The sequence below is a fragment of the Streptomyces sp. NPDC048650 genome (genome assembly GCF_043199095.1).
Lineage (GTDB): Bacteria > Actinomycetota > Actinomycetes > Streptomycetales > Streptomycetaceae > Streptomyces.
In genome coordinates this window covers 55,603-110,416 of sequence record NZ_JBICVM010000020.1, presented here as the reverse complement: position 1 = coordinate 110,416, position 54,814 = coordinate 55,603, and the positions used below count along the sequence as shown (strand labels likewise).

At 72.7% G+C, this 54,814-nt stretch carries 53 protein-coding genes, 1 pseudogene and 1 riboswitch (2 of these 55 running past the window's edge); of the genes and pseudogenes, 26 read left to right on the top strand and 28 right to left on the bottom strand.

Annotation, left to right across the window (positions count from 1 at the left end; all coding sequences use genetic code 11):
- Positions 1-731 carry the 5' portion of a GAF domain-containing sensor histidine kinase gene (locus tag ACGFML_RS35285; RefSeq protein ID WP_393549758.1) on the bottom strand. The gene continues 427 nt to the left of window position 1, outside the view, so the window shows 731 of its 1,158 coding nt (coding positions 1-731); the start codon lies at positions 729-731; the stop codon falls past the left edge of the window.
- A gap of 338 nt (positions 732-1,069) precedes the next feature.
- Between ACGFML_RS35285 and ACGFML_RS35280 the strand changes: the two are divergent.
- The 3 genes and pseudogenes from ACGFML_RS35280 to ACGFML_RS35270 all read left to right on the top strand — a co-directional run.
- Positions 1,070-1,587, top strand: a pseudogene (locus ACGFML_RS35280) (S-adenosylmethionine:tRNA ribosyltransferase-isomerase); the annotation flags it as partial.
- Between the two features lie 31 nt (positions 1,588-1,618).
- Positions 1,619-2,326, top strand: a complete 708-nt coding sequence (locus tag ACGFML_RS35275; protein WP_393549776.1) for a nitroreductase family protein — start codon at positions 1,619-1,621, stop codon at positions 2,324-2,326.
- A gap of 314 nt (positions 2,327-2,640) precedes the next feature.
- Positions 2,641-3,384 (top strand): transglycosylase SLT domain-containing protein, encoded by a 744-nt coding sequence (locus ACGFML_RS35270; protein WP_393549757.1) that lies wholly within the window; start codon positions 2,641-2,643, stop codon positions 3,382-3,384.
- A 111-nt stretch (positions 3,385-3,495) separates the two neighbouring features.
- Here the strand turns inward: ACGFML_RS35270 and ACGFML_RS35265 are convergent, their stop codons facing one another.
- On the bottom strand, positions 3,496-6,054 hold the full coding sequence (locus ACGFML_RS35265; RefSeq protein ID WP_393549756.1) for an FHA domain-containing protein: 2,559 nt from the start codon (positions 6,052-6,054) through the stop codon (positions 3,496-3,498).
- A 437-nt stretch (positions 6,055-6,491) separates the two neighbouring features.
- Between ACGFML_RS35265 and serB the strand changes: the two genes are divergently transcribed.
- Positions 6,492-7,739, top strand: a complete 1,248-nt coding sequence (gene serB / locus ACGFML_RS35260; RefSeq protein WP_393549755.1) for a phosphoserine phosphatase SerB — start codon at positions 6,492-6,494, stop codon at positions 7,737-7,739.
- A 130-nt stretch (positions 7,740-7,869) separates the two neighbouring features.
- On the opposite strand, the gene ACGFML_RS35255 is transcribed toward serB, so the two are convergent.
- The 4 genes from ACGFML_RS35255 to ACGFML_RS35240 all read right to left on the bottom strand — a co-directional run bounded on the left by ACGFML_RS35255 (position 7,870) and on the right by ACGFML_RS35240 (position 10,362).
- Entirely contained in the window at positions 7,870-8,388 is a 519-nt protein-coding gene (locus ACGFML_RS35255) for a SixA phosphatase family protein (RefSeq protein WP_393549754.1), read from the bottom strand.
- A 94-nt stretch (positions 8,389-8,482) separates the two neighbouring features.
- Complete coding sequence (locus tag ACGFML_RS35250; protein ID WP_393549753.1) at positions 8,483-8,689, bottom strand: hypothetical protein; 207 nt, start codon at positions 8,687-8,689, stop codon at positions 8,483-8,485.
- 196 nt (positions 8,690-8,885) lie between these two features.
- Positions 8,886-9,002 carry an SGM_5486 family transporter-associated protein gene (locus ACGFML_RS35245; protein WP_393549752.1) on the bottom strand — a complete coding sequence of 39 codons (117 nt, stop codon included), beginning with the start codon at positions 9,000-9,002 and terminating at the stop codon, positions 8,886-8,888.
- A 16-nt stretch (positions 9,003-9,018) separates the two neighbouring features.
- Positions 9,019-10,362, bottom strand: a complete 1,344-nt coding sequence (locus ACGFML_RS35240) for a CynX/NimT family MFS transporter (RefSeq protein ID WP_393549751.1) — start codon at positions 10,360-10,362, stop codon at positions 9,019-9,021.
- Between the two features lie 154 nt (positions 10,363-10,516).
- On the opposite strand from ACGFML_RS35240, the gene ACGFML_RS35235 reads away from it, so the two are divergent.
- A complete protein-coding gene (locus ACGFML_RS35235) occupies positions 10,517-11,200 on the top strand; it encodes a FadR/GntR family transcriptional regulator (RefSeq protein WP_393549750.1) in 684 nt (227 codons plus the stop codon).
- Between the two features lie 319 nt (positions 11,201-11,519).
- Here ACGFML_RS35235 and fabI read toward each other — a convergent pair whose 3' ends face one another.
- Together fabI and fabG are read right to left on the bottom strand one after the other, a co-directional pair.
- Positions 11,520-12,290 carry an enoyl-ACP reductase FabI gene (gene fabI, locus ACGFML_RS35230; RefSeq protein WP_393549749.1) on the bottom strand — a complete coding sequence of 257 codons (771 nt, stop codon included), beginning with the start codon at positions 12,288-12,290 and terminating at the stop codon, positions 11,520-11,522.
- 5 nt (positions 12,291-12,295) lie between these two features.
- Positions 12,296-13,000 carry a 3-oxoacyl-[acyl-carrier-protein] reductase gene (gene fabG / locus ACGFML_RS35225; protein ID WP_393549748.1) on the bottom strand — a complete coding sequence of 235 codons (705 nt, stop codon included), beginning with the start codon at positions 12,998-13,000 and terminating at the stop codon, positions 12,296-12,298.
- Positions 13,001-13,137: 137 nt separating this feature from the next.
- Here fabG and ACGFML_RS35220 point away from each other — a divergent pair, with 137 nt between their 5' ends.
- From ACGFML_RS35220 to tyrS, 3 genes are all read left to right on the top strand, one after another.
- Complete coding sequence (locus ACGFML_RS35220; RefSeq protein ID WP_393549747.1) at positions 13,138-14,694, top strand: TldD/PmbA family protein; 1,557 nt, start codon at positions 13,138-13,140, stop codon at positions 14,692-14,694.
- Positions 14,691-16,121: a metallopeptidase TldD-related protein gene (locus ACGFML_RS35215; protein WP_393549746.1), complete on the top strand. Its 1,431-nt coding sequence runs from the start codon at positions 14,691-14,693 to the stop codon at positions 16,119-16,121. Before ACGFML_RS35220 ends, ACGFML_RS35215 begins: the two co-directional genes overlap by 4 nt.
- 127 nt (positions 16,122-16,248) lie before the next feature.
- Entirely contained in the window at positions 16,249-17,652 is a 1,404-nt protein-coding gene (tyrS, locus tag ACGFML_RS35210) for a tyrosine--tRNA ligase (protein ID WP_393549745.1), read from the top strand.
- Between the two features lie 68 nt (positions 17,653-17,720).
- Here tyrS and ACGFML_RS35205 read toward each other — a convergent pair whose 3' ends face one another.
- Positions 17,721-17,999: a GlsB/YeaQ/YmgE family stress response membrane protein gene (locus tag ACGFML_RS35205; protein ID WP_393549744.1), complete on the bottom strand. Its 279-nt coding sequence runs from the start codon at positions 17,997-17,999 to the stop codon at positions 17,721-17,723.
- 232 nt (positions 18,000-18,231) lie between these two features.
- Here ACGFML_RS35205 and ACGFML_RS35200 point away from each other — a divergent pair, with 232 nt between their 5' ends.
- The gene (locus ACGFML_RS35200; RefSeq protein WP_393549743.1) at positions 18,232-18,621 is read left to right on the top strand and encodes a DUF3099 domain-containing protein; all 390 of its coding nucleotides are present in this window, start codon (positions 18,232-18,234) and stop codon (positions 18,619-18,621) included.
- 197 nt (positions 18,622-18,818) lie between these two features.
- Positions 18,819-19,070, top strand: coding sequence for a hypothetical protein (locus ACGFML_RS35195; RefSeq protein ID WP_393549742.1), 252 nt, complete (start codon positions 18,819-18,821; stop codon positions 19,068-19,070).
- A gap of 10 nt (positions 19,071-19,080) precedes the next feature.
- Here ACGFML_RS35195 and moaA read toward each other — a convergent pair whose 3' ends face one another.
- From moaA to ACGFML_RS35180, 3 genes are all read right to left on the bottom strand, one after another.
- On the bottom strand, positions 19,081-20,070 hold the full coding sequence (gene moaA, locus ACGFML_RS35190) for a GTP 3',8-cyclase MoaA (protein WP_393549741.1): 990 nt from the start codon (positions 20,068-20,070) through the stop codon (positions 19,081-19,083).
- Positions 20,071-20,248: 178 nt separating this feature from the next.
- Positions 20,249-21,871 (bottom strand): cation acetate symporter, encoded by a 1,623-nt coding sequence (locus ACGFML_RS35185; RefSeq protein ID WP_393549740.1) that lies wholly within the window; start codon positions 21,869-21,871, stop codon positions 20,249-20,251.
- Complete coding sequence (locus tag ACGFML_RS35180; protein ID WP_393549739.1) at positions 21,868-22,233, bottom strand: DUF485 domain-containing protein; 366 nt, start codon at positions 22,231-22,233, stop codon at positions 21,868-21,870. The genes ACGFML_RS35185 and ACGFML_RS35180 overlap by 4 nt, the downstream gene beginning before the upstream one ends.
- Before the next feature lie 188 nt (positions 22,234-22,421).
- Between ACGFML_RS35180 and ACGFML_RS35175 the strand changes: the two genes are divergently transcribed.
- Together ACGFML_RS35175 and ACGFML_RS35170 are read left to right on the top strand one after the other, a co-directional pair.
- A complete protein-coding gene (locus ACGFML_RS35175) occupies positions 22,422-22,616 on the top strand; it encodes a hypothetical protein (protein ID WP_393549738.1) in 195 nt (64 codons plus the stop codon).
- A gap of 180 nt (positions 22,617-22,796) precedes the next feature.
- Positions 22,797-24,302 carry a S8 family serine peptidase gene (locus tag ACGFML_RS35170; protein ID WP_393549737.1) on the top strand — a complete coding sequence of 502 codons (1,506 nt, stop codon included), beginning with the start codon at positions 22,797-22,799 and terminating at the stop codon, positions 24,300-24,302.
- A gap of 42 nt (positions 24,303-24,344) precedes the next feature.
- On the opposite strand, the gene ACGFML_RS35165 is transcribed toward ACGFML_RS35170, so the two are convergent.
- Positions 24,345-25,043 (bottom strand): lysoplasmalogenase, encoded by a 699-nt coding sequence (locus tag ACGFML_RS35165; protein WP_393549736.1) that lies wholly within the window; start codon positions 25,041-25,043, stop codon positions 24,345-24,347.
- The gene (locus tag ACGFML_RS35160) at positions 25,040-25,942 is read right to left on the bottom strand and encodes a sterol desaturase family protein (protein WP_393549735.1); all 903 of its coding nucleotides are present in this window, start codon (positions 25,940-25,942) and stop codon (positions 25,040-25,042) included. The genes ACGFML_RS35165 and ACGFML_RS35160 overlap by 4 nt, the downstream gene beginning before the upstream one ends.
- 188 nt (positions 25,943-26,130) lie before the next feature.
- On the opposite strand from ACGFML_RS35160, the gene ACGFML_RS35155 reads away from it, so the two are divergent.
- The 5 genes from ACGFML_RS35155 (at position 26,131) to ACGFML_RS35135 (ending at position 31,017) form a co-directional block, all read left to right on the top strand.
- Positions 26,131-27,174, top strand: coding sequence for a DEDDh family exonuclease (locus ACGFML_RS35155; RefSeq protein WP_393549734.1), 1,044 nt, complete (start codon positions 26,131-26,133; stop codon positions 27,172-27,174).
- A gap of 63 nt (positions 27,175-27,237) precedes the next feature.
- The gene (locus ACGFML_RS35150; protein WP_393549733.1) at positions 27,238-27,471 is read left to right on the top strand and encodes a hypothetical protein; all 234 of its coding nucleotides are present in this window, start codon (positions 27,238-27,240) and stop codon (positions 27,469-27,471) included.
- An 87-nt stretch (positions 27,472-27,558) separates the two neighbouring features.
- Complete coding sequence (locus ACGFML_RS35145) at positions 27,559-28,437, top strand: SURF1 family protein (RefSeq protein ID WP_393549732.1); 879 nt, start codon at positions 27,559-27,561, stop codon at positions 28,435-28,437.
- 29 nt (positions 28,438-28,466) lie between these two features.
- Complete coding sequence (locus ACGFML_RS35140; protein WP_393549731.1) at positions 28,467-30,257, top strand: glycoside hydrolase family 15 protein; 1,791 nt, start codon at positions 28,467-28,469, stop codon at positions 30,255-30,257.
- 4 nt (positions 30,258-30,261) lie between these two features.
- Entirely contained in the window at positions 30,262-31,017 is a 756-nt protein-coding gene (locus ACGFML_RS35135; RefSeq protein ID WP_393549730.1) for an SDR family oxidoreductase, read from the top strand.
- Positions 31,018-31,133: 116 nt separating this feature from the next.
- Here ACGFML_RS35135 and amaP read toward each other — a convergent pair whose 3' ends face one another.
- The 5 genes from amaP to ACGFML_RS35110 are packed head-to-tail and all read right to left on the bottom strand — an operon-like array spanning position 31,134 to position 33,519.
- Positions 31,134-31,739 carry an alkaline shock response membrane anchor protein AmaP gene (gene amaP / locus ACGFML_RS35130; protein ID WP_393549729.1) on the bottom strand — a complete coding sequence of 202 codons (606 nt, stop codon included), beginning with the start codon at positions 31,737-31,739 and terminating at the stop codon, positions 31,134-31,136.
- 7 nt (positions 31,740-31,746) lie between these two features.
- On the bottom strand, positions 31,747-32,415 hold the full coding sequence (locus ACGFML_RS35125) for a DUF6286 domain-containing protein (protein ID WP_393549728.1): 669 nt from the start codon (positions 32,413-32,415) through the stop codon (positions 31,747-31,749).
- Positions 32,412-32,804 carry a hypothetical protein gene (locus tag ACGFML_RS35120; RefSeq protein WP_393549727.1) on the bottom strand — a complete coding sequence of 131 codons (393 nt, stop codon included), beginning with the start codon at positions 32,802-32,804 and terminating at the stop codon, positions 32,412-32,414. The genes ACGFML_RS35125 and ACGFML_RS35120 overlap by 4 nt, the downstream gene beginning before the upstream one ends.
- A 6-nt stretch (positions 32,805-32,810) precedes the next feature.
- The gene (locus ACGFML_RS35115; RefSeq protein WP_393549726.1) at positions 32,811-33,008 is read right to left on the bottom strand and encodes a hypothetical protein; all 198 of its coding nucleotides are present in this window, start codon (positions 33,006-33,008) and stop codon (positions 32,811-32,813) included.
- A 52-nt stretch (positions 33,009-33,060) separates the two neighbouring features.
- On the bottom strand, positions 33,061-33,519 hold the full coding sequence (locus ACGFML_RS35110; RefSeq protein ID WP_393549725.1) for an Asp23/Gls24 family envelope stress response protein: 459 nt from the start codon (positions 33,517-33,519) through the stop codon (positions 33,061-33,063).
- Between the two features lie 195 nt (positions 33,520-33,714).
- Between ACGFML_RS35110 and ACGFML_RS35105 the strand changes: the two genes are divergently transcribed.
- Entirely contained in the window at positions 33,715-34,464 is a 750-nt protein-coding gene (locus tag ACGFML_RS35105) for a hypothetical protein (protein WP_393549724.1), read from the top strand.
- Positions 34,465-34,513: 49 nt separating this feature from the next.
- Here the strand turns inward: ACGFML_RS35105 and ACGFML_RS35100 are convergent, their stop codons facing one another.
- The 3 genes from ACGFML_RS35100 to ACGFML_RS35090 all read right to left on the bottom strand — a co-directional run bounded on the left by ACGFML_RS35100 (position 34,514) and on the right by ACGFML_RS35090 (position 37,619).
- Positions 34,514-35,293, bottom strand: coding sequence for an enoyl-CoA hydratase/isomerase family protein (locus tag ACGFML_RS35100; protein WP_393549723.1), 780 nt, complete (start codon positions 35,291-35,293; stop codon positions 34,514-34,516).
- Between the two features lie 115 nt (positions 35,294-35,408).
- Positions 35,409-35,630: a helix-turn-helix domain-containing protein gene (locus tag ACGFML_RS35095; RefSeq protein ID WP_006606369.1), complete on the bottom strand. Its 222-nt coding sequence runs from the start codon at positions 35,628-35,630 to the stop codon at positions 35,409-35,411.
- 390 nt (positions 35,631-36,020) lie between these two features.
- Complete coding sequence (locus tag ACGFML_RS35090; protein ID WP_393549722.1) at positions 36,021-37,619, bottom strand: ABC-F family ATP-binding cassette domain-containing protein; 1,599 nt, start codon at positions 37,617-37,619, stop codon at positions 36,021-36,023.
- Positions 37,620-37,868: 249 nt separating this feature from the next.
- On the opposite strand from ACGFML_RS35090, the gene ACGFML_RS35085 reads away from it, so the two are divergent.
- Complete coding sequence (locus ACGFML_RS35085) at positions 37,869-38,282, top strand: VOC family protein (RefSeq protein ID WP_393549721.1); 414 nt, start codon at positions 37,869-37,871, stop codon at positions 38,280-38,282.
- A 25-nt stretch (positions 38,283-38,307) separates the two neighbouring features.
- Here the strand turns inward: ACGFML_RS35085 and ACGFML_RS35080 are convergent, their stop codons facing one another.
- The 3 genes from ACGFML_RS35080 to ACGFML_RS35070 all read right to left on the bottom strand — a co-directional run bounded on the left by ACGFML_RS35080 (position 38,308) and on the right by ACGFML_RS35070 (position 41,789).
- Positions 38,308-39,756 carry a hypothetical protein gene (locus ACGFML_RS35080; RefSeq protein WP_393549720.1) on the bottom strand — a complete coding sequence of 483 codons (1,449 nt, stop codon included), beginning with the start codon at positions 39,754-39,756 and terminating at the stop codon, positions 38,308-38,310.
- 141 nt (positions 39,757-39,897) lie between these two features.
- On the bottom strand, positions 39,898-41,025 hold the full coding sequence (locus ACGFML_RS35075) for an alpha/beta hydrolase (protein WP_393549719.1): 1,128 nt from the start codon (positions 41,023-41,025) through the stop codon (positions 39,898-39,900).
- A gap of 107 nt (positions 41,026-41,132) precedes the next feature.
- A complete protein-coding gene (locus tag ACGFML_RS35070; protein WP_393549775.1) occupies positions 41,133-41,789 on the bottom strand; it encodes a class II aldolase/adducin family protein in 657 nt (218 codons plus the stop codon).
- Between the two features lie 573 nt (positions 41,790-42,362).
- On the opposite strand from ACGFML_RS35070, the gene ACGFML_RS35065 reads away from it, so the two are divergent.
- Complete coding sequence (locus ACGFML_RS35065) at positions 42,363-43,649, top strand: anion permease (RefSeq protein ID WP_393549718.1); 1,287 nt, start codon at positions 42,363-42,365, stop codon at positions 43,647-43,649.
- Positions 43,650-43,679: 30 nt separating this feature from the next.
- Complete coding sequence (locus ACGFML_RS35060) at positions 43,680-43,916, top strand: hypothetical protein (RefSeq protein ID WP_393549717.1); 237 nt, start codon at positions 43,680-43,682, stop codon at positions 43,914-43,916.
- A 42-nt stretch (positions 43,917-43,958) separates the two neighbouring features.
- Here the strand turns inward: ACGFML_RS35060 and ACGFML_RS35055 are convergent, their stop codons facing one another.
- Genes ACGFML_RS35055 through ACGFML_RS35045 form a run of 3 tightly spaced genes read right to left on the bottom strand, consistent with a single transcriptional unit; the run spans position 43,959 to position 48,425 of the window.
- Entirely contained in the window at positions 43,959-45,356 is a 1,398-nt protein-coding gene (locus ACGFML_RS35055) for an extracellular solute-binding protein (protein WP_393549716.1), read from the bottom strand.
- The gene (locus ACGFML_RS35050) at positions 45,353-48,010 is read right to left on the bottom strand and encodes a caspase family protein (RefSeq protein WP_393549715.1); all 2,658 of its coding nucleotides are present in this window, start codon (positions 48,008-48,010) and stop codon (positions 45,353-45,355) included. Before ACGFML_RS35050 ends, ACGFML_RS35055 begins: the two co-directional genes overlap by 4 nt.
- 4 nt (positions 48,011-48,014) lie before the next feature.
- On the bottom strand, positions 48,015-48,425 hold the full coding sequence (locus tag ACGFML_RS35045; RefSeq protein WP_393549714.1) for a hypothetical protein: 411 nt from the start codon (positions 48,423-48,425) through the stop codon (positions 48,015-48,017).
- A 206-nt stretch (positions 48,426-48,631) separates the two neighbouring features.
- A riboswitch (cobalamin riboswitch) is annotated at positions 48,632-48,787 on the top strand.
- 129 nt (positions 48,788-48,916) lie between these two features.
- Between ACGFML_RS35045 and ACGFML_RS35040 the strand changes: the two genes are divergently transcribed.
- The 5 genes in view from ACGFML_RS35040 to ACGFML_RS35020 are tightly spaced (at most 25 nt apart) and all read left to right on the top strand, a layout consistent with a single transcriptional unit that may run on beyond the window.
- Positions 48,917-49,876 (top strand): cobalamin biosynthesis protein, encoded by a 960-nt coding sequence (locus tag ACGFML_RS35040; protein WP_393549713.1) that lies wholly within the window; start codon positions 48,917-48,919, stop codon positions 49,874-49,876.
- 8 nt (positions 49,877-49,884) lie between these two features.
- Complete coding sequence (locus ACGFML_RS35035; protein ID WP_393549774.1) at positions 49,885-51,486, top strand: cobyric acid synthase; 1,602 nt, start codon at positions 49,885-49,887, stop codon at positions 51,484-51,486.
- The gene (locus tag ACGFML_RS35030; protein ID WP_393549712.1) at positions 51,486-53,600 is read left to right on the top strand and encodes a putative cobaltochelatase; all 2,115 of its coding nucleotides are present in this window, start codon (positions 51,486-51,488) and stop codon (positions 53,598-53,600) included. Before ACGFML_RS35035 ends, ACGFML_RS35030 begins: the two co-directional genes overlap by 1 nt.
- Positions 53,600-54,196 carry a cob(I)yrinic acid a,c-diamide adenosyltransferase gene (gene cobO / locus ACGFML_RS35025; protein ID WP_393549711.1) on the top strand — a complete coding sequence of 199 codons (597 nt, stop codon included), beginning with the start codon at positions 53,600-53,602 and terminating at the stop codon, positions 54,194-54,196. The genes ACGFML_RS35030 and cobO overlap by 1 nt, the downstream gene beginning before the upstream one ends.
- Positions 54,197-54,221: 25 nt before the next feature.
- On the top strand, positions 54,222-54,814 hold the 5' end (the start) of the coding sequence (locus ACGFML_RS35020; RefSeq protein WP_393549710.1) for a cobyrinate a,c-diamide synthase. Its footprint extends 802 nt past the window's final position; only the first 593 of its 1,395 coding nucleotides appear in the window; the start codon lies at positions 54,222-54,224; the stop codon falls past the right edge of the window.

The window sequence follows — 54,814 nt, the reverse complement described above, 5'->3', positions numbered from 1 at the left end:
GCGCGCAGTTCGTCGGCCGCCTCCGCGGCCAGCGCGGCGACCTGGTGGAGCTCGTCCTTGGCGCGGGCCGGGTCGCGGTCGACCAGGGCGGTGGCGGCCTGGGCCGTCAGCCGCAGGGAGAAGAGCTTCTGGGCGACCGCGTCGTGCAGTTCGTGGGCGAGCCGGGCGCGCTCCCCCGCGATGGTCAGCTCCCGGCTGCGCTCGTAGAGGCGGGCGTTGGTCAGGGCGATGGCGGCGTGCTGGGCGAGTATGCCGAGCAGGCGCTCGTCGTCCTCGGTGAAGCCGCAGCCGTCCCCGCGCGCGAGAGGGGACTCGGGGCAGCGCTTGTTGGCGAGGAAGAGGGCACCGAGGATCTCGTCGCCGTCGGCGACCGGGAGGCCGAGGAAGTCGGACATGTCCGGGTGGGCCGCGGGCCAGCCGCCGAAGCGGGGGTCCTCGCGTACGTCGGCGAGCCGCTCGGGGGTGGCGTTGTGCAGCATCGCGGCGAGGATGCCGTGCTGACGGGGCAGCGGGCCGATGGCCTTCCACTGCTCAGCGCTGACGCCGTCCACCACGAACTGGGCGAAGCCACCATGATCGTCCGGCACTCCCAGGGCGGCGTATTCGGCGTCCAACAGCTCGCGGGCCGAGGCGACGATCGTCTTGAGGACGTCGCGCACCTCGAGGTGTCTGCTCATCGCCAGGATCGCCGTACTCACCGCGGGGATCCCGGCCCCCGGACCGTTGCTCATGGCTTCACCGTACCGGCGGGCCGACCGGCCCGTATCGGTCCGGCGGCGCCCTGGGCTCCGCCTGTGGGACTAGGCCCAACGCCCCGACCGTGGCCCGCCGGAGGCCCGACGGTCTCCCGGCCGCCGCGTTCCCGCCGTGAGGCCGAGGGACGGGACCGTCTTCCGGCCCGGAAACAGAGGGGACGCGATGATGCCGGTGGCGATCATGCCGGTGGCGACATTACGGGAGCGGCAATGCCCGGGGGTGTGGCGGACGGCGGGCACCGGGCGGAGCGCGGCTGACCCTGCGGGCGCCGTGGATCCCGGGAGCGCGCGGCCGTGGTGGGGCCGGAGGGCGGGCGGCACCGCGGCCCAGCGCGGAGATGCCGAGTGCGGCCCGTGCCGTTCACGGCGGACCGGGTGACCCGGCCGGTCGGCGCGGGGGTGCAGTTCGCGCCGATCTCGCTGCACACGAGGGTGGCGTCGGTGGAGGCGTTCGAGCCGCCGTACCCGGAGCGGTTCGCGGTGGCGGCCGCGACGGCGTGGCTGGTGAACGCGGCGCGGGCGCGACGCCGCGGCGCGTCGGCGGCCGGATCGGTGGCGGTCGGCACCACCGCCGTGCGGGCCCTGGAGTCGGCCTCCGGGACGGACGGGCGGGTGCGGGCCCCTCGGCCGGACGGATCCGGCGGTCATCCCGGAGCGCGGCGTGCGGGCGGCGGACGGGCTGCTCACCGGGCTGCACGCGCCGCACGCCTCGCATCTGCTGATGCTGCGGGCGGTGGCGGCGGGTGCGGCGCCGGAGCGGGCGTACGCGGCGGCGGTGGAGCGGCGCTCTCGGTGGCACGAATTCGGTGACCTGCATCTGCTGCTGCCGCGCCGAGTTCCAGACTCGGTGCATGTCGCACTCGATGAGCAGGTCACAGGAGGCCGGGAGCTGGGCGCCGGTCCACGGGGAGCCCTATCGCCCGGTGCCGTACCGGCCCGAGCGGATGCCCGCCGAGGAGTCGCTGGCGCGGGCCGCCGAGCTGCGGGAGCGGATGGGGCGGCGGCGGACCGTCCGGCGATTCGCCGCCGACCCGGTGCCGGAACAGGTGGTGAAGGACGCGATCGCCTGTGCGGCGACCGCGCCGTCCGGGGCGCATCAGCAGCCGTGGACCTTCGTCCTCGTCAAGGACCCGGAGGTCCGGCGCAGGATCAGGGCGGCGGCGGAGGAAGAGGAACGGGTCTCGTACTCGGGGCGGCTGGGCGAGGAGTGGCTGGCGGCGCTGCGGCCGCTGGGCACCGACGAGGTCAAGTCGCATCTGACGGACGCGCCGCAGCTGATCGTCGTCTTCCAGCAGCGGTACTGGCTGGGTGCGGACGGCACCAAGCGCAAGCACTACTACGTGGACGAGTCGGTGGGCATCGCGGTCGGCATGCTGCTGTCGGTGCTGCACCTGTCGGGGCTGGCGGCCCTGGTGCACACCCCGAGTCCGATGGGCTTTCTCCGGGAGGTACTGGGGCGGCCGGCCAACGAAAAGGCCTTCGCGGTGATTCCCGTGGGGTATCCGGCACCGGAATGCGAAGTGCCCGATTTGACCCGAAAAACGCTAAAACAAGTTATGCTGGAAGTCTGATCGCCACAGGCTGTGCTTTTGCAATTACCACTGGCGAGATAAACCCCTCCGAAATGTGACGCCGCGCATAGGACGCAGGTCACTTACGAGCCGGGTTAGTGGCGCCATAAAGACGGTGTGAGCTGGGCATCGACCGTCTCGGATGCATTCCGTGCACCCCTGGTTCCACTATCCCTGGTCGTACGTCACACCATTGCCGGGCGAATTTCCGGCCGCTAAGAATGGCTCCCGTCGCTAGGCGCCGTGCTCAGAACTCGGCGTATTCCGCCGCTGACGGCCCTTGCGACGTCCCCCATTGAGAGGTCAGCCCAGCCATGCCCAACGCCATTCCTGGATTCACCCGCCTTACCCGGACCCACAAGCTTTCCGCGGCCGGTGTCGCCGCGGCCGGTGCCGCAGCCCTGGTTTTCGCGATCGTCCCGGGTGCCGACGCAGAGCAGGGCACGAACGCGCCGCAGGCCGCCGCCGCGAACATCGACGTCAAGCCGGTCGCCTTCAGCGAGGTCGCCTCCGCGGCGAAGACCCAGCAGGCCACCGTCGCCAAGCAGGCCACCGACACCGCAACCGAGGCCAAGGCCGAGGCCGCCGCCGCGAAGAAGGCCGCCGCCGAGAAGGCCGCCAAGGCCAAGGCCGCCGCCGCCGCTGCGAAGGAGCACCAGGCGAAGGAGGCGTCGAGCCGGTCCGCCGTGCGTGCCGCCGCCCCGAAGCCCGCCCCGAAGCCGGCCGCCAAGGTCTACCCGAACAACCTGGACGGCTGGATCCGCGAGTCGCTGGACATCCTGTCCAAGAAGGGCATCCCCGGCTCGTACGACGGCATCCACCGGAACATCATCCGGGAGTCGTCCGGCAACCCGAAGGCCATCAACCTCTGGGACATCAACGCCCAGAACGGCATCCCGTCCAAGGGTCTGCTGCAGGTCATCGACCCGACCTTCAAGCAGTACCACGTGGCCGGCACGTCCTGGGACAGCTACGACCCGGTCGCCAACATCACCGCCGCCTGCAACTACGCGGCCGCCAAGTACGGCTCGATGGACAACGTGAACTCGGCCTACTGAGCCGCCGGTTCCCGTGCGGACAACGCCGAGGGGCGGCACCCGGTCTCGGGTGCCGCCCCTCGGCGTGTGCCGTTGCCGGCGGCCTTCGCGCTCCGGGCGCACGGCCTCCGGCTACTTGCGCATGACCTCCGGCTCGTGTCGGCGCAGCAGTCGGGCGACGGCGAAGGCGAGCGAGACGCCCAGCGCGATCATGATGATCATGTCCATGACGTAGACGCCGGTCTGGTGCTTCCACAGCGGGTCGGGGTTGCCCAGCTCCCACGGCAGCAGCGTGTTCATGTCGGCGGTCGCGCCCATCGCGGCGACGGCCCAGCGCGACGGCATCAGCCAGGCGACCTGGGCGACGCCCGGGGTGTCGAACAGCTGGAAGAGCACGCCGGTGAAGACCACCTGGACGATGGCGAACATGACCAGCAGCGGCATGGTCTTCTCGGCGGTCTTGACCAGCGCGGAGATGATCAGGCCGAACATCATCGAGGTGAAGCCGAGCGCGATGATCGCCAGCGCCATCTCGATGGCCGGGGCCTTGGGCACGATCAGGCCCTCGTCGGGCATGTTGCGGGTCCAGAAGCCGATCGCCGAAATGATCACGCCCTGGAAGGCGGTGACCACGCCGAGCACGATCACCTTGGACATCAGATACGCCGACCGCGACAGGCCGGTGGCCCGTTCGCGCTCGTAGATGACCCGCTCCTTGATCAGCTCACGTACGGAGTTGGCGGCGCCGGAGAAGCACATGCCGACCGCGAGGATCAGCATGATCGTGCTGGCGTCGCGGTTGGTCCGGCCCTTCTGCAGCGGCCCGTACCCCAGGCCGTAGTCGCTGGGGATCAGCATCGAGACCACGCCGAGCACCGCCGGCAGGATCACCATCAGGCCCAGGAAGCCGCGGTCGGAGGCGAGCACCGAGACATAGCGCCGCATCAGGGTCCACAGCTGCGAGCCCCAGCTCTGGGACTTCTGCATCCGGGCGGGCGGCGCCTGGACGTTCACGGACTGCGGGGCGACGGCGTCGATGTCCGCCGCGTACATCTGGAAGTGCGGGGAGCCGCGCCAGCGCCCCATCCAGTCGTAGTCGCGGTAGTTCTCGAAGGCCGAGAAGACGTCCGCCCAGGTGTCGTACTGGAAGAAGTTCAGCGCCTCCTCGGGCGGGCCGAAGTAGGCCACGCCGCCGCCCGGCGCCATCACCAGCAGCTTGTCGCAGATGCCGAGTTCGGCCACCGAGTGGGTGACGACCAGGACGGTACGGCCGTCGTCGGCCAGGCCGCGCAGCAGCTGCATGACGTCGCGGTCCATGCCCGGGTCGAGCCCGGAGGTCGGCTCGTCCAGGAAGATCAGCGACGGCTTGGTCAGCAGCTCCAGGGCCACCGACACACGCTTGCGCTGACCGCCGGAGAGGGAGGTGACCCTCTTCTCCCTGTGCACGTGCAGCTTGAGCTCGTGCAGGACCTCGTCTATCCGGGCCTCGCGCTCGGCCTCCGCGGTGTCACCGGGGAAGCGCAGCTTGGCCGCATAGCGCAGCGCCTTCTGGACGGTCAGCTCCTTGTGCAGGATGTCGTCCTGCGGGACCAGACCGATGCGCTGACGCAGCTCGGCGAACTGCTTGTAGAGGTTCCGGTTGTCGTAGAGGACATCGCCCTCGTTGGCGGGGCGGTAGCCGGTGAGCGCCTTGAGCAGCGTCGACTTGCCGGAGCCGGACGGGCCGATGACGGCGATCAGCGACTTCTCCGGGACGCCGAAGGAGACGTCCTTGAGAATCTGCTTGCCGCCGTCGACGGTGACGGTCAGGTGGCGGGCCGAGAAGGAGACCTCGCCGGTGTCGACGAACTCCTCCAGCCGGTCACCGACCAGCCGGAACGTGGAGTGGCCGACGCCGATGATGTCGTTCGGGCCGACGGGGGCCTTGCCGGACTTGGGGACCGGCTGGCCGTTGATGTACGTGCCGTTGTGGCTGCCGAGGTCGTGGATCTCGAAGCGGCCGTCGGGAGTGGCCCGGAACTCGGCGTGGTGGCGGGAGACCTGGAGGTCGGAGACGACCAGTTCGTTCTCCAGCGCACGGCCGATGCGCATCACCCGCCCGCTGTCGAGGCGGTGGAAGGTGGTCGGGCTGCGGTCGCCCTGGGCCTGGGGAACCGGCCCGCCGGCCTTCTGCGCGGGGCGCTCCTGGGGGGCGGAGTGCTGCGGGGGAACGGCCTGCTGGGGCGGGACGTACGGCTGCTGCTGAGCCTGCGGCGGCGCCTGCCAGCCCTGCTGGGCGGGCGGCTGCTGCTGGGCGGGCGGGCGGGGCGCGGGCGGGGCCTGCCAGCCCTGCTGCGGTGCCATGGCCGGCGCCGACTGTCCGCTGAAGGCGTCCGCGGCCGGTGCCGCGGCGGCCGAGAGGCTCATCCGCGGCCCGTCGGTCGCGTTGCCCAGGTGCACGGCCGAGCCGGGGCCGATCTCCATCTGGTGGATCCGCTGGCCCTGGACGTAGGTGCCGTTCGTGCTGCCCTGGTCTTCGATGATCCAGCTGCGTCCGGCCCACCGTACGGTGGCGTGCCGCCAGGAGACCCTGGCGTCGTCGAGCACCATGTCGCCCTGCGGATCACGGCCCACGTTGTAGGACCGGGACGGGTCGAGCGTCCAGGTCCTTCCGTTCAATTCGAGTACGAGTTCAGGCACTCCATGCCCCATTACATAGTCCCCCGAGTGACACCCTGGACGGGAAGTCAGGGATGGCGAATCATCGTGAGGAACTATTTCAGGCCCGGCCCGCCTACGGAAAACCGGGAGGGGGCCGAGCAACACCGTCCTCGCCGCCGTGGCCGTCGATGCCTCCCCCGGGGCCGGAAGGGCCCGCAGTTGCCCGGAGATCGCCGTATTGCGCGTGTTCCGGACGACTCTGCGCAGCGCCCGTGGGGCGAAATCACCCCATCAGAAGGGGAGTTGGTGCCGCGGTTCACCCTTCCGGGGCACCCGCGCGGGGTGCGGCGGACACGAGTGCATAACGATCGGACCCGCCCCGGGGCCTGGGCGCGCCTCGGTGCGGGTGCGGCAGTCGGGCGGACGTGCGGTCCGAAGCACGGACACCTGTACGGCCCCGCTCGGCCGCCGGTTACCGTAAGAGCACCATGAGCGCACCGCAGATCCCACCTGCCACCGCCGTACCGGGCGATGACCTACCGACCCTCCTCGTGAAGATCTTCGGGAAGGACCGGCCCGGCATCACCGCAGGTCTCTTCGACACCCTCGCCGCCTACTCCGTCGATGTCGTCGACATCGAGCAGGTGGTGACCCGGGGCCGCATCACGCTGTGTGCGCTGGTCACCGCCCCCTCCCCCGGCCAGAGCACCACCGGTTCGACCGAGGGTGACCTGCGGGCGACCGTGCACAGCTGGGCCGAGTCGCTGCACCTCCAGGCCGAGATCATCTCCGGGCGGGGCGACAACCGTCCGCGCGGCACCGGCCGCTCCCACGTGACCGTGCTGGGCCACCCGCTCACCGCGGAGTCGACGGCCGCCATCGCCGCCGCCATAACGTCCTCGGGCGGCAACATCGACCGGATCTTCCGCCTCGCCAAGTATCCGGTGACCGCCGTCGAATTCGCGGTGTCCGGTGCGGCGACCGAAGCGCTGCGCTCGGTGCTGGCCCCCGAGGCCGCGAAGCTGGGCGTGGATGTCGCGGTGGCCGCGGCGGGTCTGCAGCGCCGGGCTCGGCGGCTGGTCGTGATGGATGTGGACTCCACGCTCATCCAGGACGAGGTCATCGAGCTGTTCGCGGCGCACGCCGGCTGCGAGGCCGAGGTCGCCGAGGTGACCGCCGCGGCGATGCGCGGCGAGCTGGACTTCGAGCAGTCGCTGCACGCGCGGGTCGAGCTGCTCGCCGGGCTGGACGCCGCCGTGGTCGAGACCGTGCGCAAGGAGGTACGGCTCACCCCCGGCGCCCGCACCCTCGTGCGGACCCTCAAGCGGCTGGGCTATCAAGTCGGCGTCGTGTCGGGCGGTTTCACGCAGGTCACCGATGCGCTCAAGGAGGAGTTGGGGCTGGACTTCGCCTCGGCCAACACCCTGGAGATCGTGGACGGCAGGTTCACCGGCAAGGTGACCGGCGCCATCGTGGACCGGGCCGGGAAGGCGCGGCTGCTGCGCAGCTTCGCGCAGCAGGCCGGGGTGCCGCTGGACCAGACCGTCGCGATCGGCGACGGCGCCAATGACCTGGACATGCTCAATACGGCCGGCCTCGGGGTCGCCTTCAACGCCAAGCCGGTGGTGCGGGAGGCGGCGCACACCGCGGTGAACGTGCCGTTCCTGGACACCGTGCTGTATCTGCTGGGCATCACCCGCGAAGAGGTCGAGGCGGCGGACACCCACGCCGAGTAGGGCGTGGCCCCGGCGTCGTACCGCATGAGTCGCACCACGTATGAGCAGGGCCCCGGCGGGTGCCGGGGCCCTGCTCATACGTGGTGTCCGCGGCGTCCGTCCCGTCGGCGCGGGCGCCGCGCGCCCTGGCTCACTCGTGCGGCGGCAGATAGGCCACGAGGCGGCCGATGCCGTGCTCGACGGTCTTCCAGGAGCCGGTGAACTCGATCACGGCGAGCGCCGCGGTCGGGAAGCCGGAGCGGTTCATCCGCGGCAGGAGGTCGCCCTCCGCCTCGCCCGCGAGCGCATCGGCGAGGGCGTGCATCCCGGGGTTGTGACCGACGAGCATCAGGTCGTGCACCTCGTCCGGGGTTTCGTTGAGCAACGCCAGGAGTTCGCCGAGAGAAGCCTCGTAGAGGCGCTCGTCATAGACGGTCCTGGGCCGCTGCGGAAGCTCGTGGACGGCGAGCTTCCAGGTCTCGCGCGTGCGGGTGGCGGTCGAGCACAGGGTCAGATCGGGGGTGATCCCGGCACCGGCCAGCCGGCGACCGGCGGCCGGGGCGTCCATGCGGCCGCGGTCGGCGAGCGGGCGCTCATGGTCGCTGGAATCCGACCATTCGGCCTTTGCGTGTCGGAGGAGGACAATCCGGCGAGGTGTTTCGGCGCTCATGCGTCCCAGCTTCGCACGAAAGGCAGCGCGGGGCGCGGGGTGTTGAGGGGCTCTCTTCCGCCGGGGGCGGACCGGACCCTCAAGATCATCAGGATCACACGCCGAGGAGCCGGGCCAGGATGTCCAGCAGGGCGGCCGGACCGCTCCGCGCGGCATCGGCCGCGCTCGCCGGGGACGGGCTCGCCAGGAGCGCCAGCAGGGCGACGAAGGAGAGCACCGGCAGGGCCAGTGCCCACCACGGCAGGCGGGCGCGCAGGCCGGTGGCGGGCGCGGCGGGCGGCCTGCGGAACGCGGCGGACATGGCGATCGCCTCCGTGGCGGATCGAAGGGCTGCGCGCGGCCGAGGGGCCGACGTGCCACCGCGGCGGGCGGTGCACTTCGAAGCTACGGACCGGCGGCGCCCGTTCCTATCCGGGAAGCCACCCACAGATCCCTGAGGCGGACCCCCTAGGGGACGGGGCGGAGCACCCCACCCGGGCCGGTGCGGCCCGGGGTCGTCACGGTGCCGCGATACTCGCGATGATCGCGATGACGACGGTCACGCCCAGCATGATGCCCAGGACCAGGAGCAGCTTCTTCTGCCCGCCCTGCGGGTTCTCTTCGAGCACTGGCATGCGCCCAGTGTCGCACTCACCGCTCGTCCTCGATGCGGCGGTCCCGGCCCGCCAGCACGCCCACCGCCATCTGCGGCACCAGCAGCCCTGCCATCAGCGCGATCGGCAGGCCCCAGCCGCCGCTGTGCTGGTAGAGCGTGCCCACGAGCAGCGGCCCGGGGATGGAGATCAGATAGCCGACGGACTGCGCGAAGGCCGACAGCTTGGCCACCCCCGCCGCGCTGGACGAGCGCATCCCGATCATGGTCAGTGCCAGCGGGAACGAGCAGTTGGAGATGCCCATCAGCAGCGCCCAGGCCCAGGCCCCGGCGGCCGGGGCCAGCCAGAGCCCGGTGTAGCCCGCCAGGCCGCAGACGGCGAGGCCGACCGCGAGCGGACCCTGGTGCCGCATACGGGAGGCCACCCGCGGCAGGACGAAGGAGAGCGGGACACCCATCGCCATCGTGACGGCGAGCAGCACTCCCGCGGTGCCGGCGGAGACCCCGGCGTCACGGTAGATCTGCGGCATCCAGCCCATCGTGATGTAGGCCGCGGTGGCCTGGAGACCGAAGAAGACGGCGAGCGCCCAGGCGGTCGGCGACGAGGTGATCCGTACGGGGGGTTCTCCGCCGGACGCCACGGCGCCCGCGGCAGCCCCCGCGCCGGCCCCCGAGACCGACGCGCGACGGCGGACGACCACGAGCCAGGGCAGTACGGCGACGACGGCGAGTGCCGCCCACACCGCCAGCCCGCTGCGCCAACTGCCGCCCAGCGCGGAAGTCATGGGCACGGTGACCGCGGCGGCCAGGGACGTGCCCAGGGCCAGCGCCATGGAGTACAGGCCGGTCATCGGGCCGACCCGGTCGGGGAACCAGCTCTTGATGACGACCGGCATCAGGACGTTGCCGACCGCGATGCCGGCCAGGGCCAGCGCGCTGGCGGCGAGGAAGCCCGAGGTGCCGGGGACGAACGGCCGCAGCGCGAGCCCGGCGGCAATCGCGGCCATGCCGCCGCAGACGATGGCGCCGGGGCCGAAACGCCTGGCCAGCCGGGGTGCCGCGATGCCGAAGGCGGCGAAGCACAGCGACGGTACGGAGGTCAGCAGCCCGGCGACGGTGCCGCTCATGCCCAGGCCGTCGCGGACCTCCTCCAGCAGCGCGCCGAGGCTGGTGATGGCGGGCCGGAGATTGAGCGCGGCGAGCACGATCCCGGCGATCACGACCCCCGGCAGCCAGCGTGGCGCCGCCGTGGCCACCACGGCACCGGCCGGGGCCTGGACAGGGGTCGGTTGCGGGCCGCCGGAGCCGCCGGCGGCCTCCGGGCCGGAGTGCGTGAGGGGCCCGGCCGCCGGGCCGAGGGTCGCGAGGTCGTCGTCTGCCATAGGCGTCATCATAGAATCATGGGATGAATACTTGTCCACTCGGCGAGGCCGCGGTTGCGGATAACCTCTGGCGTCGCGCACGACACCGGGGACCGCACGGGCCCATGGGGGTCAGCGCCGCCGTCCGTCCACCCCACCCCTCCGGAGCACCGTCATGCCCCTGACCTCGCCCCGCCGGTCCGTACTCGCCGACCAGGTGATTGCGCAGCTGCGCGCCCAGATCACGTCCGGCGAGTGGCCGGTGGGTTCCCGCATCCCGACCGAGCCGGAACTCGTCGAGGAGCTCGGGGTGGCCCGCAACACCGTCCGCGAGGCCGTACGCGCGCTGGCGCACAACGGCCTGCTGGACATCCGCCAGGGCTCGGGCACCTATGTGGTCGCCACCAGCGAGCTGGCCGGGGTGATGAACCGCCGCTTCGCCGAGGCCGACCCCCTGCACGTCGCCGAGCTGCGCAGCGCCCTGGAGGCGGAGGCCGCACGGCTCGCCGCACGGCGCCGTACGCCGCAGGATCTGCGCCAGCTGGACACGCTTCTCGAGCGGCGCGAGGCGGCTTGGCGGTCCGGGGCGGCCGAGGCGTTCGTGGAGGCGGACGCGACCTTGCACATGGCGGTGGTGGCGGCCTCGCACAACGACGTGCTCGCCGAGATCTACGCCGACCTGGGGGGCGTGCTGCGCGACTTCCTGCGGGCCGACGTGGGCACGGAGCTCCGTCCCGAGGCGCACATGGATCATGCGCGCCTGGTGGAGGCGATCCGCGCGGGCGACGGCGACCTGGCCGCCTCGGAGGCGGGCGCGCACTCCTTCGGGTGCCGCTTCCCCGTCCTTCGGCCGGCCTGATCCTCGGGGCGGCCCGATCCGCCTCGCGCGACGCCTCACCCGGGGTCCTGGCGGGCCCGAGCGGCACGGCGCGGGGTCCACATCCGGGTCGTACCGGCGCCGGCACTCGATCAGGGCCAGGGCCTCAGGACGACCGCCAGGGCCGCGGTGCGGCCGGGGACGCGGACACGGCACCGCCTCCTCCCCGTTCGTACGCGGGGCGCCGGACGGTCCCGGGCGCCTCCACCGATGTGTGGCGGGCGCCGAGGCTTCCCGACTCGAAAACGCGTTCTGCCCGCCCCGGCGGACCGGGACGGGCAGTGGGGATGCGCTGGGGACGTCAGGCGCCCATCATGTGCACGCCGCCGTCGACGTGCACGATCTCACCGGTCGTGCGGGGGAAGAAGTCGGAGAGCATGCCGACGACACCGCGGCCGGCCGGCTCCGGGTCGGCCAGGTCCCAGCCGATCGGGGCGCGGTGGTTCCACACGTCCGCCAGCTCCTCGAAGCCGGGGATGGACTTGGCGGCCATCGACTTGATGGGACCGGCCGAGACCAGGTTGCAGCGGATGCCCTTGGGGCCCAGGTCGCGCGCCAGGTAGCGGTTGGTGGACTCCAGCGCCGCCTTGGCCACGCCCATCCAGTCGTACTTCGGCCAGGCGATCTGCGCGTCGAAGGTGAGACCGACGACCGCGCCACCGTGCTCCATCAGCGGCAGCAGGGCCATCGTCAGCGACTTGTACGAGTACGCCGAGACCTGGACCGCCGTGCCGACGTCCTCCCAGCTCGCCTCCAGGAAGTTGAAGGCGCCCTGGGGGCCGAAGGCGATGGAGTGCACGATGCCGTCGATACGGGCGTCCTCGCCCTGGTGCTCGCGGATCTTGTCGGCGAGACCGTCCAGGTGCTCCTGGTTGGTGACGTCCAGCTCGATCACCGGGGCGGGCTTGGGCAGCCGCTTGGCGATCCGCTCGACGAGAGAGAGCCGGCCGAAGCCGGTGAGGATGACTTCGGCGCCCTCGTTCTGGGCGACCTTGGCCGCCTGGAACGCGATCGACGACTCGGTCAGCACGCCCGTGACCAGGATGCGCTTGCCTGCAAGGATTCCACTCATGCTGTTCAGTGCCCCATGCCCAATCCGCCGTCGACAGGAATGACGGCTCCGGTGATGTACGCGGCCTCGTCGGAGGCCAGGAAGCGGACCGAGGCGGCGATCTCCTCGGGCTGCGCATAGCGCGCGAGCGGTACCTGCTTCATGATGTTCTCCCGCTGATCATCGCTGAGCGAGCGGGTCATGTCGGTGTCGACGAAGCCGGGGGCGACGACGTTGACGGTGATGTTGCGGCTGCCCAGCTCCCGGGCGAGCGAGCGGGCGAAGCCCACCAGGCCGGCCTTCGAGGCGGCGTAGTTCGCCTGCCCCGGGCCGCCCATCAGGCCCACCACGGAGGAGATCAGCACCACGCGCCCCTTACGGGCCCGCAGCATCGCCCGGTTGGCGCGCTTGACCACCCGGAACGTGCCGGTGAGGTTGGTCTCGATGACCGAGGTGAAGTCCTCCTCGGACATCCGCATCAGCAACTGGTCGCGGGTGACGCCGGCGTTGGCCACCAGCACCTCGACCGCGCCCTGCTTCTCCTCGATCTCCTTGTACGCCTGCTCGACCTGCTCGCCGTCCGTGATGTCGCACTTCACGGCCAAAAATCCCGCGGGAGGCTCGCCCGAGCGGTAGGTGATGGCGACCTTGTCGCCTGCCTCGGCGAAGGCCCGGGCGATGGCAAGGCCAATGCCGCGATTGCCTCCAGTGACCAGAACCGAGCGGCTCAAGAGATCACCCTTTCCGTTTCCTGTCCGTCCTGAGTTCGCTACGAAACTATCGGTCACAGGGCACTTCCGAGGAATCCGTCCCGGACAGGGGCTCGCGCCGGTCACTGTCGGGTCCCCACAGAAGCAGGGCATGATGCATGCGCCGACCACGGGAGGATCACGTGCCAGCTGTACCCCATGCCCTTGACGAGAGCTTTCTGGCGCTACCCCTGCACGCACTGGCCGACGCCGCTCTGGCGCGGGCCCGCGCGCTGGGCGCCGAGCACGCCGACTTCCGCCTGGAGCGGGTGCGCAGCGCGGCCTGGCGGCTGCGGGACGCCCGCACGGCCGGGACCTCGGACACCACCGACCTCGGCTATGCGGTGCGGGTGGTGCACGGCGGCGCCTGGGGGTTCGCCTCCGGGGTGGATCTGACGATGGACGCGGCGGCGCGGGTGGCGTCGCAGGCGGTGGCCATGGCGAAGCTGTCGGCCAAGGTGATCGAGGCCGCCGGTTCCCAGGAGAGGGTGGAGCTGGCGGCGGAGCCCGCACACCCGGACCGGACGTGGGTCTCCTCGTACGAGATCGATCCCTTCGACGTACCGGATGCGGAGAAGGCCGGGCTGCTGGCCGAGTGGAGCGCGCGGCTGCTGGCGGCGCCCGGGGTGGCGCACGCCGACGCCTCGTTGCTGACTGTCCAGGAGAACAAGTTCTACGCGGACACCGCCGGCACCAGCACCACCCAGCAGCGGGTGCGGCTGCACCCCGAGCTGACCGCGGTCGCGGTGGACGGGGCGGGCGGCGGGTTCGAGTCGATGCGCACCCTCGCCCCGCCGGTGGGGCGAGGGTGGGAGTACCTGACCGACGGCCGGTACGACTGGGACGGCGAGCTGGCGCAGATCCCGGAGCACCTCGCCGAGAAGATGCGGGCGCCCGGCGTCGAACCCGGCGCCTACGACCTGGTGGTGGACCCCTCGAACCTCTGGCTGACCATCCATGAGTCGATCGGCCACGCCACCGAGCTGGACCGGGCGCTGGGCTACGAAGCGGCGTACGCGGGCACCTCGTTCGCCACCTTCGACCAGCTCGGGAAGCTGGCGTACGGCTCCGGGATCATGAATGTGACGGGCGACCGGACCGCCGAGCACGGACTGGCGACGGTCGGCTACGACGACGAGGGCGTGGCCGCGCAGTCCTGGGACCTGATCCGGGACGGGACGCTGGTCGGCTACCAACTCGACCGCAGAATCGCCCGGTTGACGGGCTTCGAGCGTTCCAACGGATGTGCGTTCGCGGACTCGCCGGGCCATGTTCCGGTGCAGCGGATGGCGAACGTCTCGCTCCGGCCCGCGCCGGACGGGCCGTCCACCGAGCAGCTGATCGCGGGGGTGGAGCGCGGCATCTACGTCGTCGGCGACCGGTCCTGGTCGATCGACATGCAGCGCCACAACTTCCAGTTCACCGGTCAGCGGTTCTTCCGGATCGAGAACGGGCGGCTCGCCGGCCAGCTGCGCGACGTCGCCTATCAGGCGACCACCACCGACTTCTGGGGCTCGATGACCGCGGTCGGCGGCCCGGCGACCTACGTCCTGGGCGGCGCCTTCAACTGCGGCAAGGCGCAGCCCGGACAGATCGCGGCGGTGTCGCACGGCTGCCCGTCGGCCCTGTTCGAGGGCGTGAACATCCTCAACACCACGCAGGAGGCCGGCCGATGAGCCCGCGCACGCGCCGTACGAACGCACCGCACGAGATCGTCGAGCGGGCCCTGGAGCTCTCCCGCACGGACGGCTGTGTGGTCATCGCCGACGAGCACTCCAGCGCCAACCTGCGCTGGGCGGGCAATGCGCTCACCACCAACGGCGTCACCCGGGGCCGGACGCTGACCGTCGTGGCCACCGTGGACGGTGGTCGGGGCAGCGCGTCGGGGGTGGTCTCCCGGTCGGCGGTCACCACGGACGATCTGGAGGAGCTGGTCCGGGCAGCGGAGGCGGCGGCGCGGGACGCGGGGCCGGCCGAGGACGCGCAGCCGCTGGTGGCCGGCACGAAGGCGTCCGCCGACTTCACCGACGCGCCGGCCGAGACCTCCTCGGACGTCTTCGCGCGGTTCGCGCCGGCGCTGGGCGAGTCCTTCCAGCAGGCCCGCTCCGGCGGGCGCGAGCTGTACGGCTTCGCCCACCACGGCGTCGTCTCCTCCTATCTGGGCACCTCGGCCGGGCTGCGGCTGCGGCACGACCAGCCCACCGGGACGCTGGAGCTGAACGCCAAGTCACCGGACCGCAGCCGCTCGGCCTGGACCGGGCGCGCCACCCGCGACTTCGGCGACGTCGACCCGCGGGAGCTGGACGCGGAGCTGGCCCGTCGGCTGGCCTGGGCCGAGCGGCGCGTCGAGCTGCCGGCCGGCCGGTACGAGACGCTGCTGCCCCCGACCGCCGTGGCCGACCTGCTGATCTACCAGATGTGGTCGTCCTCGGCCCGGGACGCCGCGGAGGGCCGCACGGTCTTCTCCCGGTCCGGCGACGGCGGCCGGGAGGGGGCGCGCACCCGGATCGGCGAACGGCTCTCCGGGCTGCCGCTGACGCTGCGCAGCGACCCGGGGGCCGCGGGCCTGGAGTGCGCTCCGTTCGTGCTGGCGCGCTCGTCCGGTGACGACGCGTCCGTCTTCGACAACGGCCTGCCCCTGACGACCACCGACTGGGTGCGCGACGGCGTGCTGAACCGGCTGCCGACCACCCGGCACAGCGCCGGGCTGACCGGGCTGCCGGTGGCGCCCGGGATCGACAACCTCCTTCTGGAGGCGGGCGGTTCGCGTTCCCTGGACGAGATGGTGGCGGCGAGCGGCCACGACGGGCCGGCGCTGCTGCTGACCTGCCTGTGGTACATCCGCGAGGTCGACCCGGCCACCTTGCTGCTGACCGGACTGACCCGGGACGGCGTCTATCTGGTCGAGAACGGCGAGGTGGCCGGCGAGGTCAACAACTTCCGCTTCAACGAGTCACCGGTCGACCTGCTGGCGCGGGCCACGGAGGCGGGCCGCACCGAGCGGACCCTGCCGCGCGAGTGGGGCGACTACTTCACCCGGGCCGCGATGCCCGCGCTGCGGATCCCGGACTTCAACATGAGCTCGGTCAGCCGGGGGGTGTGAGCGCGCCTGCCCGGCCGGGCGCGGCACCCGGCCGGGCAGGCGGGGCAGGTGCGCACACCGAATAGACTGGCCCCTTGCCTCCCCTTCGGGATCCACCCTTTGGGAACCACGATCGATCAGGAACGCCATGACACGCCTCGGCGAATCCGTCGCCCGCGCCAGCACGCTGCTCTCCGCCGACCTCTCCTCGGACACCACGGTCCAGGAGCTGCTCCAGGAGACGGGCGCCCGGCGCTATCTCGACCTGACGGACCTGCCCGCCAAGGAGCAGGCCGAGCTGATCGCGGCCCGTACGGTCGAGGTCCTGCCGGGTGTGGACAAGCTGGCCGAGCGGATCGAGGAGCGCCGGGCGGCCGGCGAGGGCCTGCACATCAAGCTGGGCATCGACCCGACGGCGACCGATGTGCACCTGGGGCACGCGGTCCCACTGATCATCCTGAGCCGGTTCCAGCGGCTGGGCCACGACGTCACCCTGATCATCGGCGACTTCACCGCCAAGATCGGTGACCCCTCGGGCCGCACCGCCGAGCGCCCGGCGCTGACCGACCAGGACATCGCGCACAACCTCGCCACCTACCGCGAACAGGTGCGCCCCTTCTTCGACTTCGAGAAGGTCAGCTTCCGGCAGAACAGCGAGTGGCTGGCGGGGTACACCTTCCCCGAGCTCCTCGGGCTGCTCGCCCACGTACCCGCCTCGCAGCTGTTGCAGCGGGAGGACTTCCGCAACCGACTGGCGGCCGGCTCCGGTCTGACCATGACCGAGCTGCTGTACCCCATCGCCCAGGGCCTGGACTCGGTGGCGCTGAACTGCGATGTGGAGCTGGGCGGCTCGGACCAGCTGCTCAATCTGCAGATGGCCCGCAAGCTGATGGAGCTGCGCGGGCAGACGCCGCAGCTGGTCGTCACCATGCCGCTGATCGAGGGCACGGACGGCACCGGCGCCAAGATGTCCAAGTCCAAGGGCAACTACGTCGGTCTGAGCGCGGCCGCGGACGACGTCTTCGGCAAGATCATGTCGGTGCCGGACCGGCTGATGGAGCCGTACCTCAAGGCGTGGACGGAGTGGACGGACGAGGAGATCGCGCTCGCCCTGGGCCGGATCACGGCCCGCTCGCTGCACCCGATGGACCTCAAGAAGATCCTCGCGGGCGAGGTCGTGGCCGCGCTGTACGGGCTGGACGCGGCGATGACGGCGCGGGCCGGGTTCGTCGCGCAGTTCTCCAAGAAGTCCTTCGCCGATGTCGATTCGCTGCCGGCCGTCGATGTCGCCGAGCACGGCGCGGAGACGGTCGCGGCGGTGCTGACCAAGGTCCTGGAGTTCACGCCGAGCGCCTCGGCCGCACGCCGGCTGGCCAAGCAGAACGCGCTGCGGCTGGTGGTGGAGGGCGAGGCCGGCCAGGAGACCGTGGTGCTCGCCGAGGCCGACTCGGTGCGCCCGCTGTCCGAGGTGCTGGCCGAGAAGCTGGCCGGTACGCCGGGCGCCGCGTACCTCAAGGCGGGGCGCAAGCTGGCCCAGCTCGAGGGCCGCTGAGCCGGACGCACACGGCGGCGGCCGGTGCGCGAAGCCCGCGCACCGGCCGCCGTCGTCCGCCCGTCGGTTCAGGTCGCATGTCTGTGGCGGCCGCGGACGGAGGCCCAGATCCGGTCGCCCACGGCGACGACGATGACCGCGCCGATCAGCTGGAGCAGGTGCCGCATCCAGTCGATGCCGCTGGTGTCGTTGACGCCGAGACCGGTGGCCGCCCAGTTGCCCAGGACGCTGCCCAGCATGCCGAAGATCACGGTCAGCCAGAGCGGGATCTGCTGTTTGCCCGGGATGATGGCCTTGGCGATCAAGCCCAGGATCAGCCCGAGGATGATGGCCCACAACCAGTTCATGTCGCCTCCTCGTGCGGCGCGGAGAAGGCCGCCGCGCAGGTAGCCGTGCCCCGCCAGTGTCGCTCCGCATCCCCTGCGCCGCACGCCGGAGCCGCCACTACGCGGCTTGTTCCGCCGGATCCGGCCTTCGCGGGCACGCCCCGGTCTCGAACACGGCGGAGCCGCGGCGTACCGTGGGATCTGACCGGAAACCGGGGAGAATCCGGCGCTACTGAGCAGGTGGTGGAACGTGATGCGGAAGCAGAGCAGCGCCCAGGCCTTCCGGATCACCGGGGCCCGGCAGGGGCTGTCCGACGACGTGAAGGGCCGACAGCGCCGCTATGTGATCTCGATGGCGATCCGGAGCGTGGCGGTCGTCCTCACCGCCGTGCTGTGGAACGTCGAGCGGCCCATCGCCATCGCCACGCTGGTGCTGGGTATCGGGCTCCCGTATGTCGCGGTCGTCATCGCCAACGCGGGCCGGGAGAACGCCCCTTCGCTTCCGTCCACCTTCGTCGCCCCGCCCGCCCGGCCCGTGCTGGGGCCCGGGGCCGGGGTCCCCGGCGACGGGGACGACTCCGCGGATTCCGTGCCGCCGCCACCGGAAGCAGATACTCCGGATTCTCGGGGCGAGCGAAGCTGAGCGCACACCTCCGCAAAGCTCAAGAAAAGCTCAGATCAATCATGTGGATCCGGTGCACTACGCACCATCCCGCGTGACATACTGCGTACGCGCTCCGCATCCCCCGTCGGAGCGACGGACCGACGCCGGGCGGCTCCCCCCGTGGCTGCCCGGCGTCGTCATGTCCGCTCCCCGGTGCGGGACGTAGGGTTGAGGCCGTGAACTCCCCGAATTTCCTGAATCCGCCCGCCGATACGGGTGCCGTCATCTGCTCCGCCAAGGGCTGCCGTGCGGCCGCGGTGTGGGTGCTGGCGTGGAACAACCCGAAGGTGCACACCCCCGACCGCCGCAAGACGTGGCTGGCGTGCGAGGAGCACCGGGAGCATCTGTCGCAGTTCCTCGGCGTGCGCGGCTTCCTCAAGGACGTGGTGACGCTGGAGGACTGGGAGGCGTCGGCCGCCGGACGGTGACCCGGGGCGCTCAGCCGCCGATCGCGGACATCGGGCGCTCCGGCTGCAGGAAGGACGGGTCGTCCAGCCCGGAGCCCGCCTTCTTGCCCCACATCGCCAGCTTCCAGATCCGGGCGATCTCGGAGTCGGGGGCGTCCGAGCGCAGCGCGGCGCGCAGATCCGTCTCCTCGGTGGCGAAGAGACAGGTGCGCACCTGTCCGTCCGCCGTCAGGCGGGTGCGGTCGCAGGCGTGGCAGAACGGGCGGGTGACGGAGGCGATGACGCCGACGCGGTGCGGGCCGCCGTCGACGATCCAGCGCTCGGCGGGCGCGGAGCCGCGCTCCTCGCCGCCCTCGGGAGTGAGCTCGAAGCGGGTGCGCAGCGCGGCGAGGATGTCCCCCGCGGTGATCATGCCGTCGCGCTTCCAGCCGTGCTGGGCGTCCAGCGGCATCTGCTCGATGAACCGGAGTTCGTAGTCGTTCTCGACCGCCCAGGCCAGCAGGTCGGGGGCCTCGTCGTCGTTGAGGCCGGGCATCAGGACGGTGTTGACCTTGACCGGGGTGAGGCCGGCGGCGCGGGCCGCCGCGAGGCCGCGCAGGACGTCGTCGTGCCGCTTGCGGCGGGTCAGGGTCTGGAAGACGTCGGGCCGCAGGGTGTCGAGGGAGACGTTGACGCGGTCCAGGCCGGCGTCGCGCAGTGCGGTGGCGGTGCGCTGGAGGCCGATGCCGTTGGTGGTCAGGGACATCTGGGGGCGCGGGGTGAGCTGTGCGACGCGCTCGACGATGCCGACCAGGCCGGGGCGGAGCAGGGGCTCGCCGCCGGTGAAGCGGACCTCTTCGATCCCGAGGTCGGTGACGGCTATCCGGATGAGTCGGACGATCTCGTCGTCGGTGAGCAGATCCGGCTTGGCGAGCCATTGCAGGCCCTCCTCGGGCATGCAGTACGTACAGCGCAGATTGCACCGGTCGGTCAGTGAAACGCGCAGGTCGGTGGCCACGCGGCCGAAAGTGTCGATGAGCACAGGGCCCCCTCCCCGACGGTGGTCGATCCGATTGCCCTTGGCGGTGGATCAGTACGTCTTCGAGCCTACGTGATGAGAGGGACGCTGAGCAGGGCTGAGAAGCACGAGGTGGGCGGGGTGGCGTCGTAGGGATCTACGACACCACCCCGCCCGGCCCCTGTACGGACGGCCAGAGCGCTCAGTGGGCGCCGGTTCCGGTGAGCGAGCGCACCTCCAGCTCGGCGTACTTCTTGACGTCCGGCTCCTCCTTGGAGAGCAGGGAGCCGAGCCAGCCGAGCAGGAAGCCCAGCGGAATGGAGATCAGGCCGGGGTTCTCCAGGGGGAAGACATCGAAGTCCGCGCCCGGGAACATCGAGGTCTCCTTGCCGGAGACGACCGGGGAGAAAAGGACCAGCAGCACGGAGGAGGCGAGGCCGCCGTAGATGGACCACAGGGCGCCCTGGGTGGTGAAGCGCTTCCAGAACAGGCTGTAGAGGATGGTCGGGAGGTTGGCGGAGGCGGCGACCGCGAAGGCCAGCGCCACCAGGCCCGCGACGTTCAGGCCGCGGGCGAAGACGCCCAGCACGATGGCGACGGCGCCGATGCCGACGGTCGCCCAGCGGGCCGCGCCGACCTCTTCCTTCTCGGTGGCCTCCCCCTTGCGCAGGACGTTGACGTAGATGTCGTGGGCGAAGGACGAGGACGAGGCGAGGGTGAGGCCGGCGACCACCGCGAGGATCGTGGCGAAGGCGACGGCGGAGATGACGGCGAGCAGCACCGCGCCCCCGGTGGATCCGGCACCGCCGCCGATCACCTCGGCGAGCTGCGGGGCCGCGGTGTTGCCCGCCTTGTTGGCGGCGGTGATGTCCTCCGGCTTGATCAGGGCCGCGGCACCGAAGCCGAGCGCGATGGTCATCAGGTAGAAGACGCCGATGATGCCGATCGCCCAGTTCACCGACTTCCGGGCGGCCTTGGCGGTGGGCACGGTGTAGAAGCGGATGAGGATGTGCGGCAGGCCCGCGGTGCCCAGGACGAGGGCGATGCCCAGCGAGATGAAGTCGATCTTCGAGGTGGCGCTGGCGCCGTACTTGAGGCCGGGCTCCAGGAAGGCGGAACCCTTTCCGCTGTTCTCCGCGGCGGCGCCGAGCAGCGAGGAGACGTTGAAGTCGAACTTGAGCGCCACCAGGAAGGTGATCAGCAGGGTGCCGGCGATCAGCATCACCGCCTTCACCATCTGGACCCAGGTGGTCCCCTTCATCCCGCCGATGGTGACGTAGAGGATCATCACGATGCCGACGAGGACGACGACCAGGATCTTGCCGGCCTCGCTGGTGATGCCGAGGAGCAGGGTGACCAGGGCGCCGGCGCCCGCCATCTGGGCGAGCAGGTAGAAGATCGAGACGACGATGGTGGAGGTGCCCGCGGCCGTGCGGACCGGGCGCTGGCGCATCCGGTAGGCGAGGACGTCGCCCATGGTGAACCGGCCGGAGTTGCGCAGCGGTTCGGCCACGAGCAGCAGCGCGACGAGCCAGGCGACGAGGAAGCCGATGGAGTAGAGGAAGCCGTCGTAGCCGAAGAGGGCGATGGCGCCGGCGATACCGAGGAAGGACGCGGCGGACATGTAGTCGCCGGAGATGGCCAGGCCGTTCTGGAAACCGCTGAACTGGCGGCCGCCGGCGTAGAAGTCCTCCGCGCCCTTGGTCTGCCGGCCGGCCCAGACGGTGATGCCGAGGGTGGCGGCGACGAAGACCGCGAAGAGGGTGACGATCAGGGTGCGGTGTTCGCCCGCGCCACCCGCCGCGAGCTGCTGGGTGAGGCTCATGCGTCGACCTCCTGACCGGCCGCTTCGCTCTCCAGGCGGGCCTTGATGGCCGCCGCCTTGGGGTCGAGCTTGGCGGCGGCGTGCCGGGCGTACCACCAGGCGATCAGGAAGGTCGTGACGAACTGGGCGATGCCGAGGACGAAGGCGACATTGATGTGGCCGGCGACCTTCGTGGCCATGAAACCGCCGGCGTAGCTCGACAGCAGCACGTACGCGAGGTACCAGAGGATGAAGGCGACGGTCAGCGGAAAGGCGAACGAGCGGTGGGAGCGGCGCAGGGCCGCGAATTCCGCGCTCGCCTGCACCTGGCGGTAGTCGGGCGGCTCATGCGTCCCCGGGTCGAGGGTGGGTGCGGCACTCACGGATTCTCCTGACGCGTAGGGGCTGGTCCCGAGCCCGACGATAAGGCCCAGATAAGTGATGTGGATCACGCATCGTAGAGCCGCGGGAGTCGATCCGACAGGGGGTGGTTCGTGGAAACCCCGAGGAAAGTCGCGCAAGCGGCGCCGCGCGGCCGCCACCGCCGCGCGGGCGCTTCGTTGAGCCCGGTGTGACCCCGCCGCCCGCGCAGACCCCGCAACCCTCCGGTCCCCGTCGGCGCCCCTACGGCAGCGTCCGACTGCCCGCCCCGCTCGCCGCCGCCCCGCCGGCGCCGCGGCCCTCCGGACCACTGCCGCGCCGCTGGTACGGCCCGCGGGTCGCGCTGCCCCCGCTGAGCATCGGCACCCTGCGACGCGGCATCTGACGCCCCCGCGCACCGGATCCCCGGGTACCGCCTGACATCACGTCAATTGGACGTCCCTGCGGGGTTTTTTCCTCATTCCATTGCTGAGTGCCGGTGATCGCCGATAGCTTCACGTCGCATTGCATCCGCCCGTACGCACATCCGCGTGCGGGCGGTCTCACGGATGATGTGGAGTACCCCATGGCTCATCCCCGATCCAGACGCATGCGGGCGCTGGCTCTGCCGCTCGGACTGGCTCTGACGGCTTCCCTCGGATTCCTCCCGAACGCAGCCACCGCCGCGTCCCAGGACTCCGCCGCGGCCCCGGCCGACGGCCCGCAGCTGTCGTACGTCGTGAACACCACGCCCGGCCACGCCACGGTCGGCAAGGTGAAGAAGGCGATATCCAAGGCCGGCGGGAAGGTGATCACCACGCATGAGCAGATAGGCGTGATCGTCGTCCACTCGGCCAACCCAGGGTTCGCGACAGCCCTGCGCACCGTGCCCGGTGTGCAGTCGGCGGGCGCGACCCGCACCGCTCCGCTCAAGGCGACCGGCACCACCGACGTCGGCAAGCCGCAGAAGATCGCACTGCCGAAGTCCCAGCTCAAGGCGGCGGCCGCGACGGCGAAGGCGAACGGCGGGGAGCCGCTCGAGCCGCTCCAGTGGGACCTTCCCGCGATCAAGGCCGACAAGGCCGCGAAGGTGAACCCCGGCAGCAGGAACGTCACCGTCGGCATCATCGACACCGGCGTGGACGACACCCACCCGGATCTGAAGGCCAACTTCTCCGCGAAGCAGTCCGCCAACTGCGTGGGCGGCGTGCCCGATACGTCCAAGGGAGCCTGGCGCCCCTGGGACCCGGACAGCGACTACCACGGCACACATGTCGCGGGAACCATCGCCGCAGCCCGCAACGGTGTGGGAGTGGCGGGCGTCGCCCCCGGCGTGAAGATCTCCGCCATCAAGGTCAGCGAGCCCGAGACGTCGCTGTTCTACGCCGAGAGCGTGGTCTGCGCCTTCGTCTTCGCGGCCGACCACGGCGTCGAGGTCACCAACAACAGCTACTACGTCGACCCGTGGATGTTCAACTGCAAGGACGACGCGGATCAGGCCGCGATCATTGACGCGGTCGGCCGGGCGGCGAAGTACGCGCAGGGCAAGGGCGTGCTCAACGTCGCCGCCGCGGGCAACTCCGCCATGGACCTGGCGGCCGACAAGCTCACCGACACCGGCAGCCCCAACGACTCGACCCCCGTCACCCGCACCGTCAGCCCGAAGACCTGCTGGGACGTGCCCACGCAGCTGCCGGGCACGGTGACCGTCGCCGCGACCGGGGTGCACCGCCTCAAGTCGTCCTACTCGAACTACGGCCTGGGCCAGATCGACGTGGCCGCCCCGGGCGGCGACTCCAAGCAGGTGCCCGAGCTGCCCGCCAAGAACGGCAACATCCTCTCCACGATGCCGGGCGGCGACTGGGCCTATCTGGCGGGAACGTCGATGGCGACCCCGCACGTCGCGGGTGTGGCGGCGCTCATGAAGAGCACCCACCCCAAGTCCGGCCCGCAGGAGATCCAGTGGCTGCTCAAGCAGCAGGCGGACAACCCCGGCTGCCCCACGGACGACGCCACGTGCACCGGCACCCCGCACGTCAACAGCCACTTCGGCTACGGCATCGTCGACGCCCTGGACGCGGTCAGGAAGTGAGCCGGGCCGGATCCGGGACGTGATCCGGATCCGGGACGCGACTCAGGCAGCGACTGCCTCGGGGGGCCGCGCGGTGCGCCGCCCGGCCCCCTCGGCGCCCGCCGCCGCCCGGAGCACTCCCTCGGCCAGCGCCAGCTGCGCCGCCGCGTAGGTGAGCATGATCCAGAACTGCGGGCCGGGCAGTTGCGGCCAGTGCGCGATACCGCTCGCGATCAAGGTGTCGGAGAGCAGGAAGAGCAGTCCGCCGGCCGCGGCCCACGGCCCGGCGCGGAGCGCGCCGAAGGCCATCGCGGTCAGCAGCAGGCTGTAGCCGGCGACCGGGATCCGCAGGTCGGCGGGGAGGTCCGGCCACAGCAGCACGACGGTGGCGGCCAGCACGGCGGCGTAGCCGGCGCCGAGCCTCCCCGTCCGGGCCCGCCCGCCCGGCGAGGTGCCGTGTCGGGCGGCCAGCACCAGATAGCAGACGTGTCCGGCGGCGAACGACGCCATGCCCACCAGGAAGACGGTGTCGCCGCCGATCTGGAGGAAGGTGTCGCCGCCGCAGCCGAACAGCAGCGCACCGGCGAGCAGCGGCGGCCCGCCGCGGGCCAGCACACCGGCGGCGAGCACCGGCATCAGCGCGGGCTTGGTGAGGTGCGCGAGGGTGGTGGCCGAGGCGAGCAGTGCCCCGAGATGGACGACGGCGAGCACGCCGAAGGCGCCCAGCAGCGGCCGCACCGCCCTGGGCCACCGGGCGGTCACGCCGCGGTCTCCTCGACGGCGGGTGCGGCGCCGCGCGGTTCCGGCCGGGGCCCGCCCTCCGCGGACCGCTCGGCCGGCTGCCAGCCCGGCCCGCGGAAGATCCGCCCGGCCCGCTCGCGCCAGCTGTTTGCGGCCCGTACGTCGCGTGCGATGGCGGCGTATTCGTGGGTGGCCACCCGCAGTGGGTTGTAGGTCTCGATGTTCTTGGTGAGGCCGTAGACGGGGCGCTCGGTCTCGGCGGCGAACGAGCCGAACATCCGGTCCCAGACGATCAGGATCCCGCCGTAGTTGCGGTCCAGGTAGCCGCCTTGGGAGGCGTGGTGGACGCGGTGGTGGGACGGCGTGTTGAGCACGAACTCCACCGGCCGGGGCAGCTTGCCGACCCGCTCGGTGTGCACCCAGAACTGGTAGACGAGGTTGGCGCCCGAGGTGAACGCGATCACCGCCGGGTGCACGCCGAGGGCGACCATCGGGACGTAGAACGGCCACACGGTCCAGGTCGTCCAGGGCTGGCGCAGGGCGGTGGTGAGGTTGAACTTCTTGCTGGAGTGGTGCACCACATGGCAGGCCCACAGGACGCGGATGACGTGGTGTCCGCGGTGCGACCAGTAGTAGAAGAAGTCCTGGGCGAGCAGCATCAGCAGCAGCGTCCACCACAGCACGGGCACGCGCAGCGGGGTGAGTTCGTACACCGCGGCGTAGATCGCCACGATGGGTATCTTCCACAGGGCGTCGAACACCAGGCTGCCGAGGCCCATGCCGACGCTGGTGGCCGCGTCCTTGACCTCGTAGCCCTCCGCCTCCTCGTCGGGATGCAGGCGGTAGCTCACCATCTCCACGACGGCGAGCAGGGCGAAGGCCGGTACGGACCACAGCAGGACATCGGGCAGGTGCGGCATGCCCGCACCATAAAGGCGGTGACGGGGGCGCCGCTAGAGGTTGTTACCGAGAAGTATGTAAGACGCGCCGTCAGCTGTGCGGCGGACACCGCGGGGTGCGACGGGGTCCGACGCCCGAACGTCCGTGCGCCCGAGGGGGCCGTGGACGACGGGGATGCGGTGGCTGTCGGTGGTGGCCCGTATCCTCAATGACCATGCTCGAAGACCGCATGGCAGCAGCTCCCTCGATCGCGCCGAAGATCGGGCAGCAGCCGGGCCCGCAAACGCCGCCGGCCGCCTGGCCGGACGGGTACCCGCAGGGGTACGCAGTGGTCGACGTGGAGACCACCGGCCTGGCCCGCGACGACCGGATCATCTCCGCCGCCGTGTACCAACTCGACGCGCGGGGCGAGGTGCAGGACCGCTGGTACACCCTCGTCAATCCCCAGCGGGACCCGGGCCCGGTCTGGATCCACGGCCTCACCAGCGATGTGCTGGCCGACGCCCCGCTCTTCCCGGAGGTGGTCCCCGAGCTGTCCCGGCGGCTGGCGGACCGCGTCCTGGTCGCGCACAACGCCATGTTCGACTGGTCGATGATCGCCCGGGAGTACGCCCGCGCCGAGGCGGTGGCCCCGGTGCGCCAGCGACTGTGCACCATCGCCCTCTCCAAGGAACTGCGGCTGCCGCTGCCCAACCACAAGCTGGAGTCCCTCGCCGCGCACTACGGCGTCGTCCAGGAACGCGCCCACCACGCCCTCGACGACGCCCGGGTGCTGGCCGAGACCTTCCGGCCCAGCCTGCAGCGGGCCGCGCGGGAGAAGCTGCGGCTGCCGTTGCTGACCTGCCAGGCGCTGACGGAGTGGTCGGACTCCCCCGCCCCCCGGCAGCAGTCCTCGCCCTCGTCCTACCGCACGGCCGGCTGGCGGCCGTCCCGCAAGCGCCCGGCGTGCCCGTACCCCAACCCGGGGCGCTATGCGGCGGGCGGCCGGCTCGTCCAGGGGATGCGGGTGGCGTTCTCCGGTGACACCTCGGTGGACCGCGAGCTGCTGGAGGACCGGGCGGTCGAGGCCGGGCTGCACGTCGCCACGAGCCTGTCCCGGCTGACCAGCCTCCTGGTGACCAACGACCCGGACGCACAGACCTCGAAGACCGCCAAGGCCGCCCAGTTCGGCACGGTCGTGATCGACGAGGCCGCCTTCATGCAGTTGCTGCAGGACGTGGCCCCCGCGGGCACGACACCTGCGTCCGGGTGAAGAGCGGCCAACACACCCGCCCGCGCCTCGCACCGCGGCGGCACCGCCCGCAACCTGTGGCGCATGGCACGTTGTGAGGTCTGCGGAAACGACTACGGCATGACGTTCGAGGTGCACGCGCAGGGCGCGGTGCACGTCTTCGACTGCTTCTCCTGCGCCATTCACCGCATGGCGCCGATCTGCGAGCACTGCCGGTGCCAGATCATCGGGCAGGGCGTCGAGGTCGAGGGGCACTTCTACTGCGGCGCCCACTGCGCGCGCTCGGAGGGGAGGGTGGGCATCGTCGACAGGGTCTGAGCCCCGGCACCGTACCGTCACACTGCGCCCGGCCCCCGGCAGGACCCCCTGCCCGGGGGTCGCCGCACGCCAGGTACGGTCGTTGCCGTGTACCGCTTCCTGTTGTCCCGGCAGTGGGTGATCCTCACCCTCGTGGGCCTCGCGCTGATCCCCGTCATGATCAAGCTGGGCTTCTGGCAGCTGCACCGCCATGAGCACAAGGTGGCGCAGAACGCGCTCATCGCGAACAGCCTGGCCGCCGAGCCGGTTCCGGTCACCGGCCTGACGGCCCCCGGGCGCGTCCTCCCCCACCACGACATGTGGCGCACGGTCACCGCGACCGGCACCTACGACACCGCCCACGAGGTCGTGGTCCGCCAGCGCACCGCGGCCGACGAGCAGAGCATCGGCTACTACGTCCTGACCCCGCTCCGGCTCCCGAACGGCGACGACGTCCTGGTCAACCGCGGCTGGATCTCGGCCGGCAACGACCTGACCCGTTTCCCCGACGTCCCCGCCGCCCCCAAGGGCAAGGTCACCGTCACCGGCCGGATCATGGCCGACGAGACCAGCACGGAAAGCGGCATCAAGGACACCAAGGGCCTGCCCGCCCGTCAGATCATGCTGATCAACAGCACGGAACTGGCGAAGCGGCTGCAGCGGCCGGTGCTCGGCGGCTACATCGAGCAGACCGCCCCCAAGCCCGCCGACGGCAAGCCGGAGTTGGTCCCCGAGCCGGACCACGACAGCATCGGCCCGCACATGGCGTACGCGATCCAGTGGTGGATCTTCGCGGCGGCGGTGCCGGTCGGCTGGATCATCCTCGTACGCCGTGAGCGCCGTGACCGGGCGGAGGCCGCGGCCAAGGAGGCCGACGAAGCCGAGGAGGCCGACGAAGCCGGAGCGGCCGAAGCGGAGTCGGAGATTTCGGTGGAGTCCGGGGAGCCGGCGGAGCCGGTAGCCCGGACAGCCGCCATCACCGACTAGCCAGGGCGCCGGGCGGGAAAGCGCCCTGAGTGCACCCACATATCGAGGACTACGCGCTCATCGGCGATCTGCAGACCGCCGCCCTCGTCGGCCGCGACGGCTCCATCGACTGGCTGTGCCTGCCGCGGTTCGACTCCGGCGCCTGCTTCGCCGCCCTCCTCGGCGGCAAGGAGAACGGCCACTGGGGCCTGGCCCCCACCTCCCCCGAGGCCCGCGCCGAGCGCTCCTACCGCGGCGAGTCGCTCGTCCTGGACACCGTCTGGCAGACCCCCAGCGGCAGCGTGCGGGTCACCGACTTCATGCCGCAGCGCGACCGCGCGCCCGACGTCGTACGGATCGTCGAGGGCCTGAGCGGCAGCGTCGAGATGCGCGGCGTGCTCCGCCTGCGGTTCGACTACGGGCGGGTGGTCCCCTGGGTGCGCGCGACCGACGACGGCGCCCGGGTCGCCGTCGCCGGGCCGGACTCGGTATGGCTGCGCACCCCCCGCCAGGGCCGCACCTACGGCAAGGACTTCAGCACCCGTTCGGACTTCACCGTCGCCGCCGGCGAGCGCGCCTCCTTCGTCATGACCTGGCACCCCTCGCAGGAGCCCCGGCCGCGGCAGATCGACCCGTGCGAGGCGCTGGAGAACACCCTGGAGGACTGGCACGACTGGTCCGCGCGCTGCCGGTACAACGGCCCGCACCGCGCCGCCGTCATCCGCTCGCTGATCACCCTCAAGGGCCTCATCTACGCACCCACCGGCGGCATCGTCGCGGCCCCCACCACCTCGCTGCCCGAGGAGATCGGCGGCATCCGCAACTGGGACTACCGCTACTGCTGGCTGCGCGACGCCAGCCTCACCCTGAACTCCCTGATCTCCGGCGGCTATCTGGAGGAGGCGAGCGCATGGCGGGAGTGGCTGCTGCGGGCGGTGGCCGGCGCGCCCGACGACCTGCAGATCATGTACGGCCTGGCCGGCGAGCGGCGGCTCCCGGAGGCCGAGCTCCCGTGGCTGAGCGGATACGCCGGATCCGCGCCCGTACGGATCGGCAACGCCGCCGTCGAACAGCGCCAGCTGGACGTCTACGGCGAGGTGCTGGACTCCTTCCACATCGGCCGCGCGGCGGGCATGGAGTCCGAGCCGCACGCCTGGAGCATCCAGCGCGCCCTGGTGGAGTACCTGGAATCCACCTGGCGCGAGCCCGACGAGGGACTGTGGGAGATCCGCGGGCCGCGCCGGCACTTCGTCCACTCCAAGGTGATGGCCTGGGTCGCCGCGGACCGCGCCGTCCGCGCGCTGGAGGCCGATCCGAAGCTCGGCGGGGACCTCGACCGCTGGCGGGCGATGCGCGACGAGGTCCACCGCGAGGTCTGCGAGCACGGCTTCGACGCGACGCGCGGCACCTTCACCCAGTACTACGGCTCCGCCGAGCTCGACGCCGCGACCCTGCTCATCCCTCGCGTCGGCTTCCTCCCGGGCGACGACCCGCGGGTGGTCGCCACCGTCGACGCGGTACGCCAGGAGCTGTCGTACGACGGGCTGGTGCGGCGGTACAGCACCGAGAGCGGCGGCAGCGTGGACGGACTGCCCGGCGGCGAGGGCACCTTCCTCGTCTGCTCCTTCTGGCTCGCCGACGCGCTCGCCCTGACCGGGCGGAGCGACGAGGCGCGGGCACTGTTCGAGCGGCTGCTTGCCCTCCGCAACGACGTGGGACTGCTCTCCGAGGAGTACGACCCGGTGGCCCGGCGGCAGCTCGGCAACTTCCCGCAGGCCTTCAGCCACATCGGTCTGGTGGGGACCGCCTTCGGGCTGTTCGGGAACACGGAGGCAGACTAGGCCCATGGATCTTGGACTTACCGACCGGACATATGTCGTCACCGGAGCTACCCGCGGCCTCGGCTTCGCCACCGCCCGGGAGCTCGTCGCCGACGGCGCCAACGTGGTGCTCACCGGACGCACCGAGGAGAGCGCGATCGCGGCGGCCGCCACCCTGGGCGAGCGGGCCCTGGGGGTGGCGGCCGACAACGCGGACCCGCAGACCGCCGACCGTCTGGTGGCCGCGGCCCGCGAGCGCTTCGGGCGCCTCGACGGCGTCATGATCAGCGTCGGCGGCCCGGCCCCCGGCACGACCGCCGACAACACCGACGAACAGTGGCGGGACGCCTTCGAATCCGTCTTCCTGGGCGCGGTACGGCTCGCCCGCACGGCCGCCGCCGAACTCGGCGAGGGCGGCGTCGTCGGCTTCGTGCTGTCCGGCTCCGTGCACCAGCCCATCAGCGGCCTGACCATCTCCAACGGCCTGCGCCCCGGGCTCGCCGGCTTCGCCAAGTCACTCGCCGACGAGGTCGGCCCGCGCGGCATCCGCGTCGTCGGCGTCCTGCCCGGCCGTGTCGCCACCGACCGGATGACCCAGCTCGACGCGCTCTCCGGGGACCCCGAGGGCTCCCGCGCCCGCAATGCGGCGTCGATCCCCTTGGGTCGCTACGGCACCCCCGAGGAGTTCGGCCGCGTCGCGGCGTTCCTCCTCTCGCCGGCGGCCTCCTATGTCACCGGGGTGATGGTGCCGGTCGACGGCGGGGCCCGGCGCGGTTTCTGACGCGCGCTCCACTCCCCCACGCGCCCGGCCGCGGCGCGTGGGGACTCACTCGTCCAGGGCCGGTCGTCTGGATCACGCCGGGCTCGTGGGGTCTGGCCCGATCCGGACGACAGGCCCTAGCTCACCCGCTCCGCCCGGTGGCGCACTCCCCGCAGGTGGACGTCCGCCGGCAGCCGGTCCAGCCCCGCCGAGCCGCGCGCACGGTCCACCGTCTCGTCGGCGAGGCGCTGTACGACCGCGGCCGGTTCCGCGTGCGGGGCGAGCGCGATCCGGGCCTGTACCCGCGGTCGGGTACGGCGTCCGGTCAACCGCACCGCGGCCCCGTCCACGCCAGCCAGCGCCTCCGTCTCGGCGGTCAGCGCCGCCTCCAACGCCCGGCCGCGCAGCAACGCTCCCTCGCCGTCGCCGCTGTCGACCAGGATCGCGGCCAGGCGGTGTCTGCGGAGCTGGGTCACCAGCCACCACAGCAGGAGCAGGACGAGCACCGCCAGGACGGCGATGACGACGGGCCACCACCAGCCGCGGTCGGTCCAGCGGGTGCGGTCGTGCCGGGACAGCAGCACGTCGTCGGGCCGGGTCCAGGGCCAGCCGGCGGGCAGCGGCAGATGCCATTTCGCGGGCAGGTCGAGCCCGCCCATCAGCACCGCCGCCCCGGCTCCCAGCAGCACCGCGCCGATCAGGCCCAGCAGCACCCGGTTGGTGCCTCTGCGTACCGTGCGCATCGCGCGCTCACCTCTTCTTCGGGCGCCGTACGTTCACGATCAGGTGCAGTCCGCGGACCAGCCCCAGTTGTTCGAGGCCGTCGCCGAGCGCCGTGCGGAGGTCGTCGCGGACCTCGTCGAGGTCGCGGAAGTGTGCGAAGGCCAGTGTCCTGGCCTTGCGGCGGGTGACCTTCAGCCGTACGGACTGCACACCGGAGACCTCCATGGCGCGGTCGCGCAGCACCAGGGCGGCCGCCGAACGGTCCAGGCCGGCCCGGAAGCCGGGAGCGGTGCGCCGCATCGGCAGCCGCTCGCGCAGGCCGGGCGTGACGGCGAGGACGATCAGCCAGATCCCGATCACCGTCGCGGCCGCGGCGGCGCCCAGGATCCAGGGGTTGTCCAGGTGGCGGGTGGCCAGCTGGTGGCCGAGTCGGCTGCGCCAGGCCATCGCGTGGCGGCCGGCGCGGACCGCGGCCACGTCGTACAGCAGCAGGCCCGTGGCGCCCAACAGGACCAGGGCGACCACCGCGGCCGGCACCCGCCGGGCCGACCAGTAGCGCCCGGGGTGGTGCCCGTCGCCCGGGTTCGCCACGACCTCGGGCGCCCCGGACTCCCGAGGTCCGTCGTCGTCCCCCGGCCGCTTGTCGAGCGTGGGCAGCCGACGGGTGTCCGACACCTCCGCGTCGTCGTCGCTCATCGCACCCTGCCCCGCTCCCTGCCGTCCAGCAGCGGCGAGTGCAGACGTTCCACCTCCACCGCGACCTCCGGCACCGCCATGTTCGCCAGCGCCCGCACCCGCTCGGACACCTGGCGGCACACCGCCGCGCAGTGCGCGCCGATGTCCGACGGGTAGCCCAGTTCGGCGGCGATCCGTACCCGGGCCTCGCCGAAGTGCTCCTGGCCGTCCCGGCGATGGACGGTGACCGTCGCATGGGCGTCGGTGGACGCGGCGGGGGACACCTCGCGCAGCGCCTCGCGCGCCGCCTGCGCGGCGATCTTCGCCACCACCCGGTCCGCGATTCTGGTCGCGCCCCGCTCACCCGCCGGTACGGCAGGGGCAGCGGCGGCGGAGGCCACCGTCGCCATCCGGCCTCACCGCCGCCGGCCGGCGCGGTCGCCGGTCCGGGTGCGGAAGAACTCGCCGGGTCCGAAATCCCCGTCCAGGAATCCACCTGCCACGAAACCGATGGCGCCCAGCGCCGCCACCAGGATGAACGCCCCGAACCCGCCGAAGTATCCGGCGAAGCCCAGCGCCATGCCGGCCAGAAGGCCGACTGCGGCCATACTCATCGTGCGCTCCTTCGCTACCCCTTCGGGCGGGCCCCGCTCGCGGCCGGGCCCCTTACTGAATACGCGACTCGGACTGGTCCTCTTCGTCTTCCTCATCGGGCAGCTTGACGTCACTGACCGCGATGTTGACCTCGACGACCTCCAGGCCCGTCATCCGCTCCACGGCGGAGACGACGTTCTCCCGGACGGTGCGGGCCACATCGGCGATGGCGACGCCGTAGTCCACCACGATCTCCAGGTCGATCGCGGTCTGCACCTCGCCGACCTCGGCCTTCACGCCGCGTGTCGCGGCGGAACCGCCGCCGCCGGGCACCCGCTCCCGTACCGCCCCCAGGGTGCGGGCCAGGCCGCTGCCCATCGCGTGGACACCCACGACATCGCGGGCCGCCAGTCCGGCGATCTTCTCCACGACACCGTCGGCGATGGTCGTGCGCCCCCGGGTCGCGGGGTCACCGCCGCCCCGTCTGCCCGGCGTCTTCGCTCCGTCCGACATCTGCTGGCTCTCGCTCATCGCCGTTGGTCCCTTTCGGAGGATCGGAGGGAGAAGCGGTCCGCCCGCTCCGGATCCCACAGTAGGTCCGATTTTTCTCATATGCCCCGCTATGCGGCAATAGAGTGCTCCATACGGCCTCGTGCGCCGCACCACCGGGCCGCCCGACCGGCGCTGGGGCAGGCTGGGAACACCGTCCGGAGAAGGGGTGACGCGGTGGCCGGGATCGAGTTGGCGCTGGCCGTACGGCAGCAACTGGGCATCGGCCGGGTGCTGCCGCTCGGCGGGCCCGCCGACGGCTCATGGATCACCGAGCGGGCGGCCGCCGCAGTGCTGCGGGCGGCCGTCGGCACCACGGCCGGCATGCGCCTCGGCGCCCTGCGGCTGACCGTCGCGGACCCCGCCGCCGGGACCCCGGCCGTACCGCCACCGCCGAGCGCCCTGCCGCCGGGGCCGTTGCGCATCACGGCCGACCTCAGGGCACCCGACGACCGCCCGCTGCCCGGCGCCGCGGACGAGCTGCGCGCGGCCCTGCTCGCCGCGGCGGACCGGGAGCTGGGTCTGGTGGTGGGCTCGGTGGACCTTCGGATCAGCGGGCTGCTGACGGCGGACGAGGAGCCCGCGGCGACGGACACGGGAGCCGGCCGGGAGCCCGCGGCGACGGAGACGGGGGCGCCGCCGGAGACCGGCGGCGCCCCGCAGGACGGCACGGAGGGGCAACCGGACGGGCCGGACTCCCTCGCCGCCGTCGTCCTGGGCGTGCCCGGCGTCGCCGGCCTCGCCCCCGCGCTCGGCGGCCGCTCCCGCGCGCTGCGGCCGCACGGCGGGCACGTCCTGATCCAGCTGGCGACCGCGCCCGGCCGGCGGGCGCTGGACGTCGCGCGGGCCGTACGCCTCGCCGTGGCGGCCGCCCAATGCGCACCGGAGACGATCGCCGTACTGGTCACCGCCGTCGGGCGCGGCTGACGGGCGGCCGGGGCCCGGCGGTAGTAGCCCGACGGCGTACCGCTCCGGGCTACTCGCCCAGCCCGGCGAGATCGCGCAGCCGGCGTGCCTGGGCGGCCCGCTCCGCGGTGCGCTGCTCCTCATAGCTGCGGCCGGCGACCCCGGCCAGCAGGCCCTTGGTCTCGATGACGGCATCGCGCGGGGCGGCGAGGAGGGCGGCCGCAAGGTCAGCCACCGCACCGTCGAGCTCATCCCCCGGCACCACCAGGTTGGCCAGACCCACGCGCTCGGCCTCCTGGGCGTGCACGAAGCGCCCGGTGGCGCAGATCTCCAGCGCGCGGGCGTAACCCACCAGGGAGACGAGCGGGTGCGTGCCGGTCAGGTCCGGCACCAGGCCCAGGCTGGTCTCGCGCATGGCGAACTGCACGTCCTCGGCGACGACCCGCAGATCGCAGGCGAGGGCGAGCTGGAAGCCCGCACCGATCGCATGGCCCTGCACGGCGGCGATGGACACCAGGTCGGTGCGCCGCCACCAGGTGAACGCCTCCTGGTACTCGGCGATCGTGGCGTCCAGTTCGCTGTCCGCACCGCGTGCCAGATCGATGAACGACGGCTCGCCGTCGAACCCTTCGGGCGTGAACGCCTGCCGGTCCAGGCCCGCGGAGAAGGACTTCCCCTCACCGCGCAGCACGACGACCCGCACATTTCCCGGCAGCAGCGAACCCGCCTCGGCCAGCGCCCGCCACATGGCCGGCGACTGCGCATTGCGCTTGGCCTCGTTGGCGAGCGTCACCGTGGCGACGGTGTCGTCCACGGTGAGCCGCACACCGTCTTTGTCGAGCAGAGTCATGGGAGCGCCTCCGAGTCAGCCGACCGCACCTGCGTGCGTAAGTGACTGAACGGTAACCTCCCGGCCGACTGCTCGATCGACCGGGGGGACAACCGTTTCACCCGGAGTCGCGGCGTCAGGCCGAAGCGGCCTTCTTGCCCCTGGTGGCTCCGCCTCGACCGCGCAGGACCACACCGGATTCGCTGAGCATCCGGTGCACGAACCCATAGGAGCGACCGGTTTCCTCGGCCAGCGCCCGGATGCTCGCTCCGGAGTCGTACTTCTTCTTCAGGTCTGCCGCGAGCTTCTCGCGCGCGGCGCCGGTTACCCGGCTGCCCTTCTTCAGAGTCTCGGCCACCCGTGCCTCCTCGTGGGAAGTGCGCTCTGGACTCTCATGATCACCCCTCCCAGGCTTCCTGGCCACCCATTCCGCAACGTCGGTACGACATGAATCGCCGCCCGACGCGCCGCCGAGTGGGCCGGAATTCTCCATTCCGCCGTCGCTGGGTGCCGTTCGTGTGCCGAATTCCCGGAAAAGCGGCAGGTCAGGGGTTATGCGACCGAAAAGGCAACGGCCGGGCCCACCAGGACCCGGCCATTCGCCGCAGACTCGCCGATGTACGAGCCGTTCTCACACAGATGATGGATCACGAGTAGGCCGAATGATCCAGACAGCATGATCCATACGGCCCCGGGCACCCCACCGTGACGGATACGCCACCGAACGGTGCGGCCGTGGACCGCCGCGTCAGGCCAGCGCGACCAGGTCCGCGTAGTCCTGGCCCCACAGGTCCTCGACGCCGTCGGGCAGCAGGATGATCCGCTCCGGCTCCAGCGCGTCCACCGCGCCCTCGTCGTGGGAGACCAGGACCACAGCGCCGGTGAAGGTGTGCAGCGCGCCGAGGATCTCCTCGCGGCTGGCCGGGTCGAGGTTGTTCGTCGGCTCGTCGAGGAGCAGGACGTTGGCCGAGGAGACCACCAGCGTCGCCAGCGCGAGCCTGGTCTTCTCACCGCCGGAGAGCACTCCGGCCGGCTTGTCGACGTCGTCGCCGGAGAAGAGGAAGGAGCCCAGCGTCTTGCGGATGGCGACCAGGTCCATGTCCGGAGCGGCCGAGCGCATGTTCTCCAGGACCGTGCGGTCCGGGTCCAGCGTCTCGTGCTCCTGGGCGTAGTACCCGAGCTTGAGGCCGTGCCCGGGGCGGACCTCGCCGGTGTCCGGCGTCTCGACACCCGCCAGCAGCCGCAGCAACGTGGTCTTGCCGGCGCCGTTGAGGCCGAGAATGACGACCCGGGAGCCCTTGTCGATGGCCAGGTCGACGTCGGTGAAGATCTCCAGGGAGCCGTAGGACTTGGACAGGCCCTCGGCCGTGAGCGGCGTCTTGCCGCACGGCGCCGGGTCCGGGAAGCGCAGCTTGGCGACCTTGTCGGAGGCGCGCACCGCGTCCAGGCCGGCCAGCAGCTTGTCGGCGCGCTTGGCCATGTTCTGCGCGGCGACGGTCTTGGTGGCCTTGGCCCGCATCTTGTCGGCCTGCGAGTTGAGGGCCGCGGCCTTCTTCTCGGCGTTCTGCCGCTCACGCTTGCGGCGCTTCTCGTCGGCCTCGCGCTGCTGCTGGTAGAGCTTCCAGCCCATGTTGTAGATGTCGATGTGCGAGCGGTTGGCGTCGAGGTAGAACACCTTGTTGACGACGGTCTCGACCAGGTCGACGTCGTGCGAGATGACGATGAAACCGCCGCGGTAGGTCTTGAGGTAGTCGCGCAGCCAGACGATGGAGTCGGCGTCGAGGTGGTTGGTCGGCTCGTCGAGCAGCAGGGTGTCGGAGTCCGAGAAGAGGATCCGGGCCAGTTCGACACGGCGGCGCTGACCGCCGGAGAGCGTATGGAGGGGCTGGGCGAGGATCCGGTCGGGCAGTCCGAGGCTGGCGGCGATGGTCGCGGCCTCCGCCTCGGCGGCGTAGCCGCCCTTGGTCAGGAACTCGGTCTCCAGGCGCTCGTACTTCTTCATCGCCTTGTCGCGGGTGGCGCCCTTGCCGTTGGCCATCCGCTCCTCGTTCTCCCGCATCTTGCGGAGCACGGAGTCCAGATCGCGGGCCGACAGGATGCGGTCGCGGGCCAGTACGTCCATGTCGCCGGTGCGCGGGTCCTGCGGCAGATAGCCGACCTCGCCGGAACGGGTGACCGTGCCGGCGGCGGGGATGCCCTCGCCCGCCAGCACCTTGGTGAGGGTGGTCTTGCCTGCGCCGTTGCGCCCGACCAGGCCGATGCGGTCGCCCTTGGCGATGCGGAAGGAAGCGGACTCGATGAGGATTCGGGCGCCGGCGCGCAGCTCAAGGCCGGAGGCGGTGATCACGGAAAATACTCCAGGGCAGGAAGACGGCGGGTTGGACGGACGGTCCGAGAGCGGTCAGCGCCGTCTAATGAACCCAAAGGAGAACTGCCATACAGGCAGTCTAACGGTGTCGCGCAACCAGATTTCCCGGACGGCCGCGGCGGGTGGGCCGTCCACGACCGCCGGACCGGCGCCCCCGCCGATGAGCCGTTGTCAGACCCCGCTGGGAGACTGTGATGCAGATCTCATACGGCAGGGATGGTGGAGGCGATGACGAACGCCAGGGCGGGTGCGCCCACGATGTATCCGACGGTGCTCTACGACGACGCCCGGAGCGCGATCCGGCAGCTGACCGAAGCCTTCGGGTTCACCCAGGAGGCGCTGCACGAGGACGGGAGCGGCGCGGTGGCGCACGCCGAGCTGTCCTACGGCAACGGGCGGGTGATGCTGGGGTCCAAGGGGCGCGGCGGGCCCTTCGGCGAGGCGATGCGCGGGGCCGGTCCGGTCGGCGTGTACGTGGTGGTCGAGGACACCGACGCCCACTTCGCGCGGGCCTCGGCCGCAGGGGCGGAGATCCTGAAGCCGCCCGCGGACCAGGACTACGGCTCGCGGGACTACCTGGCCCGTGACGTCGAGGGCAACGTCTGGAGCTTCGGGACATATCTGCCGGGTGCCCCGTCGTGAGGCGCCCGGCAGCCTGATCCTGCGCTCACACACCGCCGGTGTGCACCTGGAAGGCCGCGCGGCGCACGGCCTTGGCGAGGGCCGGGTCGGGGTGCGCCGCGGCCAGCGCCACCAGCACCTGGACGGTCCGCGGATGGCCGACGGCGCGTACCTCCGCCAGGAGGCGCGGCACCGAGCCCTGGACCGCCGAGTCGAGGTGCCGGACCAGGAGTTGGGTCTCGCCGTGGTCGGCGACGGCCGCCGCGGTGTCGACCCACAGCCAGGTCGCCTCCTCGCGGGTGAGTACCTCGGGTGCGCTCTCCGGGTCGCCGCCCTCGTGCTCGACCAGCCACAGCAGGGCGTACGGGCGCAGGGCCGGCTCGTCGGCGGCGGCGCGGACGGCGCCCTCGGCGGGGGCGCCGACCGCGCGCAGGGCTTCGAAGGCGAGTCCGCGCAGCAGCGCGTCCTCGCCGCGGGCCACGCTCAGCAGTTCCTCGACGGCGGCGCCGATGGCACGGGCGGCGAGCCAGGCGCGGTATTCGGTCCGGGCCGGTCCCGGGGTGAGCCGGGCGCAGCCGCGCAGCATCGCCTCAGCGGACTGCTCGATATGGCCCGCCGGGCTCTGCGCGGCGACGCAGATCTGCTCCAGCTTGACCCACACCGACCAGCTGCCCAGCGGCGTCAGCAGCGCCTCGTCGCGGCTGTGGGACGCCCGGTGCGCGGCGCCCCGGGCCTCGCCGGGCGGGACCATCGCGCCCACCGTCGTCAGTGCGCCCAGCGCCCAGTCCAGGAGTTCGGCCAGCGAGGCCCCCGCGGCCTCACCCGCCGTCCCGTCGGCGCCGTCGGCGTCGGCCGGGTCCTGTCCGTAGGGGACCTCGCAGCGTTCGGTGCGCAGCTCGGCGACGCGCTGGTCGAGCATGTCCAGCAGGACGGGGAGGCGTACGGGTCCGGCCGACAGATACAGCAGGGACAGCAACTGCGGTACGGCCTCGACGACTTCCGCGACGATGGCGGGTCCGGCCCCGCGCGGGGCGGGGCGGGCCAGCGACCAGGCGTCGAAGAGGGCGACCCAGCCGCGCAGCGCGGCCGTGTCGTCGCGGTCCCAGGCCCGCAGCCGCCAGCCGGGGCGGGCGACGTCGCCGTGCAGCTCGACGAGTCCGGAGAGCCGGGCGCGGTCCCAGTCGGCGCGGACCTGGCGCGGCGTCAACCGCAGCTCCGCGGCGGCGCGTTCCACGGCATCGGCGGGGAGTGCGCCGTCGGGGCCCGCGCGCAGGCCGGTGCCGGTGGCGCCGGGGCCGTCGGCCCAGCGGGCGAGGCGGGCCGCGCCGGCCAGGACGGCGCGGGCCTGCCGGGCCAGTTCGGCCGGCGCAGGCGTGCCCGCGGGCGGGCGGGGCGCCGGACGGGCCGCCCGGGTGGTCACCGCCCGGCGGGCGGCCGCAATCGGTTGACCGGAGACGAGTCGGAGCCGGGAGTCGCGCGGAGTACGGGACGTCACAGGAGCAGTGTTGCCGCTGACGGCCCGAAAGCCCAATCGGAACCCGGCTTGCGATCTTCCCCGGCCGCGCCGCCTCGCCGACCCATCCCTGATGTGGGGAGTTGTCCCCCCGTACGCCCGCCCGTCACCGGAGCGGCGAGGTCACATCAGCGGGGTGAGGAAGCGGCGCAGGGCCTCTTCGTAGCGGGCCGGGTCGGCGTTCCACATCGCGGCGTGCGGGGCGTGCGGGACGGCCTGAAGAGTGATCAGGTCGGCGCGCCGGGCAGCGAAGGAGCGGGAGGGGCCCCAGGGGGCGAGGGTGTCGTCGGGGCCGTGGAAGAGGAGGGTGGGGATGTCCAGCGTGGCCGGATCGACGGCGTCGGCCGGTCGATGGACGGGCAGTCCGGTGATGCCCTCGGCGGCGCGGACGACCAGCGGCAACAGGGCGCGCGGGACCCCCCGGGCGGTCGCCAGCGCGCGCACCGTCGCGTGCCGGTCGAGGACCGGTGAGTCCAGGACGAGCCCGCTGATCCGGTCGCGGAGCGCGGAGTGGGCGGCGGCGCGCAGTGCCATGGTGGCGCCGGTGGACCAGCCGTAGAGGACGACGTCGTGGGCGCCGTAGCGGATCGCATAGCGGATCGCGGCGTCCAGGTCGCGCCATTCGGTGTCGCCGAGGTGGTGGACGCCGTCGGCGGTGGGTGGGGCGCCGGGGTCGTTGCGGTAGGCGAGGTCGAGGACCGGGAGCTGGTGGCGGTGCAGGAACGGCAGGACGGTCATCGGGTGCTCGCGGGTGGTGCCCAGGCCGTGTGCGGTGATGACCCAGGTGTCGCGGAGGCCCGGGACGAACCACGCCGGGAGGGCTCCGAGTTCTCCGGGGACGTCGACGTCGGCGCATTCCAGGCCGAGGGCGTCGCGGGGGTTGCCGATGTACGCCTGCGGGGTCAGCCGCATCCGGGCGCCCGGCCGCAGGGTGCCGTGGGTGACGCGCGTCAGGCGGCGGACGACCGTGTCGGGCCCGTGCGGGGTGCCGTGGACGACGGGGCCGAGGACGGCGTGGCAGCCGGCGCCGGTGAGTCCGTAGACGCCGGGCCGCAGGGAGGCGAAGCTGCGGGTCAGGGTGATCAGGTCGTCGGTGAAGGAGTGAACCGTGAGGCGGGAGTCGCCTGGCAGAGGGTGGTCGGGGGACGGTTTCAGGGCAACATCGCCGGCGTACCGGCCGACGGCCACGGCTGCCACGGCGGCCCCGATCACGGTGGCGGCGGCCGCTGCCGCCGCGGTACCCCTTCGCATCTCTCCAGTGTGCAAAGGGGCGCCCGGTGCGGCCAGCGGGGCGGGAGCGGGCGGGTGACGCCGCGGCCGCGCCGGGCACGGCGGCACCCCCGGGCGGGCCGGGCCGGTCAACGCCTCTGGCCGTAGCCGCCGAGCTTTTCGCGGGCCTCCTCGAGCTGGGCGGCCGACAGCAGGCTGGGCGTGTGCCCCGGTACGGAGCTCGCGGTGAGCCAGACGCGGCACATCCACTCCAGCTGGGCGGTGCGGTCGAGCGCCTGCCGGAGGCCGTCGCCGTAGGTGAGGGTGCCGTGGTTCCGGAGCAGGCAGCCGGTGCGGTCGCGCAGCGCCTCGAGCATGCCCGCGGCGAGCTCCTCGGTGCCGTAGAGGGCGTAGGGGGCGACGCGGACCGGGCCGCCGAGGGCCGCCGCCATGTAGTGGATCGGCGGGAGCTCGGGGACGAGGGTGGAGACCGCGGTCGCGTACGGGGCGTGGGTGTGGACGACGGCGGTGGCCCCGGTGGCGCGGTAGACCGCCAGGTGCAGGGGGAGTTCGCTGGTCGGGCGGAGCGAGCCGATGACCTGACGGCCGTCGAGGCCGACCGCGGTGGTGTCGCCGGGGCCGAGCCGGTCGTAGGGGACGCCGGTGGGGGTGACCAGGATCAGGTCCTTGATGCGGCAGGAGACGTTTCCGGAGGTGCCGGCGACCAGGCCGTCGGCGACGGTGCGGCGGGCCGTGTCGACCAGTTCGCCCCAGGCTTCGGCGATGCGGTCGGGGTGGTCGGTCATGGTGTCCTCCGGCGCGGTGGCGGCGAGAGCGGATGCGTGCGCGACACCGTACGGGCAGGCCGGGGCACGGTACGCCACAAGCACGCCTGTCCGGTATCCGCCGTATGGAGCTAAAGGCACCCCTCGCCGCAATTGGCCTGATATAAGCCGTCTTGGGGTGGCCGGCCGTTAACGTCGGACAGGAGTTGCCGAACCGGCACCCGTCACCAGCTTCGAGGTGACCCATGGCCCATGCGCCAGACCCGCACCGCACGACGTCCGACCGCCCGCCGCCGCGGGCCGCGACCCGCCGCCCGCGCCGGCCCCGCGCCGCACTCCCCCCGCCCCGGCCGCGGCCCCGGCGGCGTCTGCGCCTGATAGCCACGCGCCGCCTCCGGGTGACCGGGACCGCTGGAATCGCCTGGCGGCGCAGCCCAGGAAGTTTGCCAACGGGTGAGACGGAAGTGACGTCAGAGACACCTCCGCGTGAACCCTGCGGGGGTGTCACTACCGAGCCCCTCGTAGTTCACTTTCCGTTCACCCACTCTCCGTACGGTCCGAGCGACACTGACCACCGAACTGATTGCCGGGTGAATGGAACACATCACGCTTCTCATCGGGATCGTGATCGTCACGGCCTTGGTGTTCGACTTTACGAACGGCTTCCACGACACGGCCAACGCAATGGCCACCACCATCTCCACCGGGGCCTTGCGACCCAAGACCGCGGTGGCGATGTCGGCAGTGCTCAACCTCGTCGGCGCGTTCCTGTCCGTGGAGGTGGCCAAGACCATCTCCGGCGGAATCATCGATGAGAGCGTCGGCATCAGACCTGAAGTGATCTTCGCCGGCCTGGTCGGCGCGATCGTCTGGAACATGCTGACCTGGCTCGCCGGGCTGCCCTCCAGTTCCTCCCACGCCCTCTTCGGCGGTCTGATCGGCGCGACCCTGGTGTCGGTGGGCACCGGCGGTGTGCACGGCAGCGCCGTGGTGATGAAGGTCCTCATCCCGGCGGTGGCCGCGCCGATCGTCGCGGGTCTCGCCGCGATGGCCGCGACCCGGCTCACCTACCGGCTGAGCCGCAACCGTGCCGAGGCGGAGACCGCCAAGGGCTACCGCGCCGGGCAGATCGCCTCGGCCGCCCTGGTCTCGCTCGCCCACGGCACCAACGACGCGCAGAAGACGATGGGTGTGATCACCCTGGCGCTGATCACCGGCGGTGTGGTCGCCCCGCACGCCGACCCGCCGCTGTGGGTCATCGCCTCCGCCGGCATGGCCATCGCCCTCGGCACGTACCTGGGCGGCTGGCGGATCATCCGCACGATGGGCAAGGGCATCACCGACATCCAGCCGCCGCAGGGCTTCGCCGCCCAGACCGGCGCGGCGGCCACCATCCTGGCCTCCTCCCACCTCGGCTTCGCGCTCTCCACCACCCAGGTCTGCTCCGGTTCCGTGATGGGCTCCGGGCTGGGCCGCAAGGGCGGCGTCGTGCGCTGGTCGACGGCCGGGCGGATGGTCCTCGCCTGGTGCCTGACGCTGCCGGCGGCCGGTGCGGTCGCGGCGGGCGCCGCGTTCCTGGCCGGCCGGGGCGACTGGGGCGTGGCGGCGGTCGCCGTCCTCGGCCTGGCGATCTGCGGCACGATCTGGGCCGCCTCCCGGCGCAAGCCCGTCGACCACAGCAATGTCAACGACGGTCCGGCCGCGGAGCCGGCCGGCGTGGTGACCACCGCGCTGCAGACCGTCTCGCCGCCTCCGGCTCGCTCGGCGTCGGCACCGTCCGACGAGCCGGACGCCCCCGACGCGACGGCTCCGGAGACGGCGGCGGACACCCCCGCAGCCGCTCCCGCCCCGCGCAAGAAGACCGCTACGGTCGCCCGCTAGCGCCGACCTCCCGTAAGGAACACGGAACACATGAGCATCGACTGGGCAGCTCTCGGCCAGGTCTTCGGCGTCACTCTCGCGGTGACGGTCGGGATCGTGGGCCTGTTCACCGTCGGCATCGTCGGGACGTCCCGCAGGCCGGGCCACGAGGGCGACGCGGCCACGGCCGCCGCTCCGGGTGCGGGCATGCGGGCCGGGGCGATGGCCGCCTTCGCCCTGTGCGCGGCGGCCGTGACGTACGGCATCTATCTGATCGTCGCCGCCTGAGCGCCGGACGACGGCGCTCACCGGCGACACCGGCAGGGGCGCTCAGCGACCGCGGGGATCTCCCCGGCCGCTGAGCGCCTCGTCCGCTTCCTTGGCCAGTTCGTCCGCGATGGCCGTGCCGTCCTGGCTGTCGAGGTACTCGGAGACCCGGATCTGCACGACCTTGCTGAAGGTCTGGTAGTGGGCGCTGCGCGGCCGGGGGGCGGCCGCCCGGAGCGCCGCGTACAGGGTCTTGGTGTAGGGCGGCTCCTGGCCGGGGCGCGGTGCCGACGGCCGGGTGGCGCCCCGCTCGGCGCGCTCGGCGTCCCCGGGCGGCAGCGGGCAGGCGGGGGCGGATGCCCCCGCCCGGTAGGCGGAATCGCGGGTCGCGGCGAACCCCCGCTCCAGCAGGCAGCGTTCGCTGCCCCGGTCGGTCAGCGCCTCGATGAGTTCCCGGGCGCCCTCGGGCCGGGCGCTGTGGGCGGAGATCGCGAGGTTCTGCCCGCCCAGGACGGACATCCGTTTGCCGTCGGAGGGGCGGGCGGGCAGCTCGGCGACGTCGAACTGCTCGCCGGGCGTGAGCTTCTCGGCCACCGAGGTGTACTCGACGGGCCAGTTGCGCATGAACAGCGCGCGGCCGTCGGCGAACCAGCGGCGGCTCTCGGTCTCGTCCATCGTCGTGGCCTCGTGCGGCATGATCGAGTCCAGCCGGAGCTTGAGGTCGTTGACGCCCTGCTGGAGCGAGCCGACCTGCTCGCCCTTGGTGAAGCTGGTGGCGTCCGGATCGCCGCCGTAGGTCCAGGCGGACTCCAGGGTGTTGACGGTCAGCCCTTCGTACGGGCGCAGCTGGGCGACCATGCCGTACAGCCTGGGGGGCTTGCGGCCGCCCCCCGGAGCGCGGGCGGTCCTGCGGTTGTACGCCCCCGCGACCTGGACGGCGATGTCCTTGAGGTCGCCCCAGTTGGCGGGGGGCCGGTCGTGGCCGAACTCGTGCAGGATGTCCTTGCGGTAGTAGAGCAACCCGGCATCGGTGTTGAAGGGGACCCCCCACACCTCCCCGTCGTACTGCACCGTCTTGACCACGCTGTCGAGGAAGTCTCCGTCCAGGGCGGCGCCCCACGGGCGGATCACGCCGGCCTCGGCGAACTCCGCCGTCCAGGCCACATCGATGTTGAGCACGTCGTAGCCGCCGTTGCCGGACTGGCCGGCCGCCAGCAGCTGGCTGCGCTGGCCGTCGGCGGTGTCGGGGAGCTTGACGATCCGCACCGTGCGGCCGGTGCGCTTCTCGAAGGCGCGGATCAGGTCCTGGCGGACACCGGAGCTGCTCAGGTCGCTGCCGGTGGCCAGGACGATCGCGCCCTTCTCGGGTGCGGGCCCGGCGTCCGAGGTGCAGCCGCTCGCGGCCACCAGCAGGGTCAGGCCGGCCAGGGCGGCGGTCAGGGCGGTGCGCGGTGCGGTCATCGCTCCCCCTTCGCGGCGGTGCCGATGGAGGCGACGAAGCCGGCGAGTTGGTCGGGGGCGTCCGGCCCCTCGGGCACGCAGCGGCCCCCGGAGGCCCCGGTCAGCCCCTGCAGGGCGAAGGTGTCGCAGCCGGAGCGGCCCATCGCCAGCGTCAGGACCGGCACGTCGGGTCCCCCCTTCAGCAGCCCGGTGAGTGTCTTCTCGACGTCGGCCGCGCGCCGCGGTCCGGTGCCGTCGTCCTGGTCGAGGATGAGCACGATCGCGTTGTGGGTGCCCTTGGCGTGCTTCATCGTGCGTACCGCGGCGGTCAACGCCTCCGCCATCGCGGCGCCGTGGTCGACGAGCCCGCCGCCCGCGATCCGCGCCAGCGCCGCCTTGCCTTCGGCCGGGTCGGCGCTGCCGAGCGGTACGGCCTGGTGGACCGCGTCGGGGTCGTCGGGGTGGGCGCGGTCCGGGAAGGTCCACAGCCCGTAGGTGTGGTGGGCGCCGGCCATCTCCAGCGCCCGGCCCGCCGCGCCGACGGCGATCGGCAGTTTGCCGCCGTCGGCCATCGAGGTGGAGGTGTCCATCAGGATCAGCACCTGGCTCGACTTCTGCGCCTTGTGGTAGCCGTCGAGGACCTCCGACACCTGGTCCGGGTCGGCGGTGAAGGGGGTGACCCCGGCGTCGGGGTCGACCTCCGCGCGGCTGTCCAGCAGTGGTGAGCCGCGGGGCGGCTGCGGCATCGTGCCGTCCTCTCCGGGCACCCCGCGGTAGCCCTGCGCGGTGAGGGTGCGCTGGCCGCCGTCCGGGGTGCGCAGCCACCGGGCGAAGCGGCCGACCGCGGCCTGCCGGGGGGTGGCGTCGGCGGCGCCGCGCCAGTCGACCCGGATCAGGGGGTGATCGAGGGCCGGGACGTTCTTGGGGTAGTAGGCGGCGTAGCGGTTGCCGGGGCCGAGCGGGGCGGGCAGGGCCGGGCAACTTCCGGTGGCCCGGCCGAGGTTGAAGTCGGCGAGGGACTTCTCGGAGACCAGCGGCGCGGAGGTGGCCGCGGCCTGCGGGCCGGCCCCGCCGCCGCCGATGCCGTTCACGCCGGGGCGCAGCGAGCACAGGAGCTCGGTGCTGCCCGCGTACTGGCTGCCCGGCGCGGACAGCCGGCTCTCGGCGCGGTCGGCGAGGGCGGTGTCGGGGCCGGGCGTGCCCGAGGAGCCGATGGCGGAGCCGTCGTTGGCGAGGTAGAGGCCGATGGTGTGCAGCAGGCCGGTACCGGACAGGACGGGGCTGGGCCGCAGGAGTTCGAGGTGCCCGCGGTCGGCCCCGGTGAGCAGGTCCCGCCAGGGGGCGCCGGCCCGTTCGACGTCGTCCAGCCGCTTCTTCGACGGAATGCCGACGACGAGCGGGGTGTAGGCGACCGGGCCGGTGTTGCGCAGCGTCGCGGGGGATCCGCCGGCCGGCATCAGGCGGCGGGCCTCGTCGTAGTCGGCGGTCGACTCGGGGATCCACAGGTCGGGCTGCGGGCCCGGCCGGTGGAGGGGCTCGACGCCCTTGCCGTCCGGCCCGCTCCGGCCGGTGCCCCGCGCCTCGCCCTGCCAGCGGTCGGCGGCGGCGAAGCCCTGGTCTGTCTGGTCCTTGGCGGCGGAGTAGACGGTGATCTGGGCGCGCCGGCACCCGTCGGGGTAGTCGCTCTCGCCGGACAGGGGGCGGATGTTGGCGGCGGACATCTCGTAGTCGAAGGCGACCCGGCGCAGGGTCGCCTCGGCCTCGGGGTCGGTGAGCAGCCGCAGTTCGAGGGCGGGCGGACAGGGCGGTGCGGCGCCGGGGAGGTTCAGCAGGACGACGCCCGCGGTGGCCGGCACGAAGACGATCGCCAGGGTGAGCAGGAGGCGGATCCAGTGCTGGAGCACCGGGTTGAGCCAGCGGCGTAAGCGGACCCGCAGTGGGGTCGGGGGCCGGACCTCGGGAGTGGCGAAGGAGAGGACGACGTCGTCGGTGGTGTTCTGCTTCGCCGAGCGGGGCTCCCAGACGTCGCCCATCGGGGTCCGCTCGTCGGCGAGTTCCTCGCGCAGCGCCTGTACGAGGTCGTCGAAGGCGACGAAGCGCCTGCCGGGTATGCCGCGTTCGAGGACCGCGACCACGGCGCGGGTGAAGACGCTGCCGCCGGCCGGTTCCTCGCCGCTGAAGATCCGGCGGTTGGGCTGCGCGGCCATCAGCAGCGAGAGGGGTCTGCGGCAGCGGTGGACGGCTTCGCCGGCGTTTCCGGCGTAGCAGCACTCCAGGACGACGACGATCCGGTCGGCACGGGCGTTGTCCAGGTAGGGCAGCACCGTGTCCTGCCAGGAGACGGTCTTGTGCAGCCGGGACCTCGAGGCGCCGACCATCAGCTGGAGATTGCCGCCGTCCGGGCCGACCCGGCCGTGGCCGGAGAAGTACACCAGCAGCAGGCCGCGTGCCTCGTCGGTGACGGCGTCCAGCGCCTGCTCCACCTCCCACGGCTCCTGGGCCTTGCAGACGCGGACCTCGTCCTCGGTGAACAGATCGGTGCCGGGGTCGGCAAGGACGCGCCGGAGCTGTTCGGCGTTGTCCCGCACCGCGGGCAGCGGGCGGAGGTTCTTGTAGTCGCCGACACAGATCAGCAGCGCCCGGTTGGTCTTGCCGCGCGCGTCGTATTCGGACATCCGCTCAGTCCCCGGCGGTGCTGCCGCCCTCGGCGCCGCCGAGCTCGCGCAGTGCACCGTCGCCCTCGCCGACCACGACGGCGGGTTCCTCGCCCGCGGAGCGCTCCTCCTTGCGCCGCCGCAGCCACTCCTGCAGGGCGATGGTCAGGCTCTTGGTGATCTCCGCGGCGACCGCGCCGACGACCACGAGGATCACGTCGTCCACGCCGACGGCCATGTCGGCGGGGCCGGCCTCGTCGGCGCCCTCGGCCGCCGGCCGCGGGCGCAGCGCCCAGTCGTGCCGACGGCTGGTCAGCCACGGCTCCCGCTCCAGCCACGCCCGCAGGTCCGCACCGTCCTGTTCCGGATTGTGCGTGCCTGTGATCCTGATGCGGATCTCCTGGCGGATCTCGTCTCGGTCAGCGCTGTCCGGCATCCCCCGGCCCCCCTTCCGGCGGGCCCCATCGCCCACCGTGCACCAGATGGTGGCGCGGGACCGGGCCCAGGGGCAACCGTCGGTGACGCACCGGACACCCTGTGGCCCGCGCCACACCCCCTGCCACAGGGCTGCGTCGCAGGTCAAGGGTGAGTTGACGGGCATTCGCGGGGCGTGGTGGACTGCCCGGGCCATTCGGCGACAGCTGAGGAAGTCCGGTGCGAATCCGGCGCGGTCCCGCCACTGTCACCGGGGAGCGTTCCTCCAGCGAAGGTCACGGTCCGTCGCGCGCCTGCCCGAAGGGGTCGGTGGGTACGGACTGGAAGGCCGGGGGAAGCGCCGATCCGGGAGCCAGGAGACTCTTGTCGCCGTCACGTCGAGCCAGGGCGCGGACCCTGAGTGAGGACATATCACCATGCCCGGCCGCCGTTCGAGATGCCCGCGCCCTGCCGTCGCCGTGTCCCTTCGAGGCCAGACGGCGGCCTGATCCGATGCGCGGCGAACACGCGGCCTACGCGTGCGGCGCGGCCCTCGGCTTCCTCGGTGACCTGATCGTGGCGGACCCTCGGCGCGGCCATCCGGTGGCCGCCTTCGGCCGGGCCGCGGGCGCCGTCGAGCGTCGACTGTGGCGCGACCACCGCGGATACGGGGCGGCGCACGCACTGTTGTGCGCGGGCGGCGCGGCCGCCGGTGCCGCACTCCTGCAGCGCGCCGTGCACGGCAGCCTCCCGGCGCGGACCGCGGTGACCGCCGCGACCGTCTGGGCGGTGCTCGGCGGCACCTCGCTCGGCCGGGAGGCGCGGGCGGTCGGCGGTGCGCTGGAGGCGGGCGACCTGGACGTGGCGCGGGAGCGGCTGCCGCATCTGTGCGGCCGCGATCCGCAGGCGCTGGACGGCCCGCAGATGGCCCGCGCGGTGGTGGAGTCGGTCGCGGAGAACACCTCGGACGCGGTGGTGGGCGCCCTGGTGTGGGGCGCGCTCGGCTCGGTGCCCGGCCTGGTGGCGTTCCGTGCCGTGAACACCCTGGACGCGATGGTCGGTCACAGGTCGCCGCGCTACCGGCGGTTCGGCTGGGCCTCGGCCCGCCTCGACGACGTGGCCGGGTGGCCCGGCTCCCGGCTGACCGCCGCGCTGACCGTCCTCGCGGGCCCCGACCGGCGCGGTGCGCTGCGGGCCTGGCGGGCCGACGGTGGTGCGCACCCGAGCCCCAACGCGGGCCCGGTGGAGGCTTCGTTCGCGGGCGCGCTCGGCGTCCGGCTGGGCGGCACCCTGACCTACGGCGGCCGGGTGGAACACCGCCCGGTGCTCAACGGCGCGGCGCCGCCACCGGACGTGGCCGACATCGCACGGGCGGTGCGGCTCTCGCGGCGGGTGAACGCTCTGGCGCTGGCGGCGACGGTGGCGGGACGGCTGGCGTTCGGCGCCGCACGGCTCAGGAGGAGGACCCGGTGAACGGGCACATGACGGGAGCGGCTCCGGCCCTCGGCGGTGGTCTGCTGGTGGCCGGTACGACGTCCGACGCGGGCAAGAGCGTGGTGACGGCGGGCATCTGCCGCTGGCTGGCCCGGCAGGGCGTGCGCGTGGCGCCGTTCAAGGCGCAGAACATGTCGCTCAACTCCTTCGTGACGCGCGAGGGGGCGGAGATCGGGCGGGCGCAGGCGATGCAGGCGGCCGCGGCGCGGGTGGAGCCGACCGCGCTGATGAACCCCGTACTGCTCAAGCCGGGCAGCGACCGCAGCAGCCAGGTGGTGCTGCTGGGCAAGCCGGTGGGCGAGCTCAGTGCGCGCGGCTACCACGCGGGACGGCAGGAACAGCTGCTCGGCACGGTGACCGACTGCCTGACCGAGCTGCGGCGCACCCATGACGCGGTGATCTGCGAGGGGGCCGGCAGCCCCGCCGAGATCAATCTGCGCCGCACCGACATCGTGAACATGGGCATCGCGCGGGCCGGCCGGCTGCCCGTCGTGATCGTCGGGGACATCGACCGCGGCGGCGTCTTCGCCTCCTTCTTCGGGACCACGGCGCTGCTCTCGCGCGAGGACCAGGAGCTGGTGGCGGGGTATCTCGTCAACAAGTTCCGGGGCGACGTGAGCCTGCTGGAGCCCGGGCTGGAGATGATGCGGCAGCTGAGCGGCCGGCCGACGCTGGGCGTCCTGCCGTACGCGCACGGCCTGGGCATCGACGAGGAGGACGGGCTGCGGGTGTCGCTGCGCGGCGCGGTCCGCGAGTCGGTGGTGGCTCCGCCGGTCGGCGCGGACGTGCTGCGGGTCGCGGTGTGTGCGGTCCCCCTGATGTCCAACTTCACGGACGTGGACGCGCTGGCCGCCGAGCCGGGCGTCGTGGTGCGCTTCGTGGACCGCGCCGAGGAGCTGGTGGACGCGGACCTGGTGGTCCTGCCCGGCACCCGCGGCACGGTCCGGGCCCTGCAGTGGCTGCGCGAGCGCGGGCTGGCCGACGCCATCGCCCGGCGGGCCGCCGAGGGGCGCCCGGTGCTGGGCATCTGCGGCGGCTTCCAGATGCTCGGCGAGCACATCGAGGACGCGGTCGAGTCGCGGGCCGGCGAGGTCGACGGCCTGGGACTGCTGCCGGTGCGGGTGCGCTTCGCGGTCGGTAAGACGCTGGCCCGGCCGTCCGGTGAGGCGCTCGGCGAGCCGGTGGAGGGGTACGAGATCCACCACGGCGTGGCCGAGGTGACCGGCGGCGAGGCGTTCTTCTCCGACGGCCGGGGAAACAGCCTGGACGGCTGCCGGACCGGCGCCGTCTGGGGCACCCACTGGCACGGCTCGCTGGAGAGCGACGGCTTCCGGCGGGCGTTCCTGCGCCGGGTGGCGGCCGACGCGGGCCGGGCGTTCGTACCGGCCCCCGACACCAGCTTCGGTGCGCTGCGCGAGGAGCAGCTGGACCGGCTCGGCGATCTGATCGAGGAGCACGCGGACACGGACGCGCTGCTGCGGCTGATCGAGAAGGGGGTGCCCGCGGGGCTGCCGTTCGTGCCGCCCGGGGCGCCCCGCCCACTTGACGCGTCCGACCACAGCAATTCCCTTGAAGGGGGTACCCGTTAATGGCATCGGTCTCCTATCCGTTCACCGCGGTCGTCGGGATGGACGACATGCGGCTCGGCCTGCTGCTGAACGCGATCTCACCGGCCATCGGCGGGGTGCTCGTCCGGGGTGAGAAGGGCACCGCGAAGTCGACGATGGTGCGTGGCCTGACGGCGCTGATGCCCGACGTCGACGTCGTCGGCGGCTGCCGCTTCTCCTGCGCCCCCGGGGCGCCCGACCCGGGCTGCCCCGACGGCCCCCACGCGGCGGACGCCGGGGAGCGGCGCCCGGCGCGGATGGTCGAACTCCCCGTCGGCGCCTCCGAGGACCGCCTGGTGGGCGCGCTGGACATCGAACGGGCGCTGTCGGACGGTGTGAAGTCCTTCGAGCCCGGCCTGCTGGCCGACGCGCACCGCGGGGTGCTGTACGTCGACGAGGTCAACCTGCTGCACGACCATCTGGTGGACCTTCTCCTGGACGCCGCCGCCATGGGCGCGTCCTACGTGGAGCGCGAGGGCGTCTCGGTGCGGCACGCCGCCCGCTTCCTCCTCGTCGGCACCATGAACCCCGAAGAGGGCGAGCTGCGGCCCCAGTTGCTGGACCGGTTCGGGCTGACCGTCGAGGTCGCGGCCTCGCGCGAGCCGGAGCAGCGGGTCGAGGTGGTGCGGCGCAGGCTGGCGTACGACGACGATCCGGCCGCCTTCGCCGGGAGCTGGGCCGAGGAGGAGGCGGCGCTGCGCGACCGCATCGCCGCGGCCCGGGGCCTGCTGCCGTCCGTCCGGCTCGGTGATGCGGCGCTGCGGCAGATCGCCGCGACCTGCGCCGCGTTCGAGGTGGACGGCATGCGGGCGGACATCGTGATGGCCCGGACGGCCACTGCCCTGGCCGCCTGGGCGGGACGGTCCGAGGTGCGCTCGGAGGATGTGCGGCAGGCCGCGCTGCTGGCGCTGCCGCACCGCAGGCGCCGCAACCCGTTCGACGCCCCCGGCCTGGACGAGGACAAGCTGGACGAGACGCTGGAGGAGTCCGGCGGCGGGGACGACCCGGAGCCCGAGCCGGAGGGCCCGGACGACGGTCCCGACGGTCCCGGCGGCGGCCCGGACGGGCCCGGCCCCGGCGGCGGTGCGCCGCCGCAGGACGGCGGGCAGCAGGAGCCCCGCGAGCAGACACCGCCGTCCGCTCCGGAGGCGGACGGCGACGAGGCGGGGCCGCTCCCCGAGCAGCGGCCCGCCGAGACCGAGCAGCCCGCCGCCGCGCCCGCGGCCCAGCAGGCCGCCGTCGGCGCCGCCGACCCGTTCCGTACCCGACGGCTGGACGTGCCGGGCCTGGGCGAGGGCGCCGACGGGCGCCGGTCCCGGGCCCGTACCGCGCACGGCCGTACCACCGGGGCCCGGCGTCCCCGGGGCGCCCTGGGGAAGCTGCACCTGGCGGCGACGGTCCAGGCCGCGGCGCCGCACCAGCGGGCGCGCGGCCGGAGCGGGCGGGGGCTGGTGGTGCGCCGGGACGATCTGCGCGAGGCGGTGCGCGAGGGCCGCGAGGGCAATCTGGTGCTGTTCGTCGTGGACGCCTCCGGCTCGATGGCCGCACGCAAGCGGATGGGCGCGGTCAAGGGCGCGGTGCTGTCGCTGCTGATGGACGCCTACCAGCGGCGGGACAAGATCGGCATGATCACCTTTCGGGGGAAGGGCGCCGAGCTGGCGCTGCCCCCGACCTCCTCGGTCGAGGCGGGTGCGGCACGGCTGGAGCAGCTGCCGACGGGCGGCCGGACGCCGCTGTCGGAGGGGCTGCTGCGGGCCCACGAGGTACTGCGGGTGGAACGGCTGCGCGATGCCACGCGGCGCCCGCTGCTGGTGGTCGTGACGGACGGTCGGGCGACCGGCGGGCCGGAGCCGCTGGTGCGGGCCCGCCGCGCGGCGGGGCTGCTGGCCGCGCAGGGCACCGCTTCGGTGGTCGTGGACTGCGAGGCGGGGCCGGTCCGGCTGGGCCTGGCCGGCGAGCTGGCCGCGGCGCTGCAGGGCACCGCCGTCACCCTCGACGAACTGCGCGCGGACAACGTCTCCGCGCTCGTACGGACCGTGCAGGGCAAGCCCGTTCATCCGCACGGCCTCGTTCACCCCAACAGGAAGGCCGCGTAATGCCACAAGGACAGCCGTCCGCCGTACCGAACGACGGGCTCACCACGCGTCAGCGCCGCAACCGTCCGCTGGTCTTCGTCCACACGGGCCAGGGCAAGGGCAAGTCCACCGCAGCCTTCGGGCTGGCGCTGCGGGCATGGAACCAGGGCTGGCCGGTCGGTGTTTTCCAGTTCGTGAAGTCGGCGAAGTGGAAGGTCGGGGAGGAGCGGGCGCTGAAGGTGCTCGGCGAATCCGGCGAGGGCGGCAGCGTCGCCTGGCACAAGATGGGCGAGGGCTGGTCCTGGGTGCAGCGCGACATCGCTTCCAGCGAGGACGCGGCGCGCGAGGGCTGGGAGCAGGTCAAGCGGGATCTGGCCGCCGAGACGTACAAGCTGCTGGTGCTGGACGAGTTCGCGTACCCGCTGAAGTGGGGCTGGATCGACACCGACGAGGTGGTCTCCGTGCTGCGCGACCGCCCCGGCACCCAGCACGTCGTCATCACCGGGCGGGGCGCCCCCGAGCCGCTGCTGGACTTCGCGGACCTGGTGACGGACATGACGAAGGTCAAGCACCCGATGGACGCGGGCCAGAAGGGCCAGCGGGGCATCGAATGGTGAGCCGGGCACGAACGGTGAGCCGGGCATGAACGGTGGCGCGATCCCGCGGCTGGTGATCGCCGCACCGTCCTCGGGCGCGGGCAAGACGACGGTGGCCACCGGCCTGATGGCGGCGTTCGCGGAGGCGGGCCTTGCGGTGTCGCCGCACAAGGTGGGGCCCGACTACATCGATCCGGGGTACCACTCCCTGGCCACCGGCCGGCCCGGCCGCAACCTGGACGCCTATCTGTGCGGCCCGGACCGGATCGCGCCGCTGTTCCTGCACGGTGCGGCGGGCGCGGACCTGGCGCTGGTCGAGGGCGTGATGGGCCTGTTCGACGGCGCGTCCGGGATGGGTGAGCTGTCGTCGACGGCGCAGGTGGCGAAGGTGCTGCGGGCGCCCGTCGTGCTGGTCGTGGACGCCTCGTCGCAGTCGCGGTCGGTGGCCGCGCTGGTGCACGGCTTCGCCTCCTGGGACCCGGAGGTACGGCTGGCCGGGGTCATCCTCAACAAGGTCGGCTCGGACCGCCACGAAGAGCTGCTGCGCGAGGCGATGGACTCCTCCGGGGTGCCGGTGCTGGGCGCGCTGCGCCGTACCCAGCAGGCCCGTACGCCGTCCCGGCACCTGGGCCTGGTGCC

What these genes read in the sequence shown, in the direction of transcription:
- ACGFML_RS35275 (WP_393549776.1), top strand. Translation starts at nt 1,619, where the DNA reads ATGAGCAGGTCACAGGAGGCCGGGAGCTGGGCGCCGGTCCACGGGGAG.
- ACGFML_RS35270 (WP_393549757.1), top strand. Translation starts at nt 2,641, where the DNA reads ATGCCCAACGCCATTCCTGGATTCACCCGCCTTACCCGGACCCACAAG.
- ACGFML_RS35265 (WP_393549756.1), bottom strand. Translation starts at nt 6,054, where the DNA reads ATGGGGCATGGAGTGCCTGAACTCGTACTCGAATTGAACGGAAGGACC.
- serB (WP_393549755.1), top strand. Translation starts at nt 6,492, where the DNA reads ATGAGCGCACCGCAGATCCCACCTGCCACCGCCGTACCGGGCGATGAC.
- ACGFML_RS35255 (WP_393549754.1), bottom strand. Translation starts at nt 8,388, where the DNA reads ATGAGCGCCGAAACACCTCGCCGGATTGTCCTCCTCCGACACGCAAAG.
- ACGFML_RS35250 (WP_393549753.1), bottom strand. Translation starts at nt 8,689, where the DNA reads ATGTCCGCCGCGTTCCGCAGGCCGCCCGCCGCGCCCGCCACCGGCCTG.
- ACGFML_RS35245 (WP_393549752.1), bottom strand. Translation starts at nt 9,002, where the DNA reads ATGCCAGTGCTCGAAGAGAACCCGCAGGGCGGGCAGAAGAAGCTGCTC.
- ACGFML_RS35240 (WP_393549751.1), bottom strand. Translation starts at nt 10,362, where the DNA reads ATGGCAGACGACGACCTCGCGACCCTCGGCCCGGCGGCCGGGCCCCTC.
- ACGFML_RS35235 (WP_393549750.1), top strand. Translation starts at nt 10,517, where the DNA reads ATGCCCCTGACCTCGCCCCGCCGGTCCGTACTCGCCGACCAGGTGATT.
- fabI (WP_393549749.1), bottom strand. Translation starts at nt 12,290, where the DNA reads ATGAGTGGAATCCTTGCAGGCAAGCGCATCCTGGTCACGGGCGTGCTG.
- ACGFML_RS35220 (WP_393549747.1), top strand. Translation starts at nt 13,138, where the DNA reads ATGCGCCGACCACGGGAGGATCACGTGCCAGCTGTACCCCATGCCCTT.
- ACGFML_RS35215 (WP_393549746.1), top strand. Translation starts at nt 14,691, where the DNA reads ATGAGCCCGCGCACGCGCCGTACGAACGCACCGCACGAGATCGTCGAG.
- tyrS (WP_393549745.1), top strand. Translation starts at nt 16,249, where the DNA reads ATGACACGCCTCGGCGAATCCGTCGCCCGCGCCAGCACGCTGCTCTCC.
- ACGFML_RS35205 (WP_393549744.1), bottom strand. Translation starts at nt 17,999, where the DNA reads ATGAACTGGTTGTGGGCCATCATCCTCGGGCTGATCCTGGGCTTGATC.
- ACGFML_RS35200 (WP_393549743.1), top strand. Translation starts at nt 18,232, where the DNA reads ATGCGGAAGCAGAGCAGCGCCCAGGCCTTCCGGATCACCGGGGCCCGG.
- ACGFML_RS35185 (WP_393549740.1), bottom strand. Translation starts at nt 21,871, where the DNA reads ATGAGCCTCACCCAGCAGCTCGCGGCGGGTGGCGCGGGCGAACACCGC.
- ACGFML_RS35170 (WP_393549737.1), top strand. Translation starts at nt 22,797, where the DNA reads ATGGCTCATCCCCGATCCAGACGCATGCGGGCGCTGGCTCTGCCGCTC.
- ACGFML_RS35160 (WP_393549735.1), bottom strand. Translation starts at nt 25,942, where the DNA reads ATGCCGCACCTGCCCGATGTCCTGCTGTGGTCCGTACCGGCCTTCGCC.
- ACGFML_RS35155 (WP_393549734.1), top strand. Translation starts at nt 26,131, where the DNA reads ATGACCATGCTCGAAGACCGCATGGCAGCAGCTCCCTCGATCGCGCCG.
- ACGFML_RS35150 (WP_393549733.1), top strand. Translation starts at nt 27,238, where the DNA reads ATGGCACGTTGTGAGGTCTGCGGAAACGACTACGGCATGACGTTCGAG.
- ACGFML_RS35135 (WP_393549730.1), top strand. Translation starts at nt 30,262, where the DNA reads ATGGATCTTGGACTTACCGACCGGACATATGTCGTCACCGGAGCTACC.
- amaP (WP_393549729.1), bottom strand. Translation starts at nt 31,739, where the DNA reads ATGCGCACGGTACGCAGAGGCACCAACCGGGTGCTGCTGGGCCTGATC.
- ACGFML_RS35125 (WP_393549728.1), bottom strand. Translation starts at nt 32,415, where the DNA reads ATGAGCGACGACGACGCGGAGGTGTCGGACACCCGTCGGCTGCCCACG.
- ACGFML_RS35120 (WP_393549727.1), bottom strand. Translation starts at nt 32,804, where the DNA reads ATGGCGACGGTGGCCTCCGCCGCCGCTGCCCCTGCCGTACCGGCGGGT.
- ACGFML_RS35115 (WP_393549726.1), bottom strand. Translation starts at nt 33,008, where the DNA reads ATGAGTATGGCCGCAGTCGGCCTTCTGGCCGGCATGGCGCTGGGCTTC.
- ACGFML_RS35110 (WP_393549725.1), bottom strand. Translation starts at nt 33,519, where the DNA reads ATGAGCGAGAGCCAGCAGATGTCGGACGGAGCGAAGACGCCGGGCAGA.
- ACGFML_RS35100 (WP_393549723.1), bottom strand. Translation starts at nt 35,293, where the DNA reads ATGACTCTGCTCGACAAAGACGGTGTGCGGCTCACCGTGGACGACACC.
- ACGFML_RS35085 (WP_393549721.1), top strand. Translation starts at nt 37,869, where the DNA reads ATGACGAACGCCAGGGCGGGTGCGCCCACGATGTATCCGACGGTGCTC.
- ACGFML_RS35075 (WP_393549719.1), bottom strand. Translation starts at nt 41,025, where the DNA reads ATGCGAAGGGGTACCGCGGCGGCAGCGGCCGCCGCCACCGTGATCGGG.
- ACGFML_RS35070 (WP_393549775.1), bottom strand. Translation starts at nt 41,789, where the DNA reads ATGACCGACCACCCCGACCGCATCGCCGAAGCCTGGGGCGAACTGGTC.
- ACGFML_RS35065 (WP_393549718.1), top strand. Translation starts at nt 42,363, where the DNA reads ATGGAACACATCACGCTTCTCATCGGGATCGTGATCGTCACGGCCTTG.
- ACGFML_RS35060 (WP_393549717.1), top strand. Translation starts at nt 43,680, where the DNA reads ATGAGCATCGACTGGGCAGCTCTCGGCCAGGTCTTCGGCGTCACTCTC.
- ACGFML_RS35055 (WP_393549716.1), bottom strand. Translation starts at nt 45,356, where the DNA reads ATGACCGCACCGCGCACCGCCCTGACCGCCGCCCTGGCCGGCCTGACC.
- ACGFML_RS35050 (WP_393549715.1), bottom strand. Translation starts at nt 48,010, where the DNA reads ATGTCCGAATACGACGCGCGCGGCAAGACCAACCGGGCGCTGCTGATC.
- ACGFML_RS35045 (WP_393549714.1), bottom strand. Translation starts at nt 48,425, where the DNA reads ATGCCGGACAGCGCTGACCGAGACGAGATCCGCCAGGAGATCCGCATC.
- ACGFML_RS35040 (WP_393549713.1), top strand. Translation starts at nt 48,917, where the DNA reads ATGCGCGGCGAACACGCGGCCTACGCGTGCGGCGCGGCCCTCGGCTTC.
- ACGFML_RS35035 (WP_393549774.1), top strand. Translation starts at nt 49,885, where the DNA reads ATGACGGGAGCGGCTCCGGCCCTCGGCGGTGGTCTGCTGGTGGCCGGT.
- ACGFML_RS35030 (WP_393549712.1), top strand. Translation starts at nt 51,486, where the DNA reads ATGGCATCGGTCTCCTATCCGTTCACCGCGGTCGTCGGGATGGACGAC.
- cobO (WP_393549711.1), top strand. Translation starts at nt 53,600, where the DNA reads ATGCCACAAGGACAGCCGTCCGCCGTACCGAACGACGGGCTCACCACG.